The organism is Streptomyces sp. NBC_00659 (genome assembly GCF_036226925.1).
GTDB lineage: Bacteria > Actinomycetota > Actinomycetes > Streptomycetales > Streptomycetaceae > Streptomyces.
In genome coordinates, this window is record NZ_CP109031.1 from 4540266 (window position 1) to 4597553 (window position 57288).

Annotated in this window: 49 protein-coding genes, 1 tRNA gene and 1 pseudogene (2 of these 51 running past the window's edge); 23 read left to right on the forward strand and 28 right to left on the reverse strand. The window is 71.2% G+C overall.

Features of this window, described 5'->3' with window-relative positions:
• Positions 1 to 296: the beginning of a carbohydrate-binding protein gene (locus OG410_RS19600; RefSeq protein ID WP_329300382.1), read on the reverse strand. 673 nt of this gene lie to the left of the window's left edge; only the first 296 of its 969 coding nucleotides appear in the window; it begins with the start codon at positions 294 to 296; its stop codon lies beyond the left edge, outside the window.
• A gap of 117 nt (positions 297 to 413) precedes the next feature.
• On the reverse strand, positions 414 to 2135 hold the full coding sequence (gene cdgB / locus OG410_RS19605; RefSeq protein ID WP_329300383.1) for a diguanylate cyclase CdgB: 1722 nt from the start codon (positions 2133 to 2135) through the stop codon (positions 414 to 416).
• A 490-nt stretch (positions 2136 to 2625) separates the two neighbouring features.
• Between cdgB and OG410_RS19610 the strand changes: the two genes are divergently transcribed.
• A complete protein-coding gene (locus OG410_RS19610; protein WP_329300384.1) occupies positions 2626 to 3189 on the forward strand; it encodes a flavin reductase family protein in 564 nt (187 codons plus the stop codon).
• 36 nt (positions 3190 to 3225) lie between these two features.
• Here OG410_RS19610 and arfB read toward each other — a convergent pair whose 3' ends face one another.
• Positions 3226 to 3654, reverse strand: coding sequence for an alternative ribosome rescue aminoacyl-tRNA hydrolase ArfB (arfB, locus tag OG410_RS19615; protein ID WP_326787036.1), 429 nt, complete (start codon positions 3652 to 3654; stop codon positions 3226 to 3228).
• Positions 3655 to 3847: 193 nt separating this feature from the next.
• Here arfB and OG410_RS19620 point away from each other — a divergent pair, with 193 nt between their 5' ends.
• The gene (locus OG410_RS19620) at positions 3848 to 4423 is read left to right on the forward strand and encodes a TerD family protein (protein ID WP_326787035.1); all 576 of its coding nucleotides are present in this window, start codon (positions 3848 to 3850) and stop codon (positions 4421 to 4423) included.
• A gap of 138 nt (positions 4424 to 4561) precedes the next feature.
• Here OG410_RS19620 and OG410_RS19625 read toward each other — a convergent pair whose 3' ends face one another.
• On the reverse strand, positions 4562 to 5971 hold the full coding sequence (locus tag OG410_RS19625; protein ID WP_329300385.1) for a M1 family metallopeptidase: 1410 nt from the start codon (positions 5969 to 5971) through the stop codon (positions 4562 to 4564).
• A 172-nt stretch (positions 5972 to 6143) separates the two neighbouring features.
• Here OG410_RS19625 and OG410_RS19630 point away from each other — a divergent pair, with 172 nt between their 5' ends.
• Positions 6144 to 6644, forward strand: a complete 501-nt coding sequence (locus tag OG410_RS19630; protein ID WP_329300386.1) for a hypothetical protein — start codon at positions 6144 to 6146, stop codon at positions 6642 to 6644.
• A gap of 26 nt (positions 6645 to 6670) precedes the next feature.
• Here the strand turns inward: OG410_RS19630 and OG410_RS19635 are convergent, their stop codons facing one another.
• Positions 6671 to 7393 (reverse strand): pentapeptide repeat-containing protein, encoded by a 723-nt coding sequence (locus OG410_RS19635; RefSeq protein WP_329300387.1) that lies wholly within the window; start codon positions 7391 to 7393, stop codon positions 6671 to 6673.
• A gap of 216 nt (positions 7394 to 7609) precedes the next feature.
• On the opposite strand from OG410_RS19635, the gene OG410_RS19640 reads away from it, so the two are divergent.
• The 3 genes from OG410_RS19640 to OG410_RS19650 all read left to right on the forward strand — a co-directional run bounded on the left by OG410_RS19640 (position 7610) and on the right by OG410_RS19650 (position 11395).
• Entirely contained in the window at positions 7610 to 8776 is a 1167-nt protein-coding gene (locus OG410_RS19640; protein ID WP_329300388.1) for an NAD(P)-binding protein, read from the forward strand.
• A 58-nt stretch (positions 8777 to 8834) separates the two neighbouring features.
• Positions 8835 to 9815 (forward strand): zinc-binding dehydrogenase, encoded by a 981-nt coding sequence (locus tag OG410_RS19645; RefSeq protein ID WP_329300389.1) that lies wholly within the window; start codon positions 8835 to 8837, stop codon positions 9813 to 9815.
• Positions 9816 to 9895: 80 nt separating this feature from the next.
• Complete coding sequence (locus OG410_RS19650) at positions 9896 to 11395, forward strand: MFS transporter (RefSeq protein ID WP_329300390.1); 1500 nt, start codon at positions 9896 to 9898, stop codon at positions 11393 to 11395.
• A gap of 83 nt (positions 11396 to 11478) precedes the next feature.
• Here the strand turns inward: OG410_RS19650 and OG410_RS19655 are convergent, their stop codons facing one another.
• Positions 11479 to 12885, reverse strand: coding sequence for an NAD(P)/FAD-dependent oxidoreductase (locus tag OG410_RS19655; RefSeq protein ID WP_329300391.1), 1407 nt, complete (start codon positions 12883 to 12885; stop codon positions 11479 to 11481).
• Between the two features lie 9 nt (positions 12886 to 12894).
• Positions 12895 to 13548, reverse strand: coding sequence for a rhomboid-like protein (locus OG410_RS19660; protein WP_329300393.1), 654 nt, complete (start codon positions 13546 to 13548; stop codon positions 12895 to 12897).
• A gap of 147 nt (positions 13549 to 13695) precedes the next feature.
• Between OG410_RS19660 and OG410_RS19665 the strand changes: the two genes are divergently transcribed.
• Positions 13696 to 14175 carry a GNAT family N-acetyltransferase gene (locus OG410_RS19665; protein WP_329300394.1) on the forward strand — a complete coding sequence of 160 codons (480 nt, stop codon included), beginning with the start codon at positions 13696 to 13698 and terminating at the stop codon, positions 14173 to 14175.
• Between the two features lie 156 nt (positions 14176 to 14331).
• On the opposite strand, the gene OG410_RS19670 is transcribed toward OG410_RS19665, so the two are convergent.
• A tRNA-Thr gene (locus OG410_RS19670) sits at positions 14332 to 14405 on the reverse strand.
• 239 nt (positions 14406 to 14644) lie between these two features.
• Here OG410_RS19670 and OG410_RS19675 point away from each other — a divergent pair.
• The 3 genes from OG410_RS19675 to OG410_RS19685 all read left to right on the forward strand — a co-directional run bounded on the left by OG410_RS19675 (position 14645) and on the right by OG410_RS19685 (position 17427).
• Entirely contained in the window at positions 14645 to 15781 is a 1137-nt protein-coding gene (locus OG410_RS19675; protein WP_329300395.1) for an ABC transporter ATP-binding protein, read from the forward strand.
• A 246-nt stretch (positions 15782 to 16027) separates the two neighbouring features.
• On the forward strand, positions 16028 to 16474 hold the full coding sequence (locus OG410_RS19680) for a hypothetical protein (protein WP_328451027.1): 447 nt from the start codon (positions 16028 to 16030) through the stop codon (positions 16472 to 16474).
• A gap of 221 nt (positions 16475 to 16695) precedes the next feature.
• Entirely contained in the window at positions 16696 to 17427 is a 732-nt protein-coding gene (locus OG410_RS19685) for a nucleotidyltransferase family protein (RefSeq protein WP_329300396.1), read from the forward strand.
• A gap of 225 nt (positions 17428 to 17652) precedes the next feature.
• Here the strand turns inward: OG410_RS19685 and OG410_RS19690 are convergent, their stop codons facing one another.
• From OG410_RS19690 to OG410_RS19715, 6 genes are all read right to left on the reverse strand, one after another.
• Positions 17653 to 19383 carry a DoxX family protein gene (locus OG410_RS19690; protein ID WP_329300397.1) on the reverse strand — a complete coding sequence of 577 codons (1731 nt, stop codon included), beginning with the start codon at positions 19381 to 19383 and terminating at the stop codon, positions 17653 to 17655.
• A gap of 116 nt (positions 19384 to 19499) precedes the next feature.
• The gene (gene rlmB / locus OG410_RS19695) at positions 19500 to 20444 is read right to left on the reverse strand and encodes a 23S rRNA (guanosine(2251)-2'-O)-methyltransferase RlmB (RefSeq protein ID WP_329300398.1); all 945 of its coding nucleotides are present in this window, start codon (positions 20442 to 20444) and stop codon (positions 19500 to 19502) included.
• Between the two features lie 119 nt (positions 20445 to 20563).
• Complete coding sequence (gene cysS / locus OG410_RS19700; RefSeq protein WP_329300399.1) at positions 20564 to 21964, reverse strand: cysteine--tRNA ligase; 1401 nt, start codon at positions 21962 to 21964, stop codon at positions 20564 to 20566.
• Between the two features lie 337 nt (positions 21965 to 22301).
• Positions 22302 to 22844, reverse strand: coding sequence for a 2-C-methyl-D-erythritol 2,4-cyclodiphosphate synthase (gene ispF, locus OG410_RS19705; RefSeq protein WP_329300400.1), 543 nt, complete (start codon positions 22842 to 22844; stop codon positions 22302 to 22304).
• The gene (gene ispD, locus OG410_RS19710; protein WP_329300401.1) at positions 22834 to 23586 is read right to left on the reverse strand and encodes a 2-C-methyl-D-erythritol 4-phosphate cytidylyltransferase; all 753 of its coding nucleotides are present in this window, start codon (positions 23584 to 23586) and stop codon (positions 22834 to 22836) included. Before ispD ends, ispF begins: the two co-directional genes overlap by 11 nt.
• Positions 23587 to 23940: 354 nt before the next feature.
• Entirely contained in the window at positions 23941 to 24423 is a 483-nt protein-coding gene (locus tag OG410_RS19715) for a CarD family transcriptional regulator (RefSeq protein ID WP_003953493.1), read from the reverse strand.
• A gap of 753 nt (positions 24424 to 25176) precedes the next feature.
• Here OG410_RS19715 and OG410_RS19720 point away from each other — a divergent pair.
• A complete protein-coding gene (locus tag OG410_RS19720; protein ID WP_329300402.1) occupies positions 25177 to 25842 on the forward strand; it encodes a DUF461 domain-containing protein in 666 nt (221 codons plus the stop codon).
• A 165-nt stretch (positions 25843 to 26007) separates the two neighbouring features.
• On the opposite strand, the gene OG410_RS19725 is transcribed toward OG410_RS19720, so the two are convergent.
• Both OG410_RS19725 and OG410_RS19730 read right to left on the reverse strand, forming a co-directional pair.
• The gene (locus OG410_RS19725; RefSeq protein WP_037622332.1) at positions 26008 to 26688 is read right to left on the reverse strand and encodes a response regulator transcription factor; all 681 of its coding nucleotides are present in this window, start codon (positions 26686 to 26688) and stop codon (positions 26008 to 26010) included.
• Complete coding sequence (locus OG410_RS19730; RefSeq protein WP_329300403.1) at positions 26685 to 27962, reverse strand: sensor histidine kinase; 1278 nt, start codon at positions 27960 to 27962, stop codon at positions 26685 to 26687. Before OG410_RS19730 ends, OG410_RS19725 begins: the two co-directional genes overlap by 4 nt.
• A 253-nt stretch (positions 27963 to 28215) precedes the next feature.
• Here OG410_RS19730 and phoU point away from each other — a divergent pair, with 253 nt between their 5' ends.
• The 6 genes and pseudogenes from phoU to OG410_RS19765 form a co-directional block, all read left to right on the forward strand.
• Positions 28216 to 28905, forward strand: a complete 690-nt coding sequence (gene phoU, locus OG410_RS19735) for a phosphate signaling complex protein PhoU (protein ID WP_326787015.1) — start codon at positions 28216 to 28218, stop codon at positions 28903 to 28905.
• Positions 28906 to 29928: 1023 nt separating this feature from the next.
• Positions 29929 to 30081, forward strand: coding sequence for a hypothetical protein (locus OG410_RS19740; RefSeq protein ID WP_328451008.1), 153 nt, complete (start codon positions 29929 to 29931; stop codon positions 30079 to 30081).
• 295 nt (positions 30082 to 30376) lie between these two features.
• Positions 30377 to 34183 (forward strand): AAA family ATPase, encoded by a 3807-nt coding sequence (locus tag OG410_RS19745; protein ID WP_329300404.1) that lies wholly within the window; start codon positions 30377 to 30379, stop codon positions 34181 to 34183.
• 186 nt (positions 34184 to 34369) lie between these two features.
• Positions 34370 to 34888, forward strand: coding sequence for an HAD domain-containing protein (locus OG410_RS19750; RefSeq protein WP_329300405.1), 519 nt, complete (start codon positions 34370 to 34372; stop codon positions 34886 to 34888).
• Positions 34889 to 35014: 126 nt separating this feature from the next.
• Positions 35015 to 37000: a fibronectin type III domain-containing protein gene (locus OG410_RS19755; RefSeq protein ID WP_329300406.1), complete on the forward strand. Its 1986-nt coding sequence runs from the start codon at positions 35015 to 35017 to the stop codon at positions 36998 to 37000.
• A gap of 189 nt (positions 37001 to 37189) precedes the next feature.
• Positions 37190 to 37393: pseudogene (locus OG410_RS19765) on the forward strand (hypothetical protein); the annotation flags it as partial.
• A gap of 9 nt (positions 37394 to 37402) precedes the next feature.
• Here OG410_RS19765 and OG410_RS19770 read toward each other — a convergent pair.
• Positions 37403 to 38164 (reverse strand): phosphoglyceromutase, encoded by a 762-nt coding sequence (locus OG410_RS19770; protein ID WP_326787009.1) that lies wholly within the window; start codon positions 38162 to 38164, stop codon positions 37403 to 37405.
• Positions 38165 to 38359: 195 nt separating this feature from the next.
• Here OG410_RS19770 and OG410_RS19775 point away from each other — a divergent pair, with 195 nt between their 5' ends.
• Positions 38360 to 39691 carry an MDR family MFS transporter gene (locus OG410_RS19775; protein WP_329300407.1) on the forward strand — a complete coding sequence of 444 codons (1332 nt, stop codon included), beginning with the start codon at positions 38360 to 38362 and terminating at the stop codon, positions 39689 to 39691.
• A 113-nt stretch (positions 39692 to 39804) separates the two neighbouring features.
• Here the strand turns inward: OG410_RS19775 and OG410_RS19780 are convergent, their stop codons facing one another.
• A complete protein-coding gene (locus OG410_RS19780) occupies positions 39805 to 40344 on the reverse strand; it encodes a DUF2000 family protein (protein ID WP_443063896.1) in 540 nt (179 codons plus the stop codon).
• An 85-nt stretch (positions 40345 to 40429) separates the two neighbouring features.
• Between OG410_RS19780 and OG410_RS19785 the strand changes: the two genes are divergently transcribed.
• A complete protein-coding gene (locus OG410_RS19785) occupies positions 40430 to 41200 on the forward strand; it encodes a helix-turn-helix transcriptional regulator (protein ID WP_329304173.1) in 771 nt (256 codons plus the stop codon).
• Positions 41201 to 41264: 64 nt separating this feature from the next.
• On the opposite strand, the gene OG410_RS19790 is transcribed toward OG410_RS19785, so the two are convergent.
• From OG410_RS19790 to mshA, 3 genes are all read right to left on the reverse strand, one after another.
• Positions 41265 to 42995 carry a glycosyl hydrolase family 28-related protein gene (locus tag OG410_RS19790; RefSeq protein ID WP_329300408.1) on the reverse strand — a complete coding sequence of 577 codons (1731 nt, stop codon included), beginning with the start codon at positions 42993 to 42995 and terminating at the stop codon, positions 41265 to 41267.
• A 165-nt stretch (positions 42996 to 43160) separates the two neighbouring features.
• On the reverse strand, positions 43161 to 43652 hold the full coding sequence (locus tag OG410_RS19795; RefSeq protein WP_328450989.1) for a YbjN domain-containing protein: 492 nt from the start codon (positions 43650 to 43652) through the stop codon (positions 43161 to 43163).
• 144 nt (positions 43653 to 43796) lie between these two features.
• The gene (gene mshA / locus OG410_RS19800; protein WP_328669808.1) at positions 43797 to 45134 is read right to left on the reverse strand and encodes a D-inositol-3-phosphate glycosyltransferase; all 1338 of its coding nucleotides are present in this window, start codon (positions 45132 to 45134) and stop codon (positions 43797 to 43799) included.
• Positions 45135 to 45390: 256 nt separating this feature from the next.
• Here mshA and OG410_RS19805 point away from each other — a divergent pair, with 256 nt between their 5' ends.
• From OG410_RS19805 to OG410_RS19815, 3 genes are all read left to right on the forward strand, one after another.
• A complete protein-coding gene (locus tag OG410_RS19805; protein WP_329300409.1) occupies positions 45391 to 46203 on the forward strand; it encodes a class I SAM-dependent methyltransferase in 813 nt (270 codons plus the stop codon).
• A gap of 311 nt (positions 46204 to 46514) precedes the next feature.
• Positions 46515 to 47606 carry a C40 family peptidase gene (locus OG410_RS19810; protein WP_329300411.1) on the forward strand — a complete coding sequence of 364 codons (1092 nt, stop codon included), beginning with the start codon at positions 46515 to 46517 and terminating at the stop codon, positions 47604 to 47606.
• Positions 47607 to 47921: 315 nt separating this feature from the next.
• Positions 47922 to 49250 carry a PP2C family protein-serine/threonine phosphatase gene (locus OG410_RS19815; RefSeq protein ID WP_329300412.1) on the forward strand — a complete coding sequence of 443 codons (1329 nt, stop codon included), beginning with the start codon at positions 47922 to 47924 and terminating at the stop codon, positions 49248 to 49250.
• 83 nt (positions 49251 to 49333) lie between these two features.
• On the opposite strand, the gene OG410_RS19820 is transcribed toward OG410_RS19815, so the two are convergent.
• The 3 genes from OG410_RS19820 to OG410_RS19830 form a co-directional block, all read right to left on the reverse strand.
• A complete protein-coding gene (locus tag OG410_RS19820; RefSeq protein ID WP_326786999.1) occupies positions 49334 to 49672 on the reverse strand; it encodes a DUF2516 family protein in 339 nt (112 codons plus the stop codon).
• Positions 49673 to 49787: 115 nt separating this feature from the next.
• Positions 49788 to 50375 carry a hypothetical protein gene (locus OG410_RS19825; RefSeq protein ID WP_329300414.1) on the reverse strand — a complete coding sequence of 196 codons (588 nt, stop codon included), beginning with the start codon at positions 50373 to 50375 and terminating at the stop codon, positions 49788 to 49790.
• Positions 50376 to 50430: 55 nt separating this feature from the next.
• Positions 50431 to 50961 carry a helix-turn-helix domain-containing protein gene (locus tag OG410_RS19830; RefSeq protein ID WP_329300415.1) on the reverse strand — a complete coding sequence of 177 codons (531 nt, stop codon included), beginning with the start codon at positions 50959 to 50961 and terminating at the stop codon, positions 50431 to 50433.
• Positions 50962 to 51159: 198 nt separating this feature from the next.
• On the opposite strand from OG410_RS19830, the gene OG410_RS19835 reads away from it, so the two are divergent.
• Positions 51160 to 52488, forward strand: coding sequence for a hypothetical protein (locus tag OG410_RS19835; RefSeq protein WP_329300417.1), 1329 nt, complete (start codon positions 51160 to 51162; stop codon positions 52486 to 52488).
• 101 nt (positions 52489 to 52589) lie between these two features.
• Here OG410_RS19835 and OG410_RS19840 read toward each other — a convergent pair whose 3' ends face one another.
• The 4 genes from OG410_RS19840 to OG410_RS19855 form a co-directional block, all read right to left on the reverse strand.
• On the reverse strand, positions 52590 to 54755 hold the full coding sequence (locus OG410_RS19840; protein WP_329300418.1) for a HelD family protein: 2166 nt from the start codon (positions 54753 to 54755) through the stop codon (positions 52590 to 52592).
• A gap of 129 nt (positions 54756 to 54884) precedes the next feature.
• The gene (locus tag OG410_RS19845) at positions 54885 to 55514 is read right to left on the reverse strand and encodes a TetR/AcrR family transcriptional regulator (protein ID WP_329300419.1); all 630 of its coding nucleotides are present in this window, start codon (positions 55512 to 55514) and stop codon (positions 54885 to 54887) included.
• A gap of 10 nt (positions 55515 to 55524) precedes the next feature.
• Complete coding sequence (locus OG410_RS19850) at positions 55525 to 56601, reverse strand: phosphotransferase (RefSeq protein WP_329300420.1); 1077 nt, start codon at positions 56599 to 56601, stop codon at positions 55525 to 55527.
• Positions 56602 to 56880: 279 nt separating this feature from the next.
• Positions 56881 to 57288: the 3' portion of an HAD family hydrolase gene (locus OG410_RS19855; protein ID WP_329300422.1), read on the reverse strand. The gene runs 330 nt beyond the window's last position; the window shows 408 of its 738 coding nt (coding positions 331-738); the start codon falls outside the window, past its right edge — the gene reads right to left on this strand; its stop codon occupies positions 56881 to 56883.

Sequence of the window (57288 nt, forward strand, 5' to 3'; positions counted from 1 at the left end):
GCACCGCCGGGAACGGTCTCGGGGGCCCCGTAGTGGGCGTTCGGCTGGCCGTAGCCGCCCTGCTGCGGCACCTGGCCGTACGGGGCGGTGGGGGCCTGCTGGCCGTAGGTGCCCTGAGCGGTCTGCTGGCCGTACTTGCGCTCGCCGACCGCCCGCACCCGGTTGACCGAGCCCGGGTAGCCGTAGCCGCCGCCTCCAGAGGGCGGCGTGGCTCCGTTGGCCTGACCGTCGGCGTAGAGATAGCCGAACGGGTCGTCCTCCTCGGGCGTGCTCGCGCCGTTGTTGCCGGGCGTCATCCCTTGGTCTCCTCAGCGGGTGCGGTTCTGATGCGGTACACGAATGAATGGCGAGCCTACCCGGTTTCCCTGGGCCGAACGGGGGGCCTTCACCGCATCGATGCACTGACCTGCTTCTTACCCCGCGCGCCTGTGCTGTTTGGGACGAGAACGTTTCTCGACGTACATCCGCTCGTCAGCCGATTTCAACACCTCGTCCGCCGTCATTCCACAGTGGGCCCACCCGATGCCGAAACTGGCGCCGACGCGGACGGCCCGTCCATCGACCCTGATGGGAGGAATGATCGCGTTCCTCAGCCGTACGGCGAGGTCCTGGGCGTCCGCGCGGCCGAGGCCGTCGGCGAGCACCACGAACTCGTCGCCGCCGAGCCTCGCCACCGTGTCGCCGTCCCGGACCCCGTGGGTGAGGCGGCGGGCGACCTCGATGAGAACCTCGTCACCCGCGTTGTGCCCGAACCGGTCGTTGATCGACTTGAAACCGTCGAGGTCGCAGAAGAGCACCGCGAGCCCCTTGGTGCCGTCGTCCGTCTCGCCCTCGGGCGCGATGGTGTGCACATGGTGGTCGAAGGCCTCGAACGCCTCGGCGCCGGCTTGGAAGTCGAAGCCGTGCCCGTTCCCGTCGTAGGCGGGGTGGCCGTTGTCGTCGTACTCGCCGGACTGCGGGTCCGTGAAATCCCCGTGGCCGTACGCCGCGTCCAGTGAGGCGACCACGCCGGGCGGCAGGGACGCGGGGCGCCGGCAGAGGCGGGCGCCGAGCCGGGAGCGCAGCTCGGCGGAGTTGGGCAGACCGGTGAGGGCGTCGTGCGAGGCGCGGTGCGCGAGCTGGAGCTCACGGCGCTTGCGGTCCTCTATGTCCTCGACGTGGGTGAGCAGGAAGCGGGGGCCGTCGGCCGCGTCCGCGACGACGGAGTTGCGCAGGTGGACCCAGACGTAGGTGCCGTCGCGGCGCCCGAGCCGCAGCTCGGCCCGGCCGCCCTCGGCGGAGGTCCGCAGCAGGGTGCCGATGTCCTCGGGGTGCACGAGGTCGGAGAAGGAGTAGCGGCGCATCGCGGAGGCGGGCCGGCCCAGCAGCCGGCACAGGGCGTCGTTGGTGCGCAGGATGCGACCGTGCTGGTCGCCGCCCATCTCGGCGATCGCCATGCCGGAGGGCGCATACTCGAAGGCCTGGCGGAAGGATTCCTCACTGGCGCGCAGAGCCTGCTGCTCACGTTCCAGACGGACCAGGGCGCGCTGCATATTCGCGCGTAGACGTGCGTTGCTGATAGCGATGGCGGCCTGGAAGGCGTACATCTGAAGGGCTTCGCGGCCCCAGGCGCCCGGCTTGCGGCCGTTGCGCGGCCGGTCCACCGACAGCACGCCGATCAGCTCGCCGTGGCCGCCGCCACTGCTGCCGCTGCCGCTGACGTTCGGGGTGTACAACGGCGCGAAGAGACGGTCGGAGGGATGCCACTCGTCCTCGAAGCGAGGAGCGGGACCGTCGGTGTACCACTGCGGTACGTCGTCCTCGTCGAGGACCCAGCCCTCGGTGTGCGGTATGTACCGCAGGTCGCCCCAGGCCTCGCCCATGGTGAGCCGGCGCTCCCAGGACTCGCGGGAGCCGACGCGGCCGGTGATGAGGGCTTCGGCCGCGGGGTTTCCGGCGAGAGCGGCGACGACGAGGTCGCCGTCGGGGCGTACGAGGTTGACACAGGCCAGCTCGTAGCCGAGCCCGGTGACCACGCCGTCGGCGACGGTCTGCAGCGTGTCCGCCAGGCTGCGGGCGGTGTTCATGTCCGCCATCACCTGGTGCAGCTGCCGCAGGGTCGCAAGACGGACGTAGGGCTCCGACTCGGTCTCCATTCGCCCTCCCCTCGAGACCTCGCAGCAACTCCAGGGTTCACTCGGCGTACTGGGTGCTCTTTCGGTTCCGTGCTGACTGCCCGGCGCTTCCCCGCGAACCCCTTCACGCCGTACTGCTTGGTAGCTTCCCCGCTCAACGCCTCAGCCACTGAATCACAGCGCGCTCCCCACTCGGTACACAGGGTCAACAAAATATGGCTCCTGTGACTCAAGTCACAGCAGAACCTGAGCAATTGAGTGGAGATTCTGCATTTCCGTGTGCGTCTGACACATGCATTATTGGCCGACTGTGCAAATCCTGTGCACGCCCCGGACCCGTGGAACAAGTACGGACGAGAGTACGGCCGTCCCGGCCTCCGCGTTCGCCGGCCCCGCTTCCGCCCCGGCGCCGGGCCCTCTCGACCCGGGCCTCTCTCGGTCCCCGGACCTAGGTCCCGGTTCGGGCCGAGGTCCGATGCGGCGCCCCCGGCGCGGAGACTAGCGTTTCGGCGTGCTCACGACTCCCCCTGCTCCCGCCTCCACCCCGTCCGTGCATGCTGAGGGGGTGAGCAACGACGAGTTCCGCGCCGCCATGACCCGGCTCGCCGCGGGCGTGGTCCTGGTGACCGCGCACGAACCCGCGCTGGCCCCCGACGGGCCGCGCGGCGAGGACATCGGCATGACCGCGACCGCGTTCATGTCCGTCTCCCTCGACCCGCCGCTGGTCCTGGTCAGCCTGCGCGAGGGGTCCCGGATGGACGACCTGCTCGACGAACAGCCGCTGTGGGGCGTCTCCGTGCTCGCGGAGAGCCAGCGCCACATCGCCGGCCGCTTCTCCATGAAGGGCCGCATCAGCGACCGGCTCCTCTTCGAGGACATCCCGTATGTCCGCGGCGAGGCGTCCGGGGCGCTCCTGGTGGGCGGCGCCCTGGCCACCCTGGAGTGCAGCACCGAGCAGCGGATCCCCGCGGGCGACCACACCCTCGTCATCGGCCGCGTCCTGACGGCCCGGGTACCGAGCGCCGACGGCGGGCCCCTGACGTACTTCAAGGGCCGCTACCGGCAGCTCGGCTGAAGCGGCCCGAGCAAGCCGAACGGCTCGGGACGGCCCTCAGCCCCAGTCGCGGCCCGTGCGGCCGCGCTTGGTCTCGGAGCGGGCCTTCTTCTCGCGCAGCCGGCGTTCGTTGATGCCCCGGGGGATACGGGTGGCGCGGCGCGGCCGGGGCGGCGGCGCGGTGGCCTCGGCAAGAAGGGCGGCCAGGCGCACGGCCGCCGTCTCGCGGTTGCGCCACTGGGAGCGGTGCTCGGAGGACCGGACGCTGACGACCCCGTCGACGAGCCGTCCCGCGAGCTTCTCGAGGGCGCGGTCCTTCCACACGGGCGGCAGCGCCTCGGTGTTCGCGAGGTCGAAGCGGAGCTCGACCTGCGAGTCGCTGGTGTTCACGTGCTGCCCGCCCGGCCCGCCGGAGCGCGAGAAACGCCACATGAGCTCGGCCTCGGGCAGGGAGACGGAGCCGCGGATGACATAGGGACCGGACATGTGTTCATGGTCGCCCGCGCGGCCGGTCCGCGTCACGCGATTTTCGGCGTCTCTCCGGGTGAACGAGGGGAGTCCGGGTAAAAAAGGTAAAGACAGACGGAACCTCGGGTACCCCCCTCGGCGTTCATAGGGGTGACGGTAGCTTCGTCCCCAGTACGAAGCCCGTACGTCACGAGGGAAGGGACTCCCAACAATGGCTGTAAGCCTGTCCAAGGGTGGCAACGTCTCGCTGACCAAGGAGGCACCGGGCCTGACCGCCGTCACCGTGGGCCTCGGCTGGGATGTCCGCACCACCACGGGCACCGAGTTCGACCTCGACGCCTCGGCCATCGCGGTCAACCCCCAGGGCAAGGTCTACTCGGACGCCCACTTCGTCTTCTTCAACAACAAGCAGACGCCGGACCAGACCATCGTCCACACCGGTGACAACCGGACGGGTGAGGGCGCGGGCGACGACGAGGCGATCAACGTCAACCTGGCGGGCCTCCCCGCCGACGTCGAGAAGATCGTCTTCCCGGTCTCCATCTACGACGCGGAGACCCGCACGCAGAACTTCGGCCAGGTCCGCAACGCCTACATCCGCATCGTGAACCAGGCCGGCGGCGCCGAGATCGCCCGCTACGACCTCTCCGAGGACGCCGCCACCGAGACCGCCATGGTCTTCGGCGAGCTCTACCGCAACGGCGCGGAGTGGAAGTTCCGCGCGGTCGGCCAGGGCTACGCCTCGGGCCTCTCGGGTATCGCGCAGGACTTCGGCGTCAGCGTCTGACAGCCGCGCGCACGCGCACGATGAGCGAAGCCCCCGGACCGCGGTTCACCCGGGGGCTCCTCTCATGGGGCAGCGCCGTCCGAGCTGTCCGGCGGGCGGGACGCCGGGGCACTCACGGGCGTCGGCCTGCCCGGCGGCTCACGGGTGGGTCGGCTTGCCCTCTCCGTACAGCCAGTTCTTCCAGATCCCGCCGAAGTCCTTGTCCGGCGCGGCCTTCTCGACGTACGCGGTGAACGCGGCCGTGTCCGCGTTCGCGTGACGGCGGGTGGCGGCCCAGCCCTGGACGATGTCGTAGAAGGTGTCGTCGCCCACCAGTTGGCGAATCTTGTGCAGGACCATCGCGCCGCGGTAGTAGACGGGCGGGTCGGAGATCTGCGCGGCACCGGGCGGGTCGGCGGGCGGGAAGGCCCAGATCTCGCTGCTGTCGACCGGTTCGTAGTAGTCGCCCTTGTAGAGGGCGTTGAAGATCTCCTCGGCCGAGTCGCCGTCGTGGTCCTCCTGCCACAGCCACTCCGCGTAGGTGGCGAAGCCCTCGTTGAGCCACATGTCCCGCCAGGACTTCGGGGTGACCGAGTCGCCGAACCACTGGTGGGCCAGTTCGTGGACCAGGGTTCTGGTGTCCGGCGCGCCGGGGAAGACGGGGCGCGTCTGGGTCTCCAGGGCGTAGCCCGCGTCGTCGGCGCGGTCCACGATCGCCCCGGTGGAGGAGAAGGGGTACGGACCGAAGTTGTACTCCGCCCAGTCCATGATCTCGGGGATCTCCCCCAGCACCTTCTCGCTCGCCTGCTTCTGGGTCGGGTCCACCGCCGTGTAGACCGGCAGCCCGTTCTTCGCCGTCGAGCGGGTGACGTCGTAGCTGCCGATCGCGAGCGTCGCCACATAGCTCGCCATCGGTTCCGCGGTGTGCCAGGCGTAGGTCGTCCGGCCGTCCGTGGTCGACTCGCTCGTCAACTCACCGTTGGAAACGGCCTGGAGGCCTTTCGGGACGGTGATCCTGACGTCGTACGACGCCTTGTCGGAGGGGTGGTGGTCGCCGGGGAACCAGGCCATCGACCCCGTGGGCTCCCCGAGGGCGAGGGCGCCGTCGGCCGTGCGCAGCCAGCCCTCCTTGGAGGAGTCGGCATCGGTGATCGTCCGGGGGATCCCGGAGTAGCGGACCGTCGTGCTGAACGTCTCCCCCTTGTCGAGGTCGTCGTGCGGACGCACGGTCAGTTCCTGGCCCGCCCGGTTCCAGCGGGCGCCGCGGCCCTCGACGGTGACGTCGGAGACATCCAGCCCCAGCAGGTCGAGACGGAAGGCGCTGAGGTCCTCCAGGGCCCGCGCGGTGATCTCGGCGGTCCCCGTCAGCCGTTTGTCCCGGGGGTCGTAGGACAGGGTCAGTCCGTAGTGCGTGACGTCGTACCCGCCGTTGCCCATCTTCGGGAAGTACGGGTCGCCGACGCCGGCCGCGCCGGGTTTCCCGTGCACGCCGTCCCCGCCGCAGGCGGTGAGCCCGGCGACGAGCGCGAGAGCCAGGGCAAAGGGGACGGTGACGGAAGATCGGGGCACATCCGCGATCCTAGGCGGCCGCTCCGCCACCTGCGGGGCGGCCGCCGCATCCCTGCGGTCGAACGTCCCTGGACCGTCCGGAAACCGCGCCCCGGTGCCCCCGGTCCGGCCGGAAACCGCCCCCTCCGGCAGACCGGGAAGCGGACGCCGCCCGGCGTGACACCATCACCTCGTGCTCGACATCGGCTACGCCCTCTCCAACCGCTTCCCCGACCCCCCGCAGACCGACTACCGCCGCGCGGACGTCCACGCGCTGCGGCACGACCTGTTCTGCGGGGACGTGTACCTCGCCGACACCAAGACGGACCGGGAGGTGTCCACGGGCTGGGGCTGGGTGCCGGTGCTCGACTTCGCGTGGGCGCTGTGCGACATCGTGGAGCGGCTCGACCGCGACCCGCTGGGCAGCCGGGCCTCCCGCCCCCAGCAGGCGGAGCTGGACTTCACCGAGTCGACCGACCGCATGCTCTTCGAGCGCCGCTTCGGCTGGGTGGACATCGAGGCCGACTGGATGCCGGGCGACGAGGAGCCGCTGACCTTCTCGCACACCGAGTTCCGCCGCGAGGCCCGTGACTTCCTGCACGACCTGCTCGCGGACCTCACCGACCTGCACGAGGACCTCGCCGAGAACCCGGCGATCTGGACGCTCCAGGCCCGCTTCCCCCGCGTCTCCTAGAACCCGGACCGGACAGCCGGCGGGTCTCAGGCCCCCTCCGCGCCGCCGTCCACCCGCACCCCCAGGGCTGCCGCCAGCACCGGTGCCAGGTCCAGGAGCTGGTGGGTGCTGATGACCGCGCCCGCGAGCCGTTCCACGCCCCGCGCGATGTCCAGCTCCGCCGCCGCGCGCAGGTCCACGTCCACGAGGGTGGCCTCGGTGAGGTCCGCTCCCTTCAGGACGCAGTCCACGAACTCCACCCGCTCCAGGCGGGCGCCCCCGAAGTCCGGCTCGACCAGGACACAGCCCTCGAAGACGACGTCCTTCAGTCTCGCCTTGCGCAGATTCAGATAGTCGATCTTCCCGCCGCGCACGACCACCCGCTCCAGGACGGAGCCGTACAACTGCGCCCCGCCGAGGCGGGCGTCGATCAGCTCGACATCGCGCAGGGTCGACTCGGCGAGATCGGTGCCCACACCCCGGATGCCCGTGAGGACCGAGTCCAGCACGCGCGCGTGGTGCAGCCGTGTCTCGTCCAGCGCGCAGCCCGTCAGCGCGCAGTCCATGAAGCGGGCTCCCCCGCCGTCCTGTCCGGCGAAGTCCGCCTCCCGGAACTCCAGCCCGTCGTAGTCGCCGTCCGGCTCCAGTTCCCCACCGTCGTACGGCTCCAGCGCGGGCAGCCGCAGCTCCGGCCGCCGTGCCGCCCTCGGGCCGGCTCCCGGTGCCTTCGCACCCGTCCCGCCGCGTCCGCCCGCCACTCTCCTCGCCATGCCCCCATCCTGCCCGCCGCCACTGACAACGGGCGCCGGCCCCCGAGAACGCCCCGCATGTCACATCACGTCGGCCTGCGGAAACGCACGGCATGTCACATCACGGGCCCGCGTCACGTCGTACACACGGAAAGCCCTGTCGTCAGAGCACCGCCGGAAGCGCGGGCGCAGGTCGGCCGACACCGAGCAGACACCGAGCAGAGGAGACCTCCAGCCATGTACCGCATCACCGTCATCGGCGGCGGCTTCGCCGGACTCACCGCCGCCGTCACCGCCGCCGAGGCGGGCGCCGAGGTCACCGTGTACGAAGCTCACCACACGCTCGGCGGGCGGGCCCGGACCGCCGAGGGGCCGTACCGGACGAACGAGGGACCGCACGCCCTCTACAGCGCGGGCCCGCACTGGACCTGGCTCCATCAGCGGGACCTGATCGGAGCGCTCGCCCCGATCCCGCCCCTGGAGGCGGCCCGGCTGCGCCTGCGGCACCGGGGCGTGCTGCGCCGCACCCCGCCGTTCGCGATGCTGAAGCTGCTGCGGCGCTCCTGCCAGCGGGCTCCGTCGGACGTCGACTTCATGACCTGGGCGAGGGGACAGGCCGGAGAGGAGGGCGCGCGGGCCGCGGCTCACTATGCGGCGGTCGTCCTCTTCCACCACGATCCCGGTTCGCTGTCGGCGGCGTTCGTGCAGGAGCGGCTGCGCCGGGCCATGAAGGTGCCGACGGAGGTGCACTGCCCCCGGGGCGGCTGGGCCGGCGTCATCGACCGGATGGCGGGGCGGGCGTGGAACCTCGGCGTGCGGATGGAGACGCTGGCCCGGGTGGACGCCGTCCCCGAGGGCGGGGGCCCGGTCGTCGTCGCCACCTCGCTGGCCTCGGCCCGCCGTCTGCTCAAGGACGACTCGCTGACCTGGCCGAGCGGCCGTACGGCCCTGGTCGACCTGGCGCTGCGGAGCCGTCGCGGGGACGCGTTCGCCGTCTCCGACCTGGACGCGCCGGGCTGGATCGAGCGCTTCACCGCCCGGGACCGCACCCTCGCCCCGGCCGGTGAGCAGCTCCTCCAGGGACAGTTCCCGATCGCCCCGGGGGAGTCCGGGGCACACGGCGCCGCCCGTGCCGAGCAGCTCCTCGACCTCGCCTTCCAGGGCTGGCGCGAGCGCGTCACCTGGCGGCGTACGAGCGTCGCGAACGGCCGTACGGGCGCGGTCGACCTGCCCGGCACGACCTGGCGGGACCGTCCGCGCATCGACCGGGGCGACGGCGTCTACCTCGTGGGTGACCAGGTAGCGGCTCCCGGGGTGCTCTCGGAGGTGTCCTTCAACAGCGCGATGGAGGCCGTGTCGCTGGCCCTGGGCCTCCGGGAGCGCCTTGACCTCAAGCGAGCTTGAGGTTGAACAGTGGTGAGGGTCTGACCGGTCGATCCCGCCGATTCCGAGGAGCCCCCCGATGTACGCGATCCGACTGCACGCCTTCGGTCCCGCCGAGAATCTCGTCCACGAACGGACGGAGGACCCCGAGCCGGGACCCGGCCAGGTGCGGATCGCCGTGGCCGCCGCGGGCGTCCACCTCCTGGACACCGCCCTGCGCGCGGGCATGCGGGGCGGCCCGGCCCCCCAGCCCGTCCTGCCGACCGTCCCCGGCCGTGAGGTCGCCGGAACCGTCGAGTCCCTCGGTGAGGGCGTCGCCGGGCTCTGGCTCGGCAGACGCGTCGTCGCCCACCTCGGTTTCGCCCCCGGGGGCTACGCCGAGCTGGCGGTCACGGACGTCGAGCGCCTCCACGACATTCCCGGGAATCTCGACTTCGCGCAGGCCGTCGCCATGATCGGGACGGGCCGTACGGCCATGGGGATCGCGCAGTTCGCCGAGTTCGGCCCCGCCTCCGTGGTCGTCGTGCCCGCGGCGGCGGGCGGCATCGGCACGCTCCTCGTGCAGTACGCCCACCACGCTGGCGCGACCGTGGTGGGCCTCGCGGGCGGCCCCGAGAAGGTGGCGCTGGCCCGCGCGAACGGCGCCGATCCGGCCGTCGACTACACCGATCCCGGCTGGCCGGGGAAGGTCCGCGCGCAGCTCGGCGGCCGGGCGGCGACCGTCGTGCTCGACGGCGTCGGCGGTGACGTGGCCCGGGAGGCCGTCGGGCTGCTCGGCCCCGGCGGCCGGCACATCGTCTTCGGCTGGTCCGGCGCGGGCCTGCGCGGCGGCTCCCCGTACCTCGTGGAAGGGGTGTCCGAGCAGGTGCTCGGCCCCGTGATGATGCGCAGGGCGGGCGGACCCGACCCCGTGCGGACCCTGGAGCTACGGGCCCTGGCCGAGGCCGCGGCCGGCCGCCTGGTTCCGGCCGTGACCCGTTTCCCCCTCGCCGAGGCGGCCGCGGCGCACCGGGCCCTGGAGAACAGGGCGACGATCGGAAAGGTGGTGCTGGAACCATGACCACGAGCCGGTGGAACGCACCCCATGAGGCGAAATCGTCCAAAGATGCGACCCATTCCGTTCCATGGTCTTCTGGGCGAATGAGTGTCACCCGGACAGGTGAACCAGAAGCGCCCGTGGGTCCCGACCCGCATCGCTGGTGGGCGCTGGTGATCATCGCGCTGGCCCAGCTCATGGTCGTGCTGGACGCGACGATCGTGAACATCGCCCTTCCGTCCGCGCAGCACGATCTCGGCATATCCGACGGCGACCGGCAGTGGGTCATCACGGCCTACACGCTGGCCTTCGGCGGGCTGCTGCTGCTCGGCGGCCGGGTCGCCGACCTCGTCGGACGCAAACGCACCTTCGTCATCGGGCTGATCGGCTTCGCGGTGGCGTCGGGCATCGGCGGCGCGGCGACCACGTCCGGCATGCTGTTCGGCGCCCGCGCCCTCCAGGGCGCCTTCGCCGCCCTGCTCGCGCCCTCGGCGCTGTCCCTGCTGACCACGACCTTCACCGACCCGAAGGAACGCGGAAAGGCGTTCGGTGTCTACGGAGCGCTGGCGGGCTCCGGCGCGGCCATCGGGTTCATCCTGGGCGGCCTGCTGACGGAGTACCTGAACTGGCGCTGGTGTCTGTACGTCAACATCCCCATCGCGGTCATCGCGGTCTTCGGCGCGTTCGGACTGCTGCGCGACCGGCCCGGCCACAAGAACGTCCGCCTGGACGTGCCCGGCGCGGTGCTGGGCTGCGGCGGACTGGTGGCGATCGTGTACGGGGTCAGCGAGGCGGAGTCGCACGGCTGGTCGTCCCCGCTGGTGTTGGGTCTGATCGCGGGCGGGGTCGCGCTGCTGGTCGCGTTCGTGTGGTGGCAGAACAGGGCGCCGAGCCCGCTCCTGCCGCTGCACATCGTCAAGGACCGCAACCGCGCCGGCTGCTTCCTGACGATGGGGCTCGCCGTCATCGGCATGTTCGGCGTGTTCCTGTTCATGACCTACTACCTCCAGGTCGTCCTCGGATACTCGCCGGTGAAGACCGGTCTGGCGTTCCTGCCGCTGACCGTCGCGATCATCATCGGTTCGACGCAGATCTCGGCGCGGCTGCTGCCCCGTGTGGCGCCGCGCGTGCTGATGGTCCCGGGCATGATCCTCGCGGCCGGCGGCATGCTGTTCTTCACCCAGCTCACCGTCGACTCCGCCTACGCCACCGAGCTGCTGCCGGGGCTGCTCCTGCTGGGCCTCGGCATGGGCCTGACCTTCATGCCGGTCTTCGCCACCGCGACCGCGGGGGTCGCCCCGCAGGACGCGGGCGTCACCTCGGCGACGGTCAACACCTCGCAGCAGGTGGGCGGTTCGATCGGCACGGCGCTGCTGAACACCATCGCCACCACCGCGAGCGCGACCTACATCGCCGCCCATCTCCGCGATCCCTCGCAGCGGGAGCTGATCACCCGGGAGGGCGTCGTCCACGGGTACACCGTGGCCATCTGGTGGGCCGTCGGCATCATGCTGCTGGCCGGTCTGGTCGCGGGGCTCATGGTCACGGCCAAGGCCCCCAGGCAAGCGCCGTCGGACGCGGCGGTCGCGGAATCGGTGGGCTGACCCCGGCCCCCCCGGACGGTGTGGCCCCGGGCCGCGGGGAGCCGGCGGCCCGGGGCCGAACCGGCACCGGCACCGGCACCGGGTCAGTGGCGCCCCGCCACCCGGTCGGCGATCCGGGCCAGCCGGGACGACTCCGGGCTGTGGGTGGTCCCCTCACGGCGGTCGGCCGTGCGGTAGGTCGCGTACATGCCGTGGACGCCGATCCAGCGGAAGGGCTCCGGTTCCCACTTGCGGACCTTGTGGCCGACCCAGGGCAGGGCGGTCAGCTCGGTCGCGCCCGCCTGGCCGGAGTCCTGCCGCACGAGGTCGCGCAGGGTGCGGGCGGCGAGGTTGGTGGTGGCGACGCCTGAGCCGACGTAGCCGCCGGCCCAGCCGAGGCCCGTCGAGCGGTCCAGGGTGACGGTGGCGCACCAGTCGCGCGGGACTCCCAGAACGCCCGACCAGGCGTGGGAGACCTGAACGCCGGTCAGCGACGGGAAGAGTCGGACGAGGATCTCGTACAGGGCGTCGATGGTCGCCTGCTGAGTGCGGCCGTCGTTGTCGGTGCGCGAGCCGAAGCGGTACGGGACGCCGCGGCCGCCGAGCGCGATCCGGCCGTCGGCGGTGCGCTGGGCGTACATGTACGCGTGGGCCATGTCGCCGAGCGTCTCGCGGCCCTCCCAGCCGATCTCCGCCCACTGGCCGGCGGTCAGCGGCTCCGTCGCGATCATCGAGGAGTTCATCGGCAGCCAGGTCCGCTTCTGGCCCTTGAGGTTCGCGGTGAAGCCCTCGGTGCAGCGCAGGATGTACGGGGCGCGGACGGTGCCGTACGGGGTCACCGCGTGCTGCGGGCGGATCTCGGTCACCGGCGTCTGCTCGTGGATGGTGACGCCGAGCGCCTCCACGGCGGCGGCGAGGCCCTTGACCAGCTTCACCGGGTGCAGCCGGGCCCCGTGCGGGGTCCAGGTCGAGCCGACCGCGTCCGCGACCCGGATCCGCTCGGCGGTCTCCTTCGCTCCGTACAGCTCGCGGTCCTTCTCGCCGAACGACAGCTCGTGCGCGTGGAAGGCCTTGAGCCGCGCGAGCTGGGCGGGCGTGTAGGCCACTTCCAGGACGCCGCCCTGGTGGATGTCGGCCTCGATGCCTTCGTCGGCGGCCACCCGGACGACCTCGTCCACGGTGTCGTTCATGGCCTGCTGGAGCCGTACGGCCGCCTCCTGGCCGTGCAGCCTCGCGTACCGGTCGCGGCCCGCGATGCCGTTGTAGAGCCAGCCGCCGTTGCGCCCGGAGGCGCCGTAGCCGCAGAACTTCTGCTCCAGGACGGTGACGCGCAGGAAGGGGGCCGCCTTCTTCAGGTAGTACGCGGTCCACAGTCCCGTGTAGCCGCCGCCGACCACGACGACGTCGGCGGTCGCGTCGCCGGGCAGCGGCTCCCGGGGTGCGGGCAGGCCGTCGTCCGCGTACCAGAAGGAGATGCCACCGTTCACGACCTTGCTCGCCGAGCTGCTCATGGCGGGACGCTAACTCCGGGGGGCGCCGGCTGTCTCCTTCGGATTCCGTGCTTTTCCGCGCCCTCTGGTCAGCGGATAACAGGCGAGTCCGATGAGAACGGAGGTGAAATGCCCGAGATCGGTGAAGGTCCTCTCCATCATGAAGGGAATCCCGTACGCCGCCAGGACCGCCACCAGATACGCGTATCGCCAGGGCGTGGCGATCCGGTAGGTGAGCACGCCGACCACCCCCGCCAGGGCGTAGCTCACCCCGACATCGAGGGTGTCGACCGCGGAGTGCGGTGCCACGCCGTGCTTGATCGCCCAGAGCAGCGCACCCTCGCTGACCAGCGTCGACAGGACATGCGCGGCCGTGTTGACCGCCAGCCAGCGAGCGGTTCCCAGCCAGCGTTCGGCGGGCGCCTGGAAGACGGTGTAGAGAACGGCGTACGGAATCCAGTGCCCGCCGTCGATCCACATCGCGCTCGCGAACAGCACCCGCACCGGGTTGTCCGACAGCTCGTGGATGTTCGTCGAGCGCTGCCGCAGGAAGTCCTCTTCGAAATCCGAGGACATGTGGTGCAGGGCCACGGTGGTGACGAAGAGAATCGTCAGCCAGATGTACGTGCCCGGCGCCCCGCGCACGTACATCCACACCCTGTGGAAGAACCGTTCACCCCGCATGGCCTGATTCACCCATGCCCGCGGTGTCCCCGACGCGATCGACATTCCGGACGAGCCGACCGCGTCACGGGAGCGCCCGGCACGACGGCGGACCACGACGGCGGACCCGACCCGTGCGAGCGGCCGCGGGGGCCCTAATCTCGGCCCATGATCCGTACCGCCACCCTCGACGACATCCCCGTCGTCCACGCCCTGGTCCGTGAACTCGCCGAGTACGAGAAGGCCCTGGAGGAGGCACGGGCGACGCCGGAGCAGCTCCGCGAGGCACTGTTCGGAACGAATCCGGCCGCGTACGCGCACATCGCGGAGGACGACGTGACGGGCGAGCCGGTCGGCTTCTCCCTGTGGTTCCTGAACTTCTCGACCTGGCGCGGTGTCCACGGCATCTACCTGGAGGACCTGTACGTACGCCCGACGGCACGCGGCGGCGGCCACGGCAAGGCGCTGCTCACGGAACTCGCGCGGATCTGCGTCGAGCGCGGCTACCAGCGCCTGGAGTGGTCCGTCCTGAACTGGAACCGGCCCGCGATCGACTTCTACGAGTCGCTCCGCGCGCGCCCGCAGGACGAGTGGACGGTGTACCGGCTGACGGACGACGCGCTGGAAACCCTCGGAAAGGGCGACTGAGAAGCAAGCGGCAGCGCCATCGCGCTACTGGGACTCGTGAACGAGCACGCCGCTACGGAGCCGAATTGTCGACGATCTCGGCGATCTCCACGAACTCGACGACTGGCGCGACGCAAAAGCCCAGCTCGGACGACGTCCGAGCTGGGCTTGAAGCGGAGCCCCCTGTCGGATTCGAACCGACGACCTACGCATTACAAGTGCGTTGCTCTGGCCATCTGAGCTAAGGAGGCATGCCGCGCGCGTGGGGCGTGCGTGCCCGTGCAGTGTACCCAGGTCGCCGCGGGGAGCCGTCGGGAGTTTCCGCGAACTTCACCGGTCCCGGGGTGCTGACAGAACACATGAACGCCAGGTAGCGTCCTGACCCGGTTCACTCATGTGGACTACACCACTATGGGTGTTTCCGTAGTGGTTCACCACCTTTACAACGGATCGTCCGGCACGTTCCTGCCGGTGAAGGGGGCCCATCACCATGGCCACTGTCTCGTTCAACAAGGCGACCCGCATCTACCCGGGTGGCGACAAGCCCGCCGTCGACCAGCTCGAGCTCGACGTCGCGGACGGCGAGTTCCTCGTCCTCGTCGGTCCCTCCGGCTGCGGAAAGTCCACCTCCCTGCGCATGCTCGCGGGTCTCGAGGACGTCAACGGCGGCTCGATCCACATCGGCGACCGCGACGTCACGCACCTGCCGCCGAAGGACCGGGACATCGCCATGGTGTTCCAGAACTACGCGCTGTACCCGCACATGACCGTCGCCGACAACATGGGCTTCGCGCTCAAGATCGCCGGCGTCAACAAGGCCGAGATCCGCCAGAAGGTCGAGGACGCGGCGAAGATCCTCGACCTCACCGAGTACCTCGGCCGCAAGCCGAAGGCCCTCTCCGGCGGTCAGCGCCAGCGCGTCGCCATGGGCCGCGCCATCGTGCGCGAGCCCCAGGTCTTCCTCATGGACGAGCCGCTGTCGAACCTCGACGCCAAGCTCCGTGTGTCGACGCGTACGCAGATCGCCTCGCTCCAGCGCCGCCTCGGCATCACCACGGTGTACGTCACCCACGACCAGGTCGAGGCCATGACCATGGGCGACCGCGTGGCCGTGCTCAAGGACGGTCTGCTCCAGCAGGTCGACTCGCCGCGCAACATGTACGACCGCCCGGCCAACCTCTTCGTCGCCGGCTTCATCGGCTCCCCGGCCATGAACCTGGTCGAGGTCCCGATCACCGACGGCGGCGTGAAGTTCGGCAACAGCGTCGTGCCGGTCAGCCGCGAGGCCCTCTCGGCCGCCGCCGACAAGGGCGACCGCACGGTCACCGTCGGCGTCCGCCCCGAGCACTTCGACGTCGTCGAGCACAACGGCGAGGCCGCCAAGTCGCTCTCCAAGGACACCGAGGACGCCCCGGCCGGCCTGGCCGTCTCCGTGAACGTCGTCGAGGAGCTCGGCGCCGACGGCTATGTCTACGGCTCCGCCAAGGTCGACGACGACCTCAAGGACCTCGTCGTCCGCGTCAGCGGCCGTGCCGTCCCGGACAAGGGCGCCACGCTGCACGTCGTGCCGCGTCCGGGCGAGATCCACGTGTTCTCCACCTCGACGGGCGAGCGCCTGTCCGACTGACGTCCGCGTCATCCGGGCGAAAGCACTCACCCCCGTAAGGGCTGAATTCACCCACGTTGACGAAGAGGGCCCCGCGGTTGACCGCGGGGCCCTCTTCGTTGTCGACAAATACCCCGGCAGACCGGGCATTTCGACCTCCGCACGGCAGTCGCGCGTCAACCCGCTACCCAGAAAAACCAACTTCTCCGTCCCCCGAACTGGTGACTAAATGTCGCCAAATCATCACCCCGCGCTACCCTCACTCGCGTGAAGCACTCCACCACTAACCAGCGACCCCGGCGTGGCCGTGGCCCCGCCCGCCAGATCGGCCGCACCCTCGCCCTCGTTCTGCCTGTCGTCCTGGTGCTCTCCGGGACTCTCGCGGTCACCCAAGTCAACTGGTCGGGGAACCCCGCGAGCTCGGTGCTCACCGCGTCCTCCGAGGAGGTCTCGACGCGAGCCGTCTCCCGCGCCCCGCAGGACGTCCTGCGCGACAGGCTTCTCCTGGAACTCCAGGAGAAGAACCCGGGCGTGGCCCTCACCCACCTCCAGCAGGCGGTGAACGGCCGGCCGTCGCTCGCGAAGCACTGCGTCACCATCGCCCGCGCCCTCGGCCGCGCCGCGGTCCGCGCGTACGGGCCGACGCGCGCCCAGTCCTACGCCCGGCCCGTGTGCGACACGGCGTTCGCCTCGGGGGTCGCGGCCCGCTCCTGAGGTCACCGCACCCGGCCCGCACCTGGCCCCCGAAGGTGCGCCCGGCCCGTATGCGCACCTGAGCCCGTTCACGCGCCCGGGTCCGCACCCCGGGTCGGTTCCCCTCGGAGACCGCAGTCCCCTCCGAGGGGTACGGCCCTTCACGGCCGACCGCGGTAACAGCCGGTTAAGGAACGGTTGCCGCGGGGAACCGCGTGCGGGGCGCCACGTACAGTTCGAACATGACCGATCCGAACGCCGCGTCGCGCCCCGTTCAAGCCGTCGTCCTGGCCGGCGGCCAGGGTTCCCGGCTGCGTCCCTACACCGACGACCGGCCCAAGCCGATGGTCGAGATCCCCGGCACCGGGACACCGATCATCGGCCACCAGCTCACCTGGCTCGCCGAAGAAGGCGTGACCGACGTCGTCGTCTCCTGCGGTCACCTCGCCGACGTCCTCCAGAAGTGGCTGGACGCGGCCGACCTCCCGCTCAACGTCACGACGGTCGTCGAGACGGAGCCCCTCGGCCGCGGCGGCGGCCTCAAGTACGCCGCCGCGCATCTGCCGCACCCCGACCTGCCCTGGTACGCGACGAACGGTGACATCTGGACCCGTTTCTCGCTGCGCGACATGGCGGACTTCCACGCCGAGCGTGACGCCGTCGCCACGCTCGCGCTGGCCCGTCCGCGCATCCCGTGGGGCGCCGTCAAGACGGACGGCTTCGGTCACATCACGGACTTCATCGAGGCCCCGCCCTCCACCTTCGAGATCAACGCGGGCGTCTACGTCTTCTCGCCCGAGTTCACCGACATGCTCCCCGAGCGCGGCGACCACGAGCGCACCACGTTCCCGCGCCTGGCCCGTGAACGCCGGCTGTCGGGCTTCCCGATCCCGCAGGGCGCCTACTGGCGCGCCATCGACACCGCCAAGGACCTCACGGAGGCGGCGAAGGAACTCGCGGCCCTGGGCCGCTAGAACGCCCGCACGGCCCTGCCCGAGCCACGGGCGGCCCAGGCCGGACGAGGGCACCCGGGCCAGACGGCCGAGGCTCTGCGAGGGGCACGGCCGGACAGCCGAGGCTCTGCGAGAGCGGGACCGCGGGAGCGCGCGACTACACGACGGCAGGGCCCCGCACATCCGTGTGCGGGGCCCTGCCGTTGTCGCGCCCGGCCTGGCGGGCCGTCGCGCGTCGGTGAGACGTCAGCCCAGCAGGCCGCCCACCAGGCCCGGCTGACCGGTGGACGAGCCGCCGCCGGTGGAGGTGCCACTCCCCGTGCCCGTGCCTCCGGCGCTGCCGGTGCCGCCGCTGCCGCCACTGCCGCCGCTGCCGCCGGTCGACGAGCCGCCGCTGCTGGAGGGGCCCGCGCTGGTGCTCGGGGCCCCGCCGACCGGCGAGGACTGCTGGGGCGGGGCCTGACCGCTGCCCTGGGTCTGGCTGGGCTGCTGTCCGCTGCCGGAGGAGCCGGTCTCCTGGGTCGTCGCGCCCGGCGTGCCCGCCGTGTGCGACGGGGTCGCGGAGCTGCTCCGGGTGGGCGCCTTCGAGGCCGAGGGGGTGGCCTTCCGGTGCCGTTCGCCGGGCGTCTCGGGGAGCGGGGAACCGGGCAGTTCGTTGCGCGGGGCCTCGCCGGGACCGGGGACCACGATCCGGCTGGAGTCACGGACGGCGCCGCCGAGGAGCGAACCGATGAGCAGCGTCAGTCCGACCGCGACGGCCGTGAGCAGCGCGCCGCGCCGCAGCACGCGGGCACGCAGGTCCCAGATGTCGGCGCGCGGCCCGAGCGTGCGCCAGGCCTCGCCGGCGAGCCGTCCGTCGGCGGAGTAGACCGGGGCACCCGCGATGATCAGCGGGGACCAGGCGGCGAGGTAGATGATGTCCGGCGTGTCGTACACGGGCACCGTCTTCCAGCTGACGGTGACGATGAGCGCCGCCGACAGCGTCGCGCCGACGACGGCCGCCACCCGCTGCCACAGCCCGAGGACGGTCAGAACGCCGACGATGACCTGGAAGAAGGCGATGACGAGTCCGGAGCCGACGGGGTGGTGGAGCGCGAACTGCCGCAGCGGCTCGGCGACTTCCCACGGGTGCAGCGTGTTGAGCCACTTCACCATGGAGCCGCGCTTGCCGCCGTCGAAGTAGACGGGGTCGCAGAGCTTGCCCATGCCGGCGTAGACGGAGATGAATCCGAGGAAGACGCGCAGCGGGAGCAGCACGACGCCCAGGTTCATCCGGCGCCCGGGGTGATAGGCGTGCCGGACCGAGTCGGAGCCGCGCCGCCTGCTGGGGGCGTCGCCCGCGGCCGTGTCGTAGCCGTCGTCCTCGTAGCCGTCGTCGTCGCCGAAGTCGGCTTCCGTGTAGGCGTGTTCGCCGTAGGGCGGACTGCCGTACCGCGGTTCGTCGTAGGCGCTGCCCACGTTGCGCATCCGGGGCAGCAGTCGCTGCTCCTCGCCGAGCGGGGCGCGCTGGCTGCCGACGAGGGGGGTCTCGACCGTGTCGACGGTCAAGTCGCCCGCGTAGCCCGGCTGTTCGCCGATGCGAGGGATGACCCGGGTCGAACCGGCGTCGCCCGTCGGCCCGGTGGAGCCGTGGGTCACGCCCGCGGTCCGTACGGCCTGGAGCAGGCGGTGGGCGCCGGTGTCGTCCGGCGCGGACTTCCCGCTCCAGACGACGGGCGCACGGCGGCGGGCCCCGCCGGCCGGACCGGCCCCGCCCGGTCGGCCCGGCGCACCGGCGCCGGGAGAGCCCGAGTGCCGCGCGATGCGCGGGGACTGACCCCGTGACGCACTCGCCAACTGGACGCGGAAGCTCGCATGGTTGACGATGACCTGCGCCGGATCGCTCGGCACCTTCACCATGCTCAGCGCGGGAACGTCGTCGAATCCCGACGAGCCGTCCCCCGTGGGTGTGCGGGGTGTTCTGGTGTCCACACTCATCTAACCGAGTGACGTGTGGTTAGGACACTGCTTTGACCACGCCGACTGTCCGGACCGCGTCAAGATCGTTCCGAACACCCCGGCCACACCACGAGGATGACCGCCCGTACGTCGGGTCAGGCGCGGCGGCGCGCGGCCTCGTACAGCACAACTCCCGCCGCCACACCGGCGTTCAGCGACTCGGCGCCACCGGGCATCGGGATCCGCACCCGGAAGTCGCAGGTCTCGCCTACGAGCCGGGACAGGCCCTTGCCCTCGCTGCCGACGACGATGACGACGGGGCCGCCCAGCGCCTCCAGCTCACCGACCTCGACCTCGCCGTCCGCGGCCAGGCCGACCACCACGAGGCCGGCCTTCTTGTACGACTCCAGGGCCCGCGTCAGGTTGGCGGCGCGCGCGACGGGCGTACGGGCGGCGGCACCGGCCGACGTCTTCCAGGCACCGGCGGTCATGCCGGCCGCGCGCCGCTCGGGCACGACGACGCCGTGGCCGCCGAAGGCGGAGGCGGAACGGACGACCGCGCCGAGGTTGCGCGGGTCGGTCACTCCGTCGAGGGCGACGATCAGCGGGTCCTGGCCCTCGTCGTACGCGGCGGCGGCGAGGTCCTCGGGGTGCGCGTACTCGTACGGCGGGACCTGGAGGACGAGGCCCTGGTGGTTGAGCCCGTTGGTCATGCGGTCCAGCTCGGGACGCGGGGCCTCCATCAGGTGGATGCCGCCGCGCTCGGCGACGAGCTGGAGCGCCTCGCGGACCCGCTCGTCGTTGTCGATGAACTGCTGCACGTACAGCGTCGTCGAGGGGACGCCCTCGCGCAGCGCCTCGACCACGGAGTTGCGGCCGACGACCATCTCGGACGTGCCCTTGCCGCCGCGGCCCTTGGGATGGGCGGGGCGGCGGACGATCTGCTTCGCCTTGGCGTTGGCGACGCGGTTCTTCTTGTGACCCTTGCGCGCCTCGGCGGGCGGGGTCGGGCCCTTGCCCTCCAGGCCCCGGCGTCGCTGGCCGCCACTGCCGACCTGCGCGCCCTTCTTGCCGGACATGCGGCGGTTGTTAGCAGCCATGACCTACCTGTCTGTGTGAGACGTGCGTGCGTACGTATATGAAGTGTGCCGCCCGGAGGTCCGGGCGGCACAATCGATCAAGACCGACCGGGGTCGGCCGGAGCCGGCTGAGCGGGTGCTCAGCGCGGTCCGAGCGTCCAGCGCGGCCCCTGCGGGCTGTCCTCGATGACCAGGCCGGACTGGTTGAGCTGGTCGCGGATGGCGTCCGCGGCGGCCCAGTCCTTGCGGGCCCGGGCGGCCTCGCGCTGGCCGAGGACCAGATGGACGAGGGTGTCGACGACTCCGTGCAGATCGTCGCCGCGGTCGCTCTCCTCGGCCCACTGCGGGTCGAGGGGGTCGAGTCCGAGGACGCCGAGCATGGCCCGTACCTCGGCGAGGCGGGCGACGGCGGCTTCCTTGTCGTCGGCGGCCAGCGCGGAGTTCCCCTGGCGGACCGTCGTGTGCACGATGGCGAGCGCCTGCGGGACACCCAGGTCGTCGTCCATCGCCTCGGCGAACGCGGGCGGCACCTCGGCGGACGGCTCGACGACGCCCCCTGCCTTCTCGACCACCCGCTGCACGAAGCCCTCGATGCGCGCGAACGCCGACTCGGCGTCACGCAGGGCTTCCTCGCTGTACTCGATCATGGAGCGGTAGTGCGGGGTGCCGAGGTAGTACCGCAGCACGATGGGACGCCACGCCTCGGTCATCGTGGACACGAGGACCGAGTTCCCGAGGGACTTCGACATCTTGTCGCCCTTGAGGGTGACCCAGGCGTTGTGCACCCAGTACTTCGCGAACTCGTCCCCGAAGGCCTGGGCCTGGGCGATCTCGTTCTCGTGGTGCGGGAAGATCAGGTCGATCCCGCCGCCGTGGATGTCGAAGGCGCTGCCCAGGTACTTGTGGGCCATGGCCGAGCACTCCAGGTGCCAGCCCGGACGGCCGCGGCCCCAGGGCGTCTCCCAGCTGGGCTCGCCCGGCTTCACGGCCTTCCACATGGCGAAGTCACGCGGGTCGCGCTTGCCCGTCTCGCCCTCGCCGGACGGCTGGAGCAGGTTGTCGAGCTCCTGGTTGGAGAGCTGGAGATAGCCCTCGAACGACCGCACGTCGAAGTAGACGTTCCCGTCGGCCGCGTACGCGTGACCGCGCTCGATGAGCCCGCGCATCATCTCGATCATCTCGGGGATGTGGCCGGTGGCACGGGGTTCGTACGTGGGCGGGAGGCAGCCGAGCGCGTCGTAACCGTTGTTGAAGGCGCGCTCGTTGGCGTAGCCGATGGACCACCAGGGGCGGCCCTCGGCGGCCGACTTCTTGATGATCTTGTCGTCGATGTCCGTGACGTTCCTGATGAACGTCACGTCATAGCCGCGGTACGCGAACCAGCGGCGCATGATGTCGAAGTTGAGGCCCGAGCGGATGTGCCCGATGTGCGGTGCGGCCTGCACGGTCGCGCCACAGAGGTAGATCGAGACGCAACCCGGCACTAGCGGGGTGAAGTCACGGATCTGCCGGGCGCTGGTGTCGTACAGGCGAATAGTCACCACTCCAGGGTAGTGGGCCCCGGACAGTGCCCCGCGCCCCTTTCCGCGGCAAGGCCACGTATTCGTGACATACGGAGGGACCTGGCCGCCCGCCGGGCGTCCCGGGACGGACCTTTCGGGCGAACGGCGGGCGGACCGGGGGGCGTCGGGGCAGTCCCCGCTCCGGTCCACGGACCACCCGGACGGCGGTGTCGGCCGCCGCGGAAGGCTCTTCCCGGCGCACCCGGACGGCCGCTGCTCCCGCCCCGCCCGCACGGCGGTGTCAACCGCCACGGGCGCGGCGGTCCCGCCGCGCCCGGAATGCCGGTGCCCCGCTCCGCCCGGACAGCCGCTGCTCTCAGTCCGCCCGCACGACCAGTGCCGTGGCGACCGCCATCAGACCCTCGTCGCGGCCCGGGAACCCGAGCCCGTCCGTCGTGGCGCCCGACACCGACACCGGCGCCCCCACCGCGTCCGACAGGATCTTCTGGGCCTCGTCCCGCCGCTTGCCGATCTTCGGACGGGGTCCGACGACCTGGACCGCGACATTGCCGACGACGAAGCCGGCCTCGCGGACGATCCGCGCCGCCTCCGTGAGCAGTACGACCCCGGGCGCCCCGGACCACTCCGGGCGTCCGGTGCCGAAGTGGGCCCCGAGGTCACCGAGGCCCGCCGCCGAGAAGAGCGCGTTGCACGCGGCGTGCGCGACGACGTCGGCGTCGGAGTGCCCGGCGAGTCCGGGCCCCTCCCCCTCCCACTTCAGGCCGGCACACCACAGCTCCCGGCCTTCCTCGAAGGCGTGGATGTCGGTGCCGATCCCGACCAGCGGGAGCACCAGGCCCTGGACCGGGCGCTGACCATGCCCCGGTCCGGCCGTCGGCTCCGGTGTCTCAGAACCCATCGTTGAGCCTCCGCCGCGCGAGAACCGCCTCCGCCAGCACCAGATCCAGCGGACGCGTCACCTTGAACGCCTCCTCGTGCCCCGGCACGACCACGACCCGCACGCCCAGCTGCTCGGCCATGCTCGCGTCGTCGGTCACGTCGTCGGTGACGGTCTCGTGGGCCCGCAGCAGCGTCTCGCGGTCGAAGCCCTGGGGCGTCTGCACGGCACGCAGCCGCGCGCGTACGGGCGTGGCCACGACCGGCTCGGGCTCCCCGGCGACGGCCGCGGGCTCGACCTCCTTGACGGTGTCGGCGAGCGGCAGCGCCGGTACGACGGCGGGAGCGCCGTCCCGTACGGCCTCGATGACGGCGTCCACGGTGTCCACGGGGACGAGCGGCCGGGCCGCGTCGTGCACGAGGACGATGTCGATGCCGGGCGGCAGCGCGTCGAGGCCGTACTTCACGGACTCCTGGCGGCTGTCACCGCCCGGGACGACGAGGAAGTCGGTGCGCTCGGGCAGCGCGTGCGCGTCGAGCAGCGTCTTGACCTCGGCCGTGCCGTCCGGCGGAGCCACGACGACGACCAGGGAGACGGCGCGCGATGCGGCCATCGCGCGGACGGCGTGGATGAGCATGGGCGTGCCGTTCAGCGCGCGGAGCGCCTTGGGGGCACCCGGACCGAGGCGCACACCTCGTCCGGCGGCCGGGATCACGGCGGCTGTGCGGGCCTCCGGCGGCGAAGGGAGCGAAACGTCAGACATCGGTTCCTGTCAGGTTTGTGTGCTCGACCGGGATGGGTATGGCCTGGGGGTACCCCCTGCTCGGAGAGCCGGGGGAGCGCCGGGCGCGACGCCCTGACCGGACCCTTCCGTGACATCCGGTCAAGTCGGCCGCCCGGGTCGGTATCCCAAGTATCGGTTACGCCGGTATACCGCGGGAAAGCCGATGCCGGGTGAACGTCCGGTTGACCGAATGGGTGCGGGTACGAACATGCCGCAGCGCCCGGCGACAGCAATTTGGCAATTGCGTCATCGGGCACCGCGGCATTTCATTGCGCTTCTGCGCGGGCTTGGGCGTACGTCAAGACGACTCGCGTCTCGGCGACTGAGCCGGCGTCAGGACGCGAGAACCTCGTCGAGCAGGGCCTCGGCCTTGTCCTCGTTGGTGTTCTCCGCGAGGGCGAGCTCGCTCACCAGAATCTGGCGCGCCTTGGCGAGCATGCGCTTCTCACCTGCGGAGAGTCCGCGCTCGCGCTCACGACGCCACAGGTCACGCACGACTTCCGCGACCTTGATGACATCGCCGGAGGCGAGCTTCTCCAGATTTGCCTTGTAGCGACGCGACCAGTTCGTGGGCTCCTCGGCGTACGGCGCGCGCAGCACCTCGAAGACCCGGTCCAGTCCGTCCTGACCGACCACATCACGTACGCCGACGAACTCCGCATTGTCCGCTGGCACACGTACCGTCAGATCGCCCTGGGCGACCTTCAGCACCAAGTAGGTCTTGTCCACGCCTTTGATCTGGCGAGTTTCGATGGCCTCGATCAGCGCGGCCCCGTGATGGGGATAGACCACGGTGTCGCCAACCTTGAACGTCATGTGACAGGTACCCCTTCCGTGGCTATCCAGAGTAACACGGAAACGGCGTCTTCTGAATGGCGTTTTCGCAGGTCAGGGCATATCTCGGGGCTTGACAACCGCAACAGGAACGTGCTGCGAGGGGCGAGCGGAAGAGGGTATTCGCAGGTGGGAGCGGCTGTCCATGCGGAGTGAAACGCGTACGTTACACACACCCGAAGCCCGTCGCCAGGGTCCGAACATCCCGTTTTGTCCTGCTCCAAGAGCGCGAGTTCCGCTACTCCGTTCGACGGGCGGAGCCGAGTACGAGCCGAATCCGGAATTGATCAAGACGTTCGATGATCACGTACTCAGCGGCTCTCGATGACACCGTGATCCTTTTCCGGAGAGCCGGGCATTCATTCCATGAAATGCGCAGGCCTAAGACTGCGGAAGTTATGTGAATGGCGGACGGGACGCGGTCAAAGTAGCGGACACGCCGATGGGGCGGATCGTGTCCGGTGGGGCGCATACCCGGCGCAATGGAGCCCGCGGGCGCATGACCGCCGCCGGGGAGGCGTGCGCATGCCCGCCGCCCGGCACCGGACGGCCCCGAGCGCACCCCCTCCTCCCTCCCTCTTCCCCCCCCTCGGTCGAGCAAAGTCGGCGGCTTGGGGAGGGTCGGGTGCGGTCGGGCGGGAACGGATCGGTAACCTAAGGCCGCTGACAGACCCTTAGGGCGGCTTTACACAGAGGTCGCCCTGCTTCGCCCACGTTCAAGGAGTTGCCGCCGCCGTGAGCAGCAGCCTTCGACGCGGCACTCTCGCCGCCGCCGTCATCGCGTTCTCGATCGCCTCGCTCGCCGCGTGTGGTGCGGGCAGCAACGCCCAGACGCTGGAGGTCAAGCCGGACAACGCCGACGCCTCCGTGGGCGTCATCAAGGTCCAGAACGCGCTCGTCATCACCCAGCCCGACGTGAAGGCCACCGGTCCGGCGGTGGTCTCGGCGACGCTGTTCAACAACGGCACCACCGAGCAGACCCTGGAATCGATCAGCGTCGAGGGTGAGGGCTCCGCCCAGATCACCCCCGCCGAGGGCAAGGGCAAGCTGACCGTCCCGGCCGGCGGCTCGGTCGTCATCGGTGGCGAGGGCAACGCCTCCGCGGCGCTGTCCAGCCCGTCCGAGACCGTCCTGAACGGCAGCGTCCAGAAGGTCACCTTCTCGTTCAGCGAGACCGGTGACGTGAGCCTGAGCGCCTTCGTCGTCCCGGCCGAGAGCTACTTCTCCAAGTGGGGCCCGAGCGACATCCCGTCGGCGCCGGCGACCCCCGCGGCCCCGGCCACCTCGCCGTCCGAGTCGGCCACGGGCTCCCCGTCCGCGTCCGAGTCCGCGTCGGGCGAGCCCGGCACGACCGAGTCGTCGAGCGCGACGGCCACCGCGTCGGAGTCCGCCGGCCAGTGACGCCGAAGGCGCGCTAGACAGAGGCCGGACACGGTCCGTCACGCGGCCGTACGCGCGCACAGCAGTCCGGTACGCCGAAGGGCGGGACCCCTCTCCGGGGGTCCCGCCCTTCGGCGTACCGCTGTGCCGTACCGCCGTGCCGCGCCGCTGGGGGACGAGGCCGGTTTACGGCTCGAACTTGTAGCCGAGACCGCGGACCGTCACCAGGTAGCGCGGCGCACCCGGGTCCGGCTCGATCTTCGCCCGCAGGCGCTTGACGTGGACGTCGAGGGTCTTGGTGTCACCGACGTAGTCGGCACCCCAGACCCGGTCGATGAGCTGCATGCGGGTCAGCACGCGGCCCGCGTTGCGCAGCAGCATCTCCAGGAGGTCGAACTCCTTCAGCGGGAGGTCGACCTTGCCGCCGGAGACGGTGACCACGTGACGGTCGACGTCCATCCGGACCGGACCGGCCTCCAGGGCGGCGGGGGCCACCTCCTCCGGCTCCCCGCGGCGGCGCAGGACGGCCCGGATACGGGCGACCAGCTCACGCGAGGAGAAGGGCTTGGTGACATAGTCGTCGGCTCCTATTTCGAGTCCGACCACCTTGTCGATCTCGCTGTCCTTGGCGGTGACCATGATCACCGGGACGTTGGAGCGGCCGCGCAGCTGACGGCAGACCTCCGTGCCGGGCAACCCCGGCAGCATCAGGTCGAGGAGGACGAGGTCGGCGCCGTTGCGCTCGAACTCGTCCAGTCCGTCGGGCCCGGTGGTCGCGATGGCGACCTCGAAGCCCTCCTTGCGAAGCATGTACGACAGGGCGTCGGAGAACGACTCCTCGTCCTCGACGACGAGCACACGGGTCACGGAAGGACCTCCGGGGCAGGAAGCGGTTCGTACGGGGATGTGACGGTGGTCGTCCCGTCGGGCTGCGCGGACTCGTCCTCTTCGTCGAGTCCGGGCATGTGGTGATCGGTCACGCGCTCGCGGGCCGCGGTCGCCTCGGGCAGCCGCAGGGTGAACGTGGAGCCCTGACCCTCGGAGCTCCACACCGTGACCTCCCCGCCGTGCGAGGCGGCCACGTGCTTGACGATCGCCAGCCCGAGGCCCGTACCGCCGGTGGCACGGGAGCGGGCCGGATCGACACGGTAGAAGCGCTCGAAGATGCGCTCCTTGTCCTTGTCCGAGATGCCGATGCCCTGGTCGGTCACGGCGATCTCGATGTGTTCCCCACCAGGTGCCGTCACCCGGCGGGCGGCTATCCCGACGCGGGTGCGGGCTGGCGAGTAGTTGACGGCGTTCTCGACGAGGTTGCCGAGGGCCGCGGCGAGCTGGCCCCGGTTCCCCCACAGGCTCAGGTCGGCGGTGCCGCCGGCGGCCATGGTGATCTGTTTCGCGCCTGCCTGGTGGCGGCAGCGGTCGATCGCCTCGGCGACCAGCTCGTCGACCCGGACCGGCTCGGCGTCCTCCAGAGGGTCGTCGTTCTGCACCCTCGACAGGTCGATGAGCTCCTGGACGAGGTTGGTGAGCCGGGTGGCCTCTATCTGCATGCGTCCGGCGAACCGCTCGACGGCCTCCGGATCGTCCGAGGCGTCCATGACGGCCTCGGAGAGCAGGGAGAGCGCTCCGACGGGAGTCTTCAGTTCATGGCTCACGTTCGCGACGAAGTCCCGCCGCACCGCTTCGATGCGGCGTGCCTCCGTCAGGTCCTCCACGAGAAGAAGGACCAGCCTGGATCCGAGGGGAGCCACTCTCGCCGAGACGGCGAGGGCCTCTCCCCGTCCCGTGCCCCTTCTCGGCAGGTCCAGTTCCACCTGCCGTATCTCCCCGTCACGGCGGGTGTCACGCGCCATGTGGAGCATCGGTTCGACGGCCAGTTTGCCGCCGCGCACCAGTCCGAGGGCGTACGCCGCCGAGCTGGCCTTGACCACGGCGTCCGCTTCGTCGAGTACGACCGCGGACGACCTGAGCACGGACAGCACGGTGTCGACACCGGGCGGAAGCACGGCATCGGTGTGCAGGGAGGTGCGGGTCGGGCGTTTCTGGTCGCGCTCGCTCCAGCGGAACGCCAGCATGGCGATGACACCGGTAAGCACTCCGGCGATCGCTGCCGCTGCGGCGACCGCCGCGTTCACGTCCATGCACCCAGGTTAGGCATGCCGTCGCTCCTGGCCACAGCCATCCGAGTGCGAGCTCGAACACTCGTCGCCCAGAGTTCACCCAGGAGCCAGTACTGATTCACTTGAGGTGCCGGAAACGGACGCGTACGGGCCCGAACGTGGGAGCGTGGGGTTCCAGGGTCCCTCCGGCGGCCGGTCGCTGTCGGTCGGCTGTCGGAACAGCCAGGTCCCGGACCCCGGACCCCGGAAGCTGACGTACGAGAGGGACGACCACATGCGTGACGCGTATCACGAGGAACTTGACTCGATCGGCGACGGCCTGGTCGAGATGGCCCGGCTCGTCGGGTCGGCGATCGGGCGCGCCACGACGGCCATACTCGATTCCGACCTGAAGCTGGCCGAGAGCGTGATCGCCGCCGACCAGCGGGTCGACGATCTCCAGCACGAGCTGGAGGCCCGCGCGATAGCCCTGCTGGCACGCCAGCAGCCGGTGGCGACGGACCTCCGTATCGTCGTCACCTCGCTGCGGATGTCCGCCGACCTGGAGCGCTCCGGCGACCTGGCCCAGCACGTGGCCAAGCTGGCCCGGCTGCGTTTCCCCGACCGCGCGGTCCCGCACGACCTGCACGCCACGATCCTGGAGATGGGCCAGCTCGCCCAGCGCCTGATGGCCAAGGCCGCCGAGGTCATCATCACCAAGGACGTCGACCTCGCGATGCAGCTCGAGCAGGACGACGACGAGATGGACCTCCTGCACCGCACGCTCTTCCAGCACCTGCTGGACGACAAGTGGCAGCACGGCATCGAGACCGCCGTCGACGTCACCCTTCTCGGCCGCTACTACGAGCGCTTCGCCGACCACGCCGTCTCGGTCGCCAAGCGCGTCGTCTACCTGGTCACCGGCGAACACGCCGACGACCTGCAGTCGGACATCCAGCCGGTCACGGGGGTGGAGGGCGCGTAGCCCTTGCCGGGCGGAAACCGGGGGGGCGTAGCCCTCGCCGGTCGGAACCGGAAGGGCGCGTAGCCCCACCGGGCACCGGCCCGCGAGGCCCAGCCTCCCCGGCATGGCCCCGACGTGCCCAGCCCAGCCGGGTACCGGCCTCGGGGCCCAGCCCTGCCAGGCCACGGTGCGTGGGACGCCCAGCATCGCCGTACACCGGCCGCTGGGCACCTCCCGGCCCCATCGGGCACGGACCGGGAGGTGCCCAGCCCTGCCGGGCACGGACACGGTGGTGCCCAGCCCTGCCGGGCACCGGACGCGGGAGGCACAGCCCCGCCGGACACGGACCCCGAGGTGCCCAGCCCTGCCGGGCACCGAGCGTGGGACGCCCCGCCTCGCCGCACACCGGCCGCGAGGCGCCCAGCCCCGTCGGGCACGGACCGGTGGTGCTCAGCCTCGCCGGGCACCGGCCGGGGGGCCCAGCCTCACCGGACACGGACCCCGAGGTGCCCAGCCCAGCCGGGTACCGGGCGTGGGACGCATGCCTTCCCCGGAACTGGCCGGCGACCAGCCTGCCTTGGGCGGGCAGGGGCTCCTTCCGCACTCGTGATGCCAACGGGCCCAGCCGCTCCCACCAGGGAATGGCCGGGCCCGGCCGCGTTCCCGGGGGCGGTCCGGGGCTGTCGTCACCGTGAGGGGCGGCGGGCGCGCCTGTCCCGGCGGGCATGGACGCCGGGAATGTCGTCCCCCGACGGACATGGGGCGGCGGGCAGGTCCGTCCCGGCGGGCGGGGTCGGCGTGCCCGGCTTCCCCTGTGGGCCAAGACCGCGGGACGCTCCTGCCCGAGTCGGCCCTCGGGCAGGGGCGGTTCCCCGGCGGGGCTGCGTGTCCTGGTTCCGGCCCGCCCCGCGCGGGATTCGCACCCTGGGCGCGTAAGACGCCTCAGTGCGCCGTTGATGCGCCCGCCCGACTGGGCATGTGATGGGCGACAGGAGCCGTGCGGCGCGGTGTGCGCCGACGCCTCCGCGCCTGAAGGAGGGACCCATGGCCGAATCCCCCAGCACGCCCGACCCGACCCAGGACCGCGACACCCAACAGCCCGCCGAGATCAAGAACCTCCCTTTGTTCGGCGCCTGCGGCTGCGGCTCAGGCTGCGGCTGCGGCTGCCAGTCGGGCAATCCCTGCCAGTGCGGCTGATCACCTACGTACGTCCGGAAGGGCCCCGTCGCCGCGACGGGGCCCTTCTCCCTTCCTCGGCCACGTGCCCCGGCCCGTCGGCCACGTGCCCCGGCCCGCGCACCTCCGGCTCGGCCCGTCGCACGAAGACGCACACGCGAGGATCGGATGCGCCCGGATCTGACCGAAATCTGCACGATTATGGTGCTGTTGTCTGATTGACCGTGGTCTGACCGACGAACTCTGCTACCTCTGAGACAGGGGAGGCGGGCTCTGGCCCGCGGCGGCGCGAGGGGCGCCGCCAGGAGGGACACACGTGAGCACGACACCACGGGACACGGTCATCGCCATCGAACAGAAGGCCGTCGACCGCGCCTACGACTGCTACGAGGCCAGGCTCGCGGAGATGACGTCGCCGTCGGCGGCCACGGCTTCCGCGAGCGGCAAGGACGGCATCGCGCTCCGCGAGAAAGCGGTGAGCGCGGCGGAGGAGTACGGCGGTCTCGGGGGCGAGGCCCTGGTCATCAGCCGTGTCGACGTCCAGGAGGCGGACGACGCCGAACCGGAGACGTTCTATGTCGGACGACGCCATGTCTTCGACACCGAGACCCGCGATCAGGTCGTGGTCTCCTGGACGAACCCGATCGCCGTGAGCTGGCACAACGCCCGGCCGGAGACGCCGGGCGAGGTGCTCCTGCGGCGCCAGTTACGCTGCGCCGGGCGCCGGGTCGAGGACTTCCTGGACGAGATCACCCCGGGCGCGGGACCGTACGACGACTCGCCGGAGCCCGGGCAGGAAGCCGGCCTGCCGCCGCGTTTCGTGGACGATCCCGCTCCGCTCGAAGCCCCGTACCTCCCCGAAGCCGCCGAGATACCCGACGTCCCTGACGTCCCCGACGTCCTGGAAATCCCTCGCTCCGGCGATGGCGAGGACGTCCCGGAAGAATCCCAGGGAGGATCCCCGGGGGGAGCCCCGGCAAAGTCCCCGGAGGGAGCTTCGGAGGAAGCCCCGGCGGAGGCGGAAAGCACCACCGCCCCGCCCGCCGGAGGCCGCCACGCACGGCCGCGTGCCGTCGTCCCGGCACAGCGGCAGGCCCCCGGCCGACGGCGTCAGAAGCCGCAGCCGGTCGACGAGTTCCTCCTGCGGGAGCTGCGCCGGTCGCGCAGCGGCCGGATGCGCGACATCGTCGAGACGATCAGACGCGACCAGATGGCGCTGGTCACCGGTTCCCCGGCGGACATCCTCGTCATCCAGGGCGGCCCCGGCACCGGAAAGTCCGCGGTCGGTCTGCACCGCGTGACCTGGCTCGTCAACAACGATCACTTCCGTGCCCAGGACATCCTGGTCGTGGGCCCGCACCAGAACTTCCTGGAGTACGTGGGGCGCGTCCTGCCCACCCTCGGCACCCGGAACGTCACGGCCGTACAGCTCGCCCGTCTCTGGGAAGGGGAGGTCCGGGGCTCGGACTCCCCGACCGCGCGGCTGGTGAAGTCCGACGAACGGATGGCGGCCGTCCTGCGCAGGCGGGTGGAGAGCGAGTGCCGGCCCGAGGCGATCGACACCGTCGTCTCGGCTCCCTCCCACGCCCAGGACGAACCGGCCTTCGTCGTTGTCGTGGGCGGCACCTCCCTGCGTCTGTCGCGCTCGGAGGTGCTCGGTCTCCTCCAGGACGCCCGAGAGGGCACCGAGGGCTACCGGGCGCGCAGGGACCGGTTCCGCACCCTGCTGGTGGACCGGCTGCTGGGCGAACTCGTCGGCGTCGCCCCGCACCGCGGCAGGGACGCGACCGTGCGCCGCGACCTGGAGCGCAACCGGCAGGTCACCACCCTCGTCGACCGGGTCTGGCCCGCACTGAGCCCCGAGGTGGCACTGCGCGGCCTGCTCAACTCCCCCACCAGGCTGCGTGAGTGCGCCGACGGGATCCTCGACCCGGGTGAACAGGCCTCCCTGCAGAGGCGGAAGGCCGAGAGCGCCGCCGAAGAGCCGTGGACGGCAGACGACTTGGTGTGCCTCGAAGAGCTGCGCTTCCTCATCGCGGGCGAGAGTCCACGCAGGTATCGGCACATCGTGGTCGACGAGGCGCAGGACCTCACCCCGATGCAGGCGAGGTCCCTGCGCAGACGGTGTCCGACCGGCTCGATGACCGTGCTCGGCGATCTGGCCCAGGCCACCGGACCGCATGCCTACACCAGTTGGAAACAGCTGGGCGGAATTCTGTCCGCGCAGGGCGACTGGCGCGTGGCCGAGCTGAACACCAGCTACCGGGTCCCCGCGGAGATCATGGATTTCGTGGCGCCCCTGGCCCGGGCCATCGCCCCCTCCCTGCCCTACCCGACGGCCGTACGACGGGCCGGCGACGGGGCCGTGCGGCTCGTCCCCACGACTCCCTGGGAGCTGCTGGACGAGGCGGCGACCCGTGCGGCACGTCTCGCGGGCACGAACGACGGCCGGTCCCCGCGGTCGATCGCCGTCATCGTGCCCGACGACTCCGACTGGCTGGCGGAGGTCCGCCGGCGCGTCGACCTCGTGGACGGCATGACCGAGGAGACCTTGCGGACCGTGTCCGTACTCCCCGCCGCCCAGGCCAAGGGCATGGAGTTCGACCATGTCCTGGTGCTGGAGCCGACGGCCATCGCCGAGCGGGGTCCCGCCGGACCGCGTCGGCTGTACGTCGCCCTGTCCCGCAGCACCCAGACGCTGACGGTCCTCCACACGGCACCGCTGCCGAGCGAACTCGGTACACCGGCCGACGGCACGGACGGCGAAGTCACTTCCGCCTACGCCTACTTGACGCCCACGACCGCCCGGCCGGCGAACGGAACGGACCCCGGAGCCCGGCCGGTGAACGGGACGGACCCCGGCGATTCCACCCAGGCCTCCACCGGCACCGATCCCACGGGCGACGACCTGCCGGTCGGCACCCCCGTCGAGGTGCGGGTGCTCGGCCCCGGCCCTGGTTCCCACCTGAAGGTGAAGGTCCTCGCGCCTGACACGGAGCGAACCGTCCTCCTCGTCCCGCGCCACGGTGAACCCACCCCGGCCACGGGCTCGCGGCTGGACGGCTGGGTGACCCGGAACGAAGGCCAGTTGAGCCTGGTCTCGGCCGGCGAGTTCGGGCGTCGGCCCATCTCCTCCCGGATGGCTCCCCGTTACGAGGCCGCGCTGGGCGTCCTGCGGGACATCGCGAACGGCGACGACGCGGCCCCACCGGAGACGACGGCCCTCCTCGCCGAACTGAAGGGCATGGCCGGCCGCTGCCTGCGACGCGACCGGGTCGACTGGCTGAGCGTCTGGCGCCTGCTGGGTTCCGCCGACCGTGACCGGCTGAGCGATCTGGCGGACCTCGCCCAGCGCACCCGGCAGGCGATCGGCGCGGACACCCCCGGCCTGCGAGCCGCCCTGACGGACGACCCGGCGTTCCGGCACTGGACCGACGCTCTCGACCGGGCCCGCGACGAACTCCGCCATCGGATGCACACCGGCCCGGAGACGGGTGCGGAGACCGGGCCCCCGGCGACCGAGACCGGCACGCCGACCGAGACAGCACCACCCGGGACGATCACGGCCCCGCCGACCGAGCCCCGCAGAACACTCGAACAACAGAAGGACACCGACCCCATGAACACTGCCGCTCTCCTGGAAATCGAGCCCGCCGCGTCGTCCGCCGACTCGTCCGCCGCCCCGTCCGAGGGACGGACGGCATGGAGCGAGGCACTCGCGCGGCGACTGGACGTCGAGGCACAGGCCGACCGGGACTGCAACACGCACGAGGCCGTGCGCTTCGAGCTGAAGGCAGCGCTCCTGCGAGCGGGACTACGGCCGTCGGACTCCCCGGTCTCCGACGCGACCCTTGAGGGCCCGGAGGGCTGCTTCCGCTACGAGGTGCTCGGCGCCGACCGTTCCGGGTACACGCAGCTGCGGGCGGGAGCGGCCCGCCTGATGGAACTCGACCGGGTCGAAGCGCGTTCGGCGGACGTCCGATACCTGGTCCTGTCCGAGCCGCCCACGGAGGACTGGGCTCCCGACGCGATCCGGGAGGCATTCGGTGTACACGTCGTATGGCGAACGGCGGCAGGCTGGCACGGCCCGGACGCACGAGCCGCCCTGCACCTGACCGACTGAACCGATTGAACCGGATTGAACCGATTGACCACGGCTCGACGGGCCGATTGACTGATCTGCCGGGGACGCACCCACCGTCCCCGGCAGTCAGAAACACCTGTCCAGGAAGCACCTGCCCAAGAAGACGGGTCTGACGCAACAACTGCCCGGGGACGCCGCCGGGGGAACAACTACCCAGGAAACACGGTGGATGTGGACCGCCCGATCCTCTTCCTCGACGTCGACGGCCCCCTGATCCCGTTCGGCCCTTCGTGGACACCCCGCGAGTCCTCCGGCTCCGTATCGGACTCCGAAGCAGGCCCCGACGAGGGGAACCCCCTGCTCGAACGGCTCGACCCCGCCGTGGGCCCGCGACTGACGGCGCTGGGATGCGACCTGGTGTGGGCCACGACGTGGATGGAGGAGGCGAACGAGTCCGTCGGCCCACGGATCGGACTGCCCCCGCTGCCTGTGCTGGAGTGGCCCGAGGCGGCCGAAGCGGGTCCGCGGGGCCTGCACTGGAAGACCCGCCCCCTCGTCGAATGGACCGGGGGCCGCCCGTTCATCTGGGTCGACGACGAGATCGGCCCCGTGGACCGGCTCTGGGTGGCCGCACAGCACGGGCGCCCCTACTTGCTGCACCGCGTCTCCCCGTCCGAGGGCCTGACCGACACCGACTTCGCCACCCTCACCAACTGGCTCCGCACCACAATGCCGAGCCACTGACGGGAAACCCGCTGACAGCGGACGCACAGACATGCGATCATTCGCGCCGGTGCTCCCCTGCCCCATGGCTCGGCGCCCGTCCTCCACGCCCCCATGACCGAGAGCGATCCACCGATACCCATGCACATGCGTTTCCGCGCTGCCCGCGTCACGGCCGCCACCATCGCCGCGGCCACCGCGGGACTTGCCCTGCCGGCCACCGCCCACGCCGCCGTCACCTGCGCGGACGGGGTGTGGAAGGCCACGTACCACCCGAATACCTCCTTCAGCGGTACGCCCAGGCTGACGACCTGCGACACCTCGATCAACGAGGACTACGGCACCGGCGACCCGGCCGGGGTCACACTGCCCAGCGACAACTTCGGCGTCCGTTGGCAGACCACCCGCGACTTCGGCTCCGGGGGACCCTTCGGCTTCACCATCGCCGTCCGCGACGGCATCCGCGTCTATGTCGACGGCACCCGCAAGGTCGACATGTGGAAGAACGTCTCCACGACCCAGGTCAGAACCGTCAACCTCACCATTCCGAGCGGCCGTCACAGCATCCGCGTCGACTTCGTCGCGTGGACGGGCTACGCCAACGTCAAGTTCGGCTATGCGCCCCGCACTTCGGCGACCGTCGACACCATCGAGCCTCTTGCTCCCACCGGCGTCTCGACGGCCTACGACCCCGCCACCCTCAAGGTCAGCACCCGTTGGGCGAAGAGACCCGAGATGGACCTTGCCGGCTACCGCGTCTACCGGCGCCTCGCCGGCGCCACGGCCTGGACCCGGATCGCCGCACCCACCACGACGTCCTTCACCGACAGCCCGCCCGCCACCGGTGCCGGATACCAGTACGTCGTACGCGCCGTGGACAAGGCCGGCAACGAATCCGGCAGCTCGTCCCTCCAGACCGTCACCACCACCGACAGGACCGCGCCCCCCGTACCCACGGGGCTCACCGCCACGGACGGCGCGTCGGGCATCGCCGTGGCCTGGCGACCGGTCACGGGCGCCGCCCGCTACTACGTCTACCGGGCGAGCCAGATCACGGACGACGACTCGGCCCCCGTCTACAGCAAGGTCGCCACGGTCACCGCGGCCTCCTGGACGGACACCACCGCCCGGGAACAGTTGCACCACCTCTACAGCGTCTCGGCCGTGGACGCGGCAGGCAACGTGTCCGCGCGGTCAGCGGTCGACGGCGTCACCCGCGGCGACCACCCGCCGCTCCCGCCGACCGGTCTCACGGCCTCGCCCGTGTCCGGCACCGGCATCGTGCTGAAGTGGACCGCCTCGCCGAGCGAGGACGTCCATCACTATCACGTGTACAGGAATGGCCGACTCCTGGAGGACAACCCGCGGACAGCCACGTACACCGACCCGTATGTGCTCCACGACAAGGAGTACGACTACACGGTCACCGCCGTGGACAGGCAGGCGAACGAGTCGGCGCAGTCCGTGAAGGTCTCCGTCGTGGCCCCGCGTGAAGGGCTGGCACCGGCTCCCGTCACAGGGGTGAGCGCCACCCCGCGAAAGGACGGCGTCGCGGTCAAGTGGCAGCCGGGCACGAGCGAGGACATCTCGCAGTACCAGGTCTACAAAGGCGAGTACGCGGCGGGCACCTGGACCTACTACCTGCTCTGGGAAACGTGGTACAGCATCGGCGATGACCCCTTCTACTTCGACGAGACCCCCGCGGACGGTGAAACCGTGCGCTACGCCGTGGTCGCCGTCGACGAGTCGGGCAACTCACGGTTCGACACGGGCGAGACCTTCTCCTTCGTCACCGTGACCGAACTCGACCTGGCCACCCCCACGATTCCGACGCCACCCGGCGCGCCGCTGCAGCTCACCGCGAGGTCGATCAGCGAGACGTGGGCGAAGCTGACCTGGAGCTGTGACACCGAGGACTGCGCCGGCGCAACGGGATTCCACGTCTATCGGTGGGACGGCCAGACGTCGTCGTACGTACGACTGACAAACACCCCGCTGAGCGTCGGCACCCGCTTCTACTCGGACACGAGCGCCCCCGAAGCGATTGCCCATCACTACTGGGTCACCGCGGTCATGCCGGACGGCATAGAATCGGCTCCCGCCGCGGCCACAGACAAAACCGGCGACAGCTGAAGCCGACCACCAGTCAGTCACGCACCAGGCAGGATCGAAGGCATAAGGGAAGCCTTGGCAGACGAGTACTTCTTACTGGTGTGCGACGACGTGCCTCACGACGTGGTGCTCACCGAGGTCGGAACCCGGATGCTGGACGTCCTGCGGGTCATGCGCCGACTGACAGGGCTGAGCCTCTGGCACAGCAAGGTGAGCGAGTACCTGGGGCACTCCGACCCGGGGCTCACGCCGAAGGTGTACGCGCACCTCATGCCGAGCAGTCGGGACCGGGCGCGGAAATCTCTCGGCGAGGCGCTCCGACCGCCGCAGGAGCCGCCGCGCCGAGGTCCCACAGAGGGCCCCGGTCGTGAAAACGCCCCCGATCCGCGCCGTATGCGCAGGTCGGGGGCGTGATCGCGAAGGTTACTTCTTCTTGCCCTGGTTCTTGACCGCCTCGATCGCCGCCGCCGCGGCGTCCGGGTCGAGGTAGGTGCCGCCCGGGTTGAGGGGCTTGAAGTCGGCGTCCAGCTCGTAGGAGAGGGGGATGCCGGTGGGGATGTTCAGGCCCGCGATGTCGGCGTCGGAGATGCCGTCGAGGTGCTTGACCAGGGCGCGCAGCGAGTTGCCGTGGGCCGCGACCAGGACCGTACGGCCGGTCAGCAGGTCCGGGACGATGCCGTCGAACCAGTACGGGAGCATGCGGACGACGACGTCCTTGAGGCACTCCGTCTGCGGGCGCAGCTCGGGCGGCAGGGCCGCGTAGCGCGCGTCGTCGAACTGGGAGTACTCGGCGTCGCGGTCGAGCGGCGGCGGCGGGGTGTCGTACGAGCGGCGCCAGAGCATGAACTGCTCCTCGCCGTACTCGGCGAGCGTCTGGGCCTTGTCCTTGCCCTGGAGGGCACCGTAGTGACGCTCGTTCAGGCGCCAGCTGCGGTGGACCGGGATCCAGTGGCGGTCCGCGGACTCCAGGGCCAGCTGCGCGGTGCGGATCGCGCGCTTCTGGAGCGAGGTGTGGACGACGTCAGGCAGCAGGCCGGCGTCCTTGAGCAGCTCACCGCCGCGGACTGCCTCCTTCTCGCCCTTCTCGTTGAGGTTGACGTCCACCCAACCGGTGAACAGATTCTTCGCGTTCCATTCGCTCTCGCCGTGGCGGAGGAGGATCAGCTTGTACGGTGCGTCGGCCATGGCTCCGAGCGTAATGGAACCCCGCGACAGCTCGCGCCTCCGGCCATCTGTCGGACATAGGAGCCCCCGTCCGGCCGTCCCCCGCCCGCCCCGACGCCCTTCAGTTGACGGCATCTGTTAATTGAGTGGATCTCGGCGACAGACGGCTCGTAAGTTGTGCCCACCGCCCGAGCCGCTTACATCCGTGGGGGATCCATGCCAGCCGCCGTCATGAGACGTGCCGTCCGAGAGACCGTCTCAGGGCTCCCCCGCGAGTTCTGGTGGCTGTGGACCAGCACGCTCATCAACCGGCTCGGGGCCTTCGTGGCCACCTTCATGGCCCTGTACCTGACCCTCGACCGGGGCTACTCCGCCTCGTACGCGGGCCTGGTCGCGTCCCTGCACGGCCTCGGCGGTGTCATCTCCTCGCTTGTCGCGGGTGTCATGACCGACCGGTTCGGGCGGCGCCCCACGCTGCTCGTCGCGCAGGTGTCGACGGCCGCCTCGGTCGCCCTGCTCGGCTTCATGCACGACCCCGTGGCCATCGCCGCCGTCGCCTTCCTCGTCGGCATGGCCAGCAACGCCTCCCGGCCCGCCGTGCAGGCGATGATGGCCGACATCGTCCGGCCCGAGGACCGCGTCCGCGCCTTCTCGCTCAACTACTGGGCCATCAACCTCGGTTTCGCCGTCTCCTCGATGGGCGCCGGCTTCATCGCCGAGTTCAGCTACCTCGCGGGCTTCCTCATCGAGGCCGCCATGACGTTGGTCTGCGCGCTCGTCGTCTTCGCGAAGCTCCCGGAGTCCAAGCCGGTGCAGGTCGCCAAGGACACGGAACCCGCGGTCGGGCTCGGGACGGTACTGCGCGACGGACGGTTCATGAGCGTGGTCGGGCTGTCGTTCCTCGTCGCCCTCGTCTTCCAGCAGGGCTCCGTCGGACTGCCGGTCGCCATGGGCCGGGCCGGCTTCACCCCGGCCGACTACGGCATGGCCATGGCCGTCAACGGCGTCATGATCGTCGCGCTCCAGATCCCGGTCGGCCGTTTCATCGAGCACCGGGACCCCAAGCGGCTGCTCGTCATCTCGTCGCTGCTCGCCGGATACGGGTTCGGGCTCACCGCCTTCGCCGGGTCGGTCGGGGTCTTCACGCTCACCGTCTGCGTATGGACCCTCGCCGAGATCGTCAACGCCCCGACGCAGACAGGTCTCGTCGTCCGCCTCTCCCCCGTCCACGGGCGCGGCCGCTATCAGGGCATGTACACACTTTCCTGGGCCCTCGCCGCGCTCATCGCCCCGGTGATGTCCGGCGTCGTCATCGACCGCTTCGGCGCGGTCTGGCTCTGGGGACTGTGTGCGGTGGTCGGCACGGCGGCGGGTCTCGGGTACGGGCTGCTCATGCGACGGCTTCCGGCGGAAGAGCCATCTGTACGGGAGCCGGTGCGAGAGTCCGTACCGGAGCCCGTACGAGAGTTCTCTCCGGACTCCGTGCGGGAGCCGTCCCAGGGCGCCGGAGCCGGAGCAGGAGCAGGAACCGGGGTCATCCCGGCCTGAGGAACTCGGCTCAGGGACACCCCCGGCCCAGGGACACCCCGACCTCGGGGCGGCACCCCGGCCTCGGGGCCCCGGAGGGTACAAAAGGCGCCCTCCGGGAAAGCGTCCGCACCTCACGGATGCATCCGCGCCCCCTTCACCACCTTGTCCACCGCGTTCCGCGGTCCGTACACCGCGAGCCCCACCAGGTCCAGTTCGCCGGTCGGCACGGCTCGTACGGCCGCGCGGTTGTCCCGGTCGTTGCCCGTGCCGAAGAGGTCCGAGGTGAAGACCGCTCGCGGCAGCGCCCGGGACAGCGCGCGGGCGTGGGCGGCGGTCAGCGTCTCCTTCGATGCCTCCAGGACCAGCACCGGCTGCCGGAACATGGGCAGATAGGAGGTCCCGTCGGCGTCCTCGTACGGCTCCCCGACCACCTCGGGGACGGCCGTCCCCAGGCCGCTGACGAGGAAGGCGGTCACATTGAGCCGCTGCCAGGGCTCCAGGTCGTCACGCAGGACGACGGTGATCTTGGTGTCGAAGCGGACGGGCGCGGCGTCCGGAAGGCCCGCTCCGCGCACCGCGCCGCCACCGGAAGGACTCGGGCCGCTCGCGCCTCCGCCTGAAGGACTCGGGCCGCCCGGGCCGCTCACATCGCTCGTGCCGGACGGGTTCATGTCGGTCTCGCTGCTCATACGAGAACACTGCCGACCTGCGTAGGCCGTCGTCTTGTACGTTCTTAGCGTGACCCCTCAGCGTGAGATGTCCGCGTGGCGCCCGAGCGTCCCGGGCATCGTCGAGGTCTTCCACGCGCACTACACCGAGTACGCGTACCCGATGCACGTGCACGAGGCCTGGACCCTGCTGATCGTCGACGACGGCGCCGTCCGCTACGACCTCGACCGGCACGAGCACGGCACCCCGCGCGACACGGTGACCCTGCTCCCGCCGCACATCCCGCACAACGGCGCTCCCGCCACCGAGCACGGTTTCCGCAAGCGGGTCCTCTACCTCGACGGCTCGCGCCTGGCCGACGACCTCATCGGCCCCGCGGTGGACGGCCCCGGTCTCGCGGATCCCGTACTGCGGCGGCGGGTCGCCCGGTTGCACACGGCGCTCACCCACCCGGGCGACGAGCTGGAGGCCGACAGCAGACTGACGCTGATCGCGGACCGGGTGCGCGGGCTGCTGCGCCCCCGGTCCGTGGAGGTCCCGCACGCCGACCGGCCGCTCGCCCTCCGCCTGCGCGAGCTCCTCGACGAGCGGGTCGCGGAAGGCATCACCCTCGACGAGGCCGCGCGGCTGGTGCACGCCCACCCCGCGCATCTGGTCCGGGCGTTCAGCGGCGCGTTCGGCATCGCACCGCACCAGTATCTGATGTCCCGCCGCGTGGACCGCGCCCGCGGCCTGCTCCTCGACGGACGGCCACCGGGCGAGGTGGCCACCCTGACCGGCTTCTACGACCAGTCCCATCTCACCCGCCATTTCCGGCGGCTGGTGGGGGTGACTCCGGGGCGGTACGTGCGGTCGTGAACCCACGGATCCGTCCGGCCCACGGATCCGTCCGGCCCACGGGTCCGTCCACAGGCCCGTCGGCCTACAGGTCGCGCTGGGCCTCGTGGAGATTGCGCGGCCGTACGACGTCCGTCGTCCCGTACAGCTCCAGCCGGGAGTGCAGGTCCCCGGTGAAGTCGGGTACGTCGATCTGGTCGAACTCGGTGACCTCGTTGACGCCGACGGTGGCGCTGCAGGGGGCGAGGCCGTCGATCTTCATCAGACCGGCCCGGCCGTTGGTGACCCTGATGTTCCAGTGGGTGAAGCGTGCCCCGAAGAGCGGTCCCGCCGAGGCGTCGCCGCCGTGCCGGCCGTCGTTGTCGACGGTGATGTCGGTACGGACGTTCGCGAAGGGCAGTCCGCGGTGGGAGTCGAAGGTGCCCATCCGCATGTCGCCGCGCGACCAGACGTTGTACGAGGACAGGCCCTCGACGTTGATGCCGTGCAGCTGGGTTCCGGCGGGCGCGGGAACGGTGCGTTCCTCGACGGTGAAGTCCTCGATCAGGTTGTCGTGCGAGCCCTCGCGGCAGAAGTACGGGTGGTGTGAGCCGCGTCCGGCGACGGTCGTACGGCGCAGGGTGCAGGCGGAGGCGGCGACGAGGCCGAATCCGTTGTCGACGTGGCGGACCGTGACGTCGTCCACCCAGCAGTCGTAGGCGCACTGCAGGACGACACCGTTGTAGCCCTTGTCGAGCAGGTGCGGGGACTGCGGTGTCTCGACGGCCTCCAGGGTCAGCCCCTCCACCGCCGAGCCGGTCAGCTCCTCGACGTGCGTGGTCAGGCGGGGGTCCCACTCCGGGCGTACGTCGAGCGGGAGAGGGCGTTCGAAGGTCACCCTGCGGCCGCGCACCCGGGCGACGCGGACGGGCCACTCGTAGGGGACGTACGAGGTCAGCTTGGTCTTGTCATCCCAGAAGTACGCCTCGGGCCCGGGTCCGCCGCCCGACATGTGCTCCAGGAGCGTGTGGTCGGCGTCGTCGGCCAGGCGGAGGAGGACGAGTGCTCCGGGGCGCAGTTCGGAGGCGTCCTCGACGGTCACCGTCCAGGAGCCCTGACGCGCGGGCTCGACGGTCGTGAGGGTCCGCCAGGCGTCGCGTGTGTTGCCGGTCCAGCCCTCGAAGGGCCACGCCTTCGCCTTGACGGCGGAGACGAGCGCGTCCCAACGAGCCGTGGGGGCCAGCCAGATGAGGCCGCCGGCCCAGGACCAGGACGACTTGTCACCGCCGTAGCGGGATCCGTAGGCGCCGATCAGTTCGGTGAGGTTCCGGGTCGCGTACAGGGTCGTACGGCCGCTGCCGGCGCCCCGGAGGATCACGTTCGAGTGGCCGATGTGGATCAGGTCGTCGATGCGGAACGTCCCGGGAGGAATGGTGACCGTGCCACCGCCGGCCCTTCCGGCGGCGGCGATGGCACGGTTGATCGCGGGAGCGCAGTCCGTCGTGCCGTCGGCGACGGCGCCGTGGTCGCGGATGTCGGTCACGACGGGCCGGCGGGGAAAGCGCGCGGCCCCGCGGTGCGCGCCGGCCCTGCCGACGTACGGGATCTGCGGGTGGGTGAACGGGGAGCGGACGAACTCCCGCCAGAGCGGGGGCACTTCGCCGGACCGGGCGGAGGCCGTACCCCGGGCGGGTGGCGGGGCCGCCGCGGTGGTCCCTGACGCCGCGGCGGCCGTCGTGCCGGTGACGGCCGTGGCCGCCACCACCGTGGCACTGCCGAGCAGGGCCCGCCTGGTGATCCCCGTGCACCCGTACCCGTACCCGTGCCTGTCGGTCATGACCGTCCGCCCTTCCATGCGTTTCCCTGCGGATTTTCATGTACATGAACGATGTTCATGTGTGCGTCGGCGGCGAGCATGCCACGGGGACCCCGCCCGGGGAAAGGGTCCCGCATTGGCTATTTAGCGGAGGCCGGACGCCAGGGAACTGCCGGACAGTGAGCGTCAGTTGGCAGGGCGCTGAGTCAGATGCGTGAACGCGTCCAGGTTGCGCGTCGACTCGCCGCGGGACACCCGCCAGGCGTACTCCTTGCGGATCGCGGAGGCGAAACCGAGTTCCAGGAGAGTGTTGAAGGAGCCGTCGGCGGCTTCGAGGACGGACCCGAGGAGACGGTCCACCTCCTCCGGGGTGACGGCGGCCAGCGGCAGCTTGCCGACCAGATAGACGTCCCCGAGGGAGTCGACCGCATAGGCGACCCCGTAGAGCTTGAGATTGCGCTCCAGGAGCCAGCGGTGGACCGCTTCGTGGTTCTCGTCGGGATGGCGGATCACGAACGCGTTCAGCGACAGCGAGTGCTTGCCGACGATCAGCGAGACCGTCGTCGACAGCTTGCGGGTGCCGGGCAGTTTCACGACGTACGAGCCCGCGTCGGGGCTCTCCCACTCCAGCTCGGCCTCGGTGAGGACCCGCTCGATGATCGACGCTGCGTCAGCCATGGGGCGAGCGTACGTGACCGGCGTCGGGGGTGCCGCGCCTGGTCGGACGCGGGGAGCCGGCGTCCAGAGTGGTGCCTCCGCAGGCGGTTGTCGGGTCTGGCGCGCCCGCAGGCGGCGTCCGGCATGGCGCGCCCGCAGCCGGTGTCAGGCGTGGTGCGCGCGCAGGCGGCGTCGGTGGTCCTGTGTCGCCGCCGTGTACACGTCCGCCGTCGCCGCCGCCGCGGTGTCCCAGCCGAAGCGCTCCGCGTGGCGTGCCGCGGCGGCCCCCATACGGGTCACGAGGGTCTCGTCGTCGGCGAATTCGCCCAGCACGCGCGCGTAGTCGGCGGGATGGTGTCCCTGTACGAGGAAGCCGGTCTCCTGGTGACGTACGGCCACCGGCAGGCCGCCGACCTCGGCCGCGAGCACCGGCGTGCCGGCCGCCTGCGCCTCGATGGCGACCAGTCCGAAGGACTCGCTGTACGAGGGCATGACCAGCACCGACGCGGCCCGGAACCAGTCCGCCAGCTGATCCTGGCCGACGGGCGGCCGGAACCGTACGACGTCGGCGATACCCAGCCGCGCGGCGAGCTTCTGGAGCCCTTCGGGCTTGGCGAGTCCGCTGCCGCTCGGACCGCCCACCACGGGGACGACGATCCGGCCGCGCAGCTCGGGCCGCTCGTCGAGCAGGACGGCGACCGCGCGCAGCAGCACGTCGGGGGCCTTGAGGGGCTGTATGCGGCCCGCGAACAGGGGGATCAGGGCGTCCTGCGGGAGGCCGAGCCGCGCGCGGGCGGCGGCCCGGCCGTCGGCGGGCCGGAAGCGGTCGAGGTTGACCCCGGGATGGACGACGGCGACGCTGCCGGAGTCCGCCCCGTAGTGGCGTACGAGCTCGTCGGCCTCCTCCGCGGTGTTCGCGATGAGGCGGTCGGCGGCGCGCACGATCTGGGTCTCGCCGATGACACGGGCGGCGGGCTCGGGGGTGTCGCCCTCGGCCAGCGCCGCGTTCTTGACCTTGGCCATGGTGTGCATCGCGTGCACCAGGGGCGCGCCCCAGCGTTCGGCGGCCAGCCAGCCGACGTGGCCGGAGAGCCAGTAGTGGGAGTGCACGAGGTCGTAGTAGCCGGGGCGGTGACCGGCCCAGGCCTGCATGACGCCGTGGGTGAAGGCGCACAGCTGGGCGGGGAGGTCTTCCTTGGCGAGGCCCTCGTAGGGGCCCGCGTCGACGTGCCGGACGAGGACGCCCGGTGCCAGCTCGACGGCCGGCGGGAGTGCCCCGGTCGTGGCCCGCGTGAAGATCTCGACCTCGATGTTGATCGCGGCGAGCCGCTGGGCGAGTTCGACGATGTACACGTTCATGCCGCCCGCGTCGCCCGTACCGGGCTGGTGCAGGGGCGAGGTGTGCACGGAGAGCATGGCGACGCGACGGGGCCTGCGGTGCAGTCTGAGCCGCGAGGCCCCCGCCGGGGAGCGACGCCCGAGCCTGCTGACGTACTGGCTCACGTGGCGGTCCTCCTTGCTGCGGGCATGCCGGTCGGAGGACGTGTCACGCCCTCCAGGAGGGAGAACGCCGGAGCTGTCCGCTCCATTTCCCCTTTGCCGAATCATTACCCCATATCGCTCAACCGTTCGATCGCGGGATGCGTCTGCCTCCCTGTCCGTCCGGATCCGCCGGGGTTTTCCACAGGCGGGGCGGGGGCGGCCGCCGGTTGTCCACAGGGTCACCCGGCCCGCGCCGGGGCCGCCTACTCTCGTACGCATGACAACCCGCGCAGCGTCCCGCCCCGTGGGCACGGTGACGCGCGGGACGACGAACCCCAACCGCCTGCGCCGCATGGACCGCTGGATCGCGGCGGTGCACGGCGCCGAGCTCCGCCGGGCGCCGGAACCCGTGGCGGTGGACCTCGGCTACGGCGCCGCGCCCTGGACCGCGGTCGAGCTGCTGACCCGGCTGCGCACGGCCGCGCCCCGCACCCACGTGTTCGGCATCGAGATCGAGCCCGCGCGGGTCGCCGCCGCCCGCCCGTACGAACGCGAGGGCCTCGCCTTCCGGCACGGCGGCTTCGAGGTCCCGGTGCCGGGCCGGCCGCAGCTGATCCGGGCGGCGAACGTGCTGCGCCAGTACGACGAGGAGCAGGTCGCCGAGGTCTGGCGGCGGCTTCGCGCACGGCTCGCGCCCGCGGGCCCCGGCTCCCGGGGCGGACTGCTCGTCGAGGGCACCTGCGACGAGATCGGCCGTCGGCACGTCTGGGTCGCCCTCGGCCCGGAAGGCCCGCGCACGGTCACCTTCGCCACCCGGCTCGGCTCCCTGGACCGTCCGTCCGACCTGGCCGAGCGGCTGCCGAAGGCCCTCATCCACCGCAATGTGCCGGGCGAGCCCGTGCATTCCTTCCTGCGCGACTTCGACCGCGCCTGGGCGGCCGCCGCGCCGTACGCGGCGTACGGCGCGAGGCAGCGCTGGATACGCACGGTCCGCGACCTGAGGGCCGACTGGCCGGTCGTGGACGGGACCGCCCGCTGGCGCCAGGGCGAAGTGACGGTGCGCTGGGAGGCGTTGGCGCCCCGCGCCTGACGGAGCGCGGGCCCGGCGAGCCGCCGCGGCGACCGGGAGGCGACCGGTGCGCGACCGGTGCGCGAACCGGCGGGAACGATCTCGGTGAGTCGCTCGTCACACAGGCGGGGGGATGAGATCGTCATGCCGACGCGAGCTGCGGGGAAGGGAGTTCCTGCCTGCCGCGTGCGCGAGAAGGAGAGAGTTCCTGCCTGCCGCTCGCGCGAGGGGAAGGGAGTTCTTGCCCGGCTCTGTCGCATTGCGCGCCGACATGGCACGATCCCTCAGGCATCCGTATGTTACTGACGGTAAATCAGGTAGGGGGCGGAGAAATGGGATCCGGCAAACGGAGCCTGACCACGGCGGCCATGGCCCTGGCCTGCGCATGTGCCTGTGTGGTGCTGGCGTCGGCGGGGACGGCCTACGCGAGCCCGGAGCCCAAGCCGACGCCGACGAGGACTCCCACGGCGACCCCGACACCCGTGAGCAACAAGGACCTTGAAGCGGTCCGCAAGAAGCTCGACACGCTCTACCACGAAGCCGCGGTCGCCACGGATGCCTACAACGCGGCCGAGGAGAAGGTCCAGAAGCAGTCCGCCGAGATCGTGGGGCTGGCCCAGCAGATCGTCAAGGGCCAGGCGAAGCTGGACGCTTTGAAGGACCGCGCGGGTGCCGCGGCCCGTGCCCAGTACCGGGGCGGCGGGCTGCCGCCCCAGGCACGGCTGTGGCTGAGCGACGACCCGCAGGAGTTCCTGGACGGCGCGGGGCGGGTGCGGCAGGGCGAGCACGCCACCAAGGGACTGATGGGCGAGATGGCCCGCACCCAGGAGGACTTGCGGCAGTACGCGAAGGACGCCTCCACGCAGTGGCGGAAGCTGGAAGCCGACCGCGAGACCCGGGCCGAGGCCAAGAAGAAGATCAAGCAGCGGATCTCCGACGCCGAGAAGCTGGAGTCCCGGCTGGAGAAGAAGGAGAAGGAGCGGCTCGCGAAGCTGGAGGAGGAGGCCGCCTACCAGGCGCAGTCCGTCTGGCTGAGCTCCGGCGTCCTCTCGGACATCAAGAGCGACGCCTCCGAACAGGGCAGGAAGGCCGTGAAGTACGCGACCGACCAGATCGGCAAGCTGTACGAGTGGGGCGCCGAGGGCCCGAAGACGTACGACTGCTCGGGACTCACCTCCCAGGCCTGGGCGGCCGCCGGTCACCCCATCCCCCGCACCTCGCAGGAGCAGTGGAAGCAGCTCAAGCACATCGACATCAAGGACATGCGCCCCGGCGACCTGATCATCTACTTCGACGACGCCAGCCATGTCGGGATGTACATAGGGGATGGCGCCCTCGTGCACGCCCCGCGCCCCGGGCGCACGGTGACGATCACGGGCGCGGGTTCGATGCAGATCCTGGGCGTCGTACGGCCGGACGCGTAGGACGCCCCACCAGGCACGGAGCGCCGCGAACGGGGGTGTGCCGTCAGGCGTGACGGCACCCGCGTGACGCACCGCACGTGACCTACCGCACGGTTGCCCCGGCCGCCCGGACCCGGGGACGTGACCTTCGTCATCCCCCGGGGAACCGCGTCCTGTCCAAGTGCGTTACGGGATGCGGCATATGACGGTGGCCCTTTGTCCGGCACCGCGCCGTACGCCATTCCGTTGCGGCACCGGCGGGCGCTATGGTCCCCGTCGGTGGGTCGAGGTCCTTCGCCCCGCCACGCCCTCGGGGGGAGGGAAGGAACCCAGACGATGCCCGTACCCGTACCGCGGCAGAGAGCGATCCCGGCCGTGGAGAGTGGTCAGGCTCAAGCCGTGTTCTCACCCGGCGGCCCATCCGGCGACACCACCGGCGGCCCCGCCGGGACAGCACCGGAAGCCCACACCACGACCCCGATCACCGGCACCACCCATCTGACTCTCCTGGTCATCGAAGACGACCCGGCGGGTTCGCTCGGTGTGCCCGAAATACTCGACGCGGCCGGCAAGCCGGTCCGGGTCCGCACCGCCCGCAACCTCACCGAGGCCGAGCGGCTGCTCACCGACGACGTCCACTGCATCCTGCTCGACCTCGCGCTGCCCGCACCGGGCCGTGCGGCGGAGAGCGCCGACGAGCTGGCGACCCTCAAGCACGTCCTGCGGCTCGCGCCCGGCCACGCCGTCCTCGCGCTCACCGCGTCCGGCGACGCGGAGCGCGGCACGGAGGCGGTGCGCGTCGGCGCCCAGGACTACCTGTTCCGCGACGAGCTGGACAGCCGGCTGCTGAGCCGCGCGATCCGGTACGCGGTGGAGCGGAAACGTTCCGACAAGGCCGAACGACGGCTCACCGAGTCCAAGCTCCGCGCCCAGGAGAACGCCCGTCTGGAGCGCGGCCTGCTGCCGACCCCGCTGCTGGAGGGCTCCTCGCTGCGCTTCGCCGCGCGCTACCGCCCGGGCCGCTCCCGCGCGCTGCTCGGCGGCGACTTCTACGACACCGTGCGCACGGCCGACGGCACGGTGCACGCGATGATCGGCGACGTCTGCGGGCACGGGCCCGACGAGGCGGCACTCGGTGTGGAGTTGCGCATCGCCTGGCGTGCGCTGACGTTCGCGGGCCTGTGCGGCGACGAACTCCTGTCCACGCTCCAGCAGGTCCTGGAGCACGAGCGCGAGAACGACGAGATCTTCGCGACGCTGTGCACCGTGGACATCGCGCCCGACGGCCGCCGCGCCGGGCTCTGCCTGGCCGGTCACCCGTCACCGCTGATCGCCCGTCCGGGCCGGCCCGCCCAGCTGCTGCCGTACGACAACAACGGCCCGGCGCTCGGTCTGCTGCCGAACGCCCGCTGGCCGCGCATGCAGGTGGAGCTGGGTGCCGCGTGGAGCCTGATGCTCTACACCGACGGCCTGATCGAGGGCCACACCGGCGTGGGCAAGGAACGCCTGGGCCTGGACGGCATGGTGGACATGGTCCGCCGCCAGCTCGCCCAGGGACTCCAGGGCGAGGACCTGCTGCGCGCGGCGGTGAACGAGGCGCGCGAGCTCAACGGCGGGGAACTGACGGACGACGTGGCGGTACTGCTGCTGGACCGGACGCCTTAGCCACGGGGTCCCGTGGCCGGGGTAGCCACGGGGTGTTCCGTGGCCGGGGTCCGGCCATGCCCGGCGCCCCGCCGGGCGGGGGTCTACCTGCCGCCGTTGTACGGGCCGTACGGGCCGTCGCTGCTGCTGCCGCCACGGCGGCCCCGGCCGCCGCCCGACACCTGCCGCAGCGCGGGGCGGACGTCGACGAAGAAGACGATCGTGGCGACCAGGCCCGCGAGCTGCAGGAAGAGGTAGGGCACCACCAGGTTCACCGCCACGGTGACTCCGAGGATGATCAGCCAGAACATCTTGTTCTGCTTGTCGGCGGCACGGTAGGCGTCCTCGCGGGCGATCGCGGCCATCACCAGCGCCACCACGGCGAGGACGAGTATGGCTGTGAAGATCAGCCACATCAGACCGCCGAATGCCGTCATCAGCACAATGCCCACCGCCTGTTCGAGTCGTCTCTACGGCCACCGTACCCGGAGAACGGGCCGGGAACTCGGAGAGTGCCCGGCCCGTCCGCGTCAGGCGAAGTGGTGTCGCCCCGCTCGCCTACTTCGCGGGCGGAGCCGTCTTCTTGGCGACCGGCTTGCGCACCGGGGCCTTCTTCGCCGGGTTCTTCTTGGAGGCGGCGTCCTCGGCGGCGTCCGCCGGCTTCACCTCTTCCTTGACCTCGACCGGCTCGGCCTTCGGCTCGACGGCGATGGCGAAGTCCTCGATCTCCTCGGCGGCCTCGCCGCGCCAGGTCCGCACGGTCTGCTCGCCGTGCTCGGCGACCTTCTCGTACGTCTCCCGCGCCTTGACGGCGTACTCGGCGGCGACGCCGACACCGCGCAGGGCGAAGTCCTGGGCGGACTCGCCCAGCTTCTTCAGGTCGGTGTCGAGGGTGCCGAGGAACTCCGTCACCTTGGCCTGAAGGGTCTCCTGCGCCTCCTTGGCGCGGGCGGTGGCCTTCTCCTGGACGGCGTTGGGGTCGATGTTCTTCACGGTGTCGATGCGGCCCGGGGCCTCGGCGCGGATCTGCTCCACGATGCCGGGGACCTTCTTCGCCTGCTGAACGGCCAGGTCGGCGGTGCCGGCGAGGAAGTAGAGCGGGGTCGGGTCCGTGGCGGCCTTGCGGATGTCGTCGGTGATGGCCATGACGATGGTCCTCCCGTAATCGCTTTCAGCTGAGGGTTGTGTGATCCGCATGCGGTCAACTCGCGGTCTGCTGCGGACCGGCATCGCTGCCGTCGGCCGTGCGGGGGCCGCGGACGGCGGTGTCCTGTGGAGGCTGGGCGTCCGGTATGTCCTGAGTCTCGGGTGCGTCGGTGCCGCGGCCCGCGCCGCCGCCCGGCACCTCGGTGCCGTGACCGGTCTCGTCCGCCGGTGCGATCTCGAATCCGTTCTCCTTGCGGAAGGACTCGTAGATCTGGAGCAGCACCTGCTTCTGCCGCTCGTTCAGCGTGGGATCGGCGAGGATGACGGCACGCGTCTCCACCTCGTCGCGGTCCCGCTCGGCGTCGAGGATGCCGGCCCGCACGTACAGCGTCTCGGCGGAGATCCGCAGGGCCTTGGCGACCTGCTGGAGCACCTCCGCGCTCGGCTTGCGCAGCCCGCGCTCGATCTGACTCAGATACGGATTGGACACCCCGGCGGCGTCGGCGAGCTGCCGCAGCGACAGCTGCGCGCTGCGCCGCTGTTCCCGCAGATACTCACCGAGATTGCCGACGTTGAGCGATGCCATGCGTCCACCTTGCCCCATCACCGCTAACTTTTGCAAGCACCTGCTTGCAAAAGTGTGCCACGCCACGAAGGGCGTGGCCCCTCGGCCGATCATGACGGCGCCGGTACAACCGTTCGACCTCTGCGCATGTCTGAGGTCCGGGACTTGCAACCCGCAATTCACCGTGTATCTCCGCCACTTCAACCCAGAGGTAACCGTATGCTCCGCTCCGGGCCCAGCCTCCGCACACTCCGCACGGCCGTCGGCGTCATCGGCGCCGGCGCGCTGATCACGTTGGGCGGTGCTCCCTACGCCGTGGCCGACGGTTCCAAGACCGGGCTGGTGCTGGAGGCCATCGCACCGATCAACGGAGTGAAGCCTGGGAGCACCTTCGAGGCGCCGGTCACCTTCGGCACCACGGGCACCGAGACGCTGGAGAAGATCTGGCTGTCGTACTACGTCACCCAGGGTTTGGATTTCGCCGACATACCTTCGAACTGCGTGCGGTGGGAGATCGGCTCGTACGACGAACTGCCGCCCAGATCCCTGATGACCTGCGAGTTCGACCAGGCCGTGGAGCCGGGTGTCGTCTACGCGCCCGAGAAACTGACCCTCAAGGCTCTCGACCGGGCGCTGTACGACGATCTCGACGTCACCGTCATGAGCTATAGCCACGGCCCCGACGAACAGGCTCACGGGCCCGTGCGCGGAACCGCTCCTGCGGCGAAGCTGGTGGAGCGGCCCGACTCCGTTCTCACCGGCAGCAACTCGGGGAACCCCGGCTATGCCAAGGCCCGGGTGCGGGTGAACGCGGCGAACACGGCCGACTTCCAGGTGTCGGGAGCGGAGCTGAAGGGCCGGGTCGGGGACACGGTCGACGTCAAGGTGAAGTTCACCAACGCCGGCCCCGCGTGGGTGCTGAAGCTACCGGAGCCGGTGACAACCCGGACCCTGATCAAGGTGCCCGCGGGCACGACCGTGGTCAAGGGACTGGATTACTGCCAGACCCCGGCAGCCGGAACCTACTCCTGCAACATCGCGCAGTACTGGGTGAAGGAGGACCAGGTGAACACCTACTCCTTCAAACTGAAGATCAACAAGGCGGTGGCGGGAGCCAAGGGCTCGGTGGCCCTCACTGCCGAAGCCCGCCCGTACGACGTGAACAAGGCGAACGACAAGGCCGACATCCTGCTCCACGTCGAGGGCGGTGGTTCGACGGGCGGGAGCGGCTCGGCGGGCGGTTCGGGTTCCACCGGCGGGAGCGGCTCCGCAGGCGGTTCGGGTTCCACCGGCGGGAGCGGCTCCGCGGGCGGTTCGGGTTCCACCGGCGGAGGCGGGACGACGGGGGGATCCGGGACCACGGGCGGCGGAGCGAACACCAGCGGCGGCTCCTCGGCCACCGGATCCTCGGGGAGCACCGCCACCGGCGGTGACCTCGCCGCCACCGGTTCCGGCCCGGCCCTGCCCCTCGCGGGCGCCGCGGCCGCGGCCGTCGCCGCCGGCGCGGGCGCGGTCCTGCTCGTACGTCGCCACGCGGCCCGGCGGTAATCCGTTCGGCGCGCGCGCCTGAGGGCGTCGCGCCCGGAACCGTTCGGGCGGGACACCGGCCGTCGGCTGTCCCGCTCGAACGGTTGGCACCGCAGCACCGGTCACCAGGGCAGCGGGCGCGCGTGGATCACGTCCAGACGCGACACCGCCCGGGTCAGCACCACGTAGAGCCGGTGCAGGCCCCGCGCCTCGGCCTCCGCCATCGCCGCCGGTTCCACGGCCACGACATGGTCGTACTCCAGCCCCTTGGCCAGACTCGCGGGCAGCACCGCGATCCGGGCGCCCGGTTCATCGGCTCCGGCAGCACGGATCCCCGCGGCGCCGAGCGCCTCCCGCACCTTGGTGACGTCGGCGTCCGCGGTGATGACCCCGATGGAACCCTCGTGCGCGAGCGCCTCCCGTACGGCCGCGACGGTCTCGGCCGACGGGTCGGCGGTCGGCCGGATCCTCAACGCGCCGTCCCCGCGCAGGGACCGGGCCGGCGGGACACCCACATCCAGGCGTTCCAGCACCCGGTTGGCGAGTTCGACGATGACCCCGGGCACCCGGAACCCGACCGTCAGGGGGACGACGGCCGCATCCGGTTTTCCCAGATGGGCCAGGAGTTCGCCCCACTCCCGCGCCGCCCAGGGAGTCGTGCCCTGAGCGAGGTCCCCGAGCACGGTCAGGGACCCGAAGGAGGCCCGCCGCGCGATGGCCCGGCATTCCATCGGAGACAGGTCCTGCGCCTCGTCGATCACCAAGTGGCCGTATCCCTCGGGGTGTTCGATCAGCCCGGCGATCTCGTCGAGCAGGACCAGATCGGCGGCCGACCACCGCGCCGACTTCCACGACCGCGGCGGCCGCGCCCACAGGACCGCCTTCCGCTCCTCTGCGTCGAGGATCCCCTCGGCCACCCGCTCCAGCGCCTCGGCGTCGCCGAGCAGCCGGGTGAGCAGCTCCTCCGGGCGCACCCGGGGCCACACCGCGTCGACGTACGCGCCCACCGGCCGGGCCCTGGAGATCCGCTGCGCCCAGGCGTTCGTCTGCGGCCCGGCCCGCAGCTCGGCCCGTTCCCGCACATACCGCACGACCCGTGTCCGCACCCGCTCCCGCCCGACGGCGTACGGCGGTTCCTCGGCTCGTACGTCGTCCACGATGCGGCGCAGTACGGCGACGGGGACACGCCAGCGGTACGTGCCGTCCGGCACGGCGAGGCCCTCGGCCGGGACGCCGATGTTCCCGTACAACGCCCGGCGCAGCACCCGCGCCATCCGGGCGTCGTGCTTGACGGCCGCGGCTCGTTCGCCGTCCTCGCCCGTCACCGGACGGCCGGCGATCTCCTCGCCGATCGTCGACTGGCGCACGCCGGTCTCCCCGAGCGCGGGGAGGACCTCCGCGATGTACGACAGGAAGGTGCGGTTGGGGCCGAGGATCAGCAGGCCGCCTCGGCGGACGCGCTGCGGATGGGTGTAGAGGAGGTAGGCGGCCCGGTGCAGGCCGACGGCGGTCTTGCCGGTGCCCGGGGCACCCTGCACACAGACCGACGCCGACAGGTCGGCCCGTACGAGATCGTCCTGCTCGGGCTGGATGGTGGCGGCGATGTCCCGCATGGGGCCGACACGGGGGCGCTCGATCTCCTCGGCGAGGATCGAACTCCCTTGACCGGTCCCGCTCAGCACGGCCGCGCCCTCCCCGGCCCCGGAGTCGGAGTCGGCTCCGACTGCGGCTCCGGCTCCGGTCGGCTCCGGTGGAACCGCTCCCGGCGAGGGCCGCTCCATCCCGATGGGTTCGTCCTCAAGTCCCGTGAGGTCGGTGGAGTCGCCGCGGCTGCCGGGGGCCCAGCCGAAGCGCCGGCGGACGGCGACGCCCTGGGGGTCGCGGGCGCCCGCCTGGTAGAAGGCGCGCGAGACGGGGGCCCGCCAGTCGACGACGAGGGGCGGGGCGGCGGGGTGTTCCCTGATCCGCAGCCGCCCGATGTGATAGCTCTGCCCGGCGTGGTCGCCGGCCGCCGCCACCGAGTCCTGGAAGTCCAGCCGGCCGAAGAACAGGGGCCCCTGGGGCAGCTCCCGCATCTCCTTGGCCTGGCTGCGCAGCTGATACCCGAGCACTTCGGCGTCGGCCCCGGACGCGGAGACGTCCTCACCGGTGACGACCTGCTCCTCGGCGCCGTCGACCATCGCGGCGAGGGCGGCGCGGCAGGTGTCGTGAAAGGCGCGCTCACGGGAGAGGGAGCGGGCGAGCGGCAGGTCCGGGGCAGGCCGTCGGGCGGGGTCGGGTGGCGTCATTCCATCCAGGGTACCGGAATAACGTAACTCGGTAACATTCTTTACCCGGTCACGCACTGGATGTCCCTGCGGGCTGCCCCCGGCCGCCCCGCTGGCCGCCCCCGCCGGGCGAACCCGGGGACGCCGAGGTCAGGCGAGCCCGGGGAACCCGGCCGCGAGCCGGGCGAAGGCCCGCTCGGCCGCCGCCACCGCGTCCGGCCGTACGACGGCCACCGGCTCCCCCTCCGCGATCCGCCGCAGGTTCTCCTCGGCGAGGATGCGGCGTACGGCCGTGATCTGCCCGGCGGCGAGCCGTGCGTCGAGCCCGGTGCCCAGCGGCTCCGCGAGAGCCTCCGCCAGCGCGGCCTCGGAGCGCTCCAGGTACCCGTACATCCGCGCCACCAGCGAGGGCGTCCCGTAGAGCAGCCGGTGGAAGGCGAGAACGCCGGGATGCTCGTTGAGCCCGGTGACGGGGTCCTCCCTGCGCAGACCGTCCAGGAAGTGCTCGCGGAGGGCGTCGATCGCGGGCCGGCCGGCCGCCCGGCCCTCCTCGACGACCCGCGTGGCCTCGGTCTCGTGGTCCGCGAACCGGTGCAGGACCAGGTCCTCCTTGGACGGGAAGTACCGGAAGAGCGTCGGCTTGGAGATTTCGGAGGCGGCCGCGACCTCGGCGACGGACACGGCGTCGAACCCCTTCTCCAGGAAGAGGCCGATGGCGGTGTCGGAGACGGACTGGTACATCCGCCGCCTCTTGCGTTCGCGCAGTCCGGTGTCACTCATGGTCACGAGCCTACGCACCACCGGGGACCGCGGCTCCGGCCATGACTTCCGCGCTCTCCGCCCGCTCTTCGTACCAACGACCCAACGCGGCCGTGACGCTCTCCGCGGCCGGGACCTTGATCCCCAGCGGCACCGTCGCGGCGCTCAGCACCTGCCGGATCCTGTCGCCCGCCCGGGCGAGGAGACTCGCGTCGACCGTCCGCTCCTCCTCCAACGACAGGGCCGTCCGGATGACGTCGGTGAAGACGGACTGGGCCCTCTTGAAGGCGAGGAGCTTGGGAAGGTCCTTCTCCCGGCCGTCCGAACTGCCGGGGACGACGCTCTCGACGGCCTTGCGCCACTGCCCGGTCATCCGGTCTTCCTGGTCCCGCGGGTACCGCATCAGGTAGAGGTGGGTGGCCAGGTCGTAGAGCGGGTCTCCGAACATCGCCAGTTCCCAGTCGATCGTCCAGAGCCGGCCCATTCCGTCGACCACGAAATTCTCGCGGTGGAGATCGGCGTGCAGCAGATGGAAAGGGCGGCGGGTCAGTCCCGACACACGCTCGCGGAGCCTTCCGAAGGAGGCCTCGTCCAGTCCGAGGTCGTAGAACAGGCCTTTGAAGTCGGGCATATTCCGCTGGTACACCTCCTCTTCCGTGAACAGGATCAGCCGCTCCAAAAAACCGTCGCTGTCTCCCTCGGCAGCCCGATAAACAGATGTGCACGTCCGTTCCGCGGCCAGGGAATCGGGTCTTACTCGGGCCAACTGCCCGAAGAGGGAAACGATTTGCCCGAGAAGGGACGAGGGGATCCCGCCGCCCGATCCGTACAGGGCCCCCAGCGTCTCGCCCTCGATGAACCGCTGAAGACCGGCGGAGCCCGCCTGGATCAGGTCGGGGATGCCCTCGATGCGCCCCTGCAACGCGCGGAGCAGTTCCTCTTCGGACGCGAAACAGCGCCGGTCGAACCACAGCAGCCCAGGACGCGGCTCCCGGCATTTCCAGCGGACCGGTTCGGCTTCTCCCGGCCGGCCCGGCAGCGGAACGACATACGTCTCGTGGTGGTAGCCATGGAGTGGTCCCTCGACCACTCCCGCGTCGCCACTCATCTCAACGGCTCGCCGCAGAGCCAAGGAAACCGATTCGGGTGACATTGACCGTTCTCTCACGCAACCGCAACCAAAGAGAAAAGAGGGGAGAACGGTACTCCGTCGCCACTCGTGAATGGGCATAATTCCAGAAGACCTGCTCCTCAGCGCGCTGGTCCGCTACACGAAGCCCCGCCTTCCCGCTGTCGTGACGCGGGCACTGAGCAGCGGCTACGGCTCGCGCGGGCCGCCCGCGCGGGTGTCGCACGGTTCACCCCCTCGGGGCACAGCCCGCGCCCTTCACTGCTGACCCCGCAGGGTTTGCAGCACCGTCTTCAGCGACGCCACCACATGCTCGGCTCCGGCGTCCCGGAGCAGTTTCTCCTTGTCGGGGTGACGCGCGTAGCCGAGGAACGGAACCCCGGCGCGCCGGGCGGCGTGCAGATCCGAGGGGGCGTCACCGATCATGAGCGCCTTCGACGGATCCGCGCCGAGGGCGTTCAGGGCCCGGTTGAGGCAGTTCGGATCCGGCTTGAGGTGGGCGAGGTTCTGGGTGCGGCCGTAGACGTGGGGCGCGAAGCAATCGGCCAGATCACGGCCCTCCAGGTAACGGGCGGCCGTGCGGGGCGAGTTGTTGGTGGCGATCGCCAGCCGGGCGCCGACGGCCCGCCAGGTCCGTATCACCGCGTCGGCGTACTCGGTGGGCCA

Bases quoted from the DNA above. Each gene is read 5' to 3' on its own strand.
- OG410_RS19660 (WP_329300393.1), bottom strand. From the start codon at position 13,548: ATGCGGGGTGAACGGTTCTTCCACAGGGTGTGGATGTACGTGCGCGGG.
- OG410_RS19815 (WP_329300412.1), top strand. From the start codon at position 47,922: ATGCCCGTACCCGTACCGCGGCAGAGAGCGATCCCGGCCGTGGAGAGT.
- phoU (WP_326787015.1), top strand. From the start codon at position 28,216: ATGCGTGACGCGTATCACGAGGAACTTGACTCGATCGGCGACGGCCTG.
- OG410_RS19840 (WP_329300418.1), bottom strand. From the start codon at position 54,755: ATGACGCCACCCGACCCCGCCCGACGGCCTGCCCCGGACCTGCCGCTC.
- OG410_RS19675 (WP_329300395.1), top strand. From the start codon at position 14,645: ATGGCCACTGTCTCGTTCAACAAGGCGACCCGCATCTACCCGGGTGGC.
- OG410_RS19850 (WP_329300420.1), bottom strand. From the start codon at position 56,601: ATGAGTGGCGACGCGGGAGTGGTCGAGGGACCACTCCATGGCTACCAC.
- OG410_RS19645 (WP_329300389.1), top strand. From the start codon at position 8,835: ATGTACGCGATCCGACTGCACGCCTTCGGTCCCGCCGAGAATCTCGTC.
- OG410_RS19655 (WP_329300391.1), bottom strand. From the start codon at position 12,885: ATGAGCAGCTCGGCGAGCAAGGTCGTGAACGGTGGCATCTCCTTCTGG.
- OG410_RS19845 (WP_329300419.1), bottom strand. From the start codon at position 55,514: ATGAGTGACACCGGACTGCGCGAACGCAAGAGGCGGCGGATGTACCAG.
- OG410_RS19825 (WP_329300414.1), bottom strand. From the start codon at position 50,375: ATGGCCATCACCGACGACATCCGCAAGGCCGCCACGGACCCGACCCCG.
- OG410_RS19690 (WP_329300397.1), bottom strand. From the start codon at position 19,383: ATGAGTGTGGACACCAGAACACCCCGCACACCCACGGGGGACGGCTCG.
- OG410_RS19835 (WP_329300417.1), top strand. From the start codon at position 51,160: ATGCTCCGCTCCGGGCCCAGCCTCCGCACACTCCGCACGGCCGTCGGC.
- OG410_RS19715 (WP_003953493.1), bottom strand. From the start codon at position 24,423: ATGACGTTCAAGGTTGGCGACACCGTGGTCTATCCCCATCACGGGGCC.
- OG410_RS19810 (WP_329300411.1), top strand. From the start codon at position 46,515: ATGGGATCCGGCAAACGGAGCCTGACCACGGCGGCCATGGCCCTGGCC.
- OG410_RS19650 (WP_329300390.1), top strand. From the start codon at position 9,896: ATGAGTGTCACCCGGACAGGTGAACCAGAAGCGCCCGTGGGTCCCGAC.
- arfB (WP_326787036.1), bottom strand. From the start codon at position 3,654: ATGTCCGGTCCCTATGTCATCCGCGGCTCCGTCTCCCTGCCCGAGGCC.
- OG410_RS19790 (WP_329300408.1), bottom strand. From the start codon at position 42,995: ATGACCGACAGGCACGGGTACGGGTACGGGTGCACGGGGATCACCAGG.
- ispD (WP_329300401.1), bottom strand. From the start codon at position 23,586: ATGTCTGACGTTTCGCTCCCTTCGCCGCCGGAGGCCCGCACAGCCGCC.
- OG410_RS19620 (WP_326787035.1), top strand. From the start codon at position 3,848: ATGGCTGTAAGCCTGTCCAAGGGTGGCAACGTCTCGCTGACCAAGGAG.
- OG410_RS19635 (WP_329300387.1), bottom strand. From the start codon at position 7,393: ATGGCGAGGAGAGTGGCGGGCGGACGCGGCGGGACGGGTGCGAAGGCA.
- OG410_RS19805 (WP_329300409.1), top strand. From the start codon at position 45,391: ATGACAACCCGCGCAGCGTCCCGCCCCGTGGGCACGGTGACGCGCGGG.
- OG410_RS19785 (WP_329304173.1), top strand. From the start codon at position 40,430: ATGTCCGCGTGGCGCCCGAGCGTCCCGGGCATCGTCGAGGTCTTCCAC.
- OG410_RS19755 (WP_329300406.1), top strand. From the start codon at position 35,015: ATGCGTTTCCGCGCTGCCCGCGTCACGGCCGCCACCATCGCCGCGGCC.
- OG410_RS19775 (WP_329300407.1), top strand. From the start codon at position 38,360: ATGCCAGCCGCCGTCATGAGACGTGCCGTCCGAGAGACCGTCTCAGGG.
- OG410_RS19830 (WP_329300415.1), bottom strand. From the start codon at position 50,961: ATGGCATCGCTCAACGTCGGCAATCTCGGTGAGTATCTGCGGGAACAG.
- OG410_RS19795 (WP_328450989.1), bottom strand. From the start codon at position 43,652: ATGGCTGACGCAGCGTCGATCATCGAGCGGGTCCTCACCGAGGCCGAG.
- OG410_RS19780 (WP_443063896.1), bottom strand. From the start codon at position 40,344: ATGAACCCGTCCGGCACGAGCGATGTGAGCGGCCCGGGCGGCCCGAGT.
- OG410_RS19740 (WP_328451008.1), top strand. From the start codon at position 29,929: ATGGCCGAATCCCCCAGCACGCCCGACCCGACCCAGGACCGCGACACC.
- OG410_RS19640 (WP_329300388.1), top strand. From the start codon at position 7,610: ATGTACCGCATCACCGTCATCGGCGGCGGCTTCGCCGGACTCACCGCC.
- OG410_RS19665 (WP_329300394.1), top strand. From the start codon at position 13,696: ATGATCCGTACCGCCACCCTCGACGACATCCCCGTCGTCCACGCCCTG.
- OG410_RS19685 (WP_329300396.1), top strand. From the start codon at position 16,696: ATGACCGATCCGAACGCCGCGTCGCGCCCCGTTCAAGCCGTCGTCCTG.
- OG410_RS19770 (WP_326787009.1), bottom strand. From the start codon at position 38,164: ATGGCCGACGCACCGTACAAGCTGATCCTCCTCCGCCACGGCGAGAGC.
- ispF (WP_329300400.1), bottom strand. From the start codon at position 22,844: ATGGGTTCTGAGACACCGGAGCCGACGGCCGGACCGGGGCATGGTCAG.
- OG410_RS19730 (WP_329300403.1), bottom strand. From the start codon at position 27,962: ATGGACGTGAACGCGGCGGTCGCCGCAGCGGCAGCGATCGCCGGAGTG.
- rlmB (WP_329300398.1), bottom strand. From the start codon at position 20,444: ATGGCTGCTAACAACCGCCGCATGTCCGGCAAGAAGGGCGCGCAGGTC.
- cdgB (WP_329300383.1), bottom strand. From the start codon at position 2,135: ATGGAGACCGAGTCGGAGCCCTACGTCCGTCTTGCGACCCTGCGGCAG.